52 protein-coding genes, 1 tRNA gene, 1 other RNA gene and 1 riboswitch (2 of these 55 cut by a window edge) are annotated in these 55,143 nt (G+C 64.1%); of the genes, 34 read left to right on the top strand and 20 right to left on the bottom strand.

Translation table 11 applies throughout. From position 1 onward, the window contains the following. From ACQ6S1_RS03660 to ACQ6S1_RS03635, 6 genes are all read right to left on the bottom strand, one after another. Positions 1 to 74: the 5' end (the start) of a ribbon-helix-helix domain-containing protein gene (locus tag ACQ6S1_RS03660; protein ID WP_445039785.1), read on the bottom strand. Its footprint begins 178 nt before the window's first position; the window shows 74 of its 252 coding nt (coding positions 1–74); its start codon is at positions 72 to 74; its stop codon lies beyond the left edge, outside the window. Then, entirely contained in the window at positions 71 to 256 is a 186-nt protein-coding gene (locus tag ACQ6S1_RS03655; RefSeq protein ID WP_445039784.1) for a DUF4169 family protein, read from the bottom strand. Before ACQ6S1_RS03655 ends, ACQ6S1_RS03660 begins: the two co-directional genes overlap by 4 nt. A gap of 53 nt (positions 257 to 309) precedes the next feature. Beyond that, complete coding sequence (fumC, locus tag ACQ6S1_RS03650; protein WP_445039783.1) at positions 310 to 1,701, bottom strand: class II fumarate hydratase; 1,392 nt, start codon at positions 1,699 to 1,701, stop codon at positions 310 to 312. A gap of 37 nt (positions 1,702 to 1,738) precedes the next feature. Next, positions 1,739 to 2,305 (bottom strand): SspB family protein, encoded by a 567-nt coding sequence (locus tag ACQ6S1_RS03645; protein ID WP_445039782.1) that lies wholly within the window; start codon positions 2,303 to 2,305, stop codon positions 1,739 to 1,741. A gap of 61 nt (positions 2,306 to 2,366) precedes the next feature. Beyond that, positions 2,367 to 2,726: a transfer-messenger RNA gene (gene ssrA, locus ACQ6S1_RS03640) on the bottom strand. Between the two features lie 54 nt (positions 2,727 to 2,780). Further along, positions 2,781 to 3,149, bottom strand: a complete 369-nt coding sequence (locus tag ACQ6S1_RS03635; RefSeq protein ID WP_445039781.1) for a PepSY domain-containing protein — start codon at positions 3,147 to 3,149, stop codon at positions 2,781 to 2,783. A 167-nt stretch (positions 3,150 to 3,316) separates the two neighbouring features. Between ACQ6S1_RS03635 and ACQ6S1_RS03630 the strand changes: the two genes are divergently transcribed. The 7 genes from ACQ6S1_RS03630 to ACQ6S1_RS03600 all read left to right on the top strand — a co-directional run bounded on the left by ACQ6S1_RS03630 (position 3,317) and on the right by ACQ6S1_RS03600 (position 9,136). Next, positions 3,317 to 4,111 (top strand): thymidylate synthase, encoded by a 795-nt coding sequence (locus tag ACQ6S1_RS03630; protein WP_445039780.1) that lies wholly within the window; start codon positions 3,317 to 3,319, stop codon positions 4,109 to 4,111. Between the two features lie 13 nt (positions 4,112 to 4,124). Beyond that, a complete protein-coding gene (locus ACQ6S1_RS03625) occupies positions 4,125 to 4,610 on the top strand; it encodes a GNAT family N-acetyltransferase (RefSeq protein WP_445039779.1) in 486 nt (161 codons plus the stop codon). Next, entirely contained in the window at positions 4,607 to 5,137 is a 531-nt protein-coding gene (locus ACQ6S1_RS03620) for a dihydrofolate reductase (RefSeq protein ID WP_445039778.1), read from the top strand. The genes ACQ6S1_RS03625 and ACQ6S1_RS03620 overlap by 4 nt, the downstream gene beginning before the upstream one ends. Before the next feature lie 140 nt (positions 5,138 to 5,277). Continuing rightward, entirely contained in the window at positions 5,278 to 6,480 is a 1,203-nt protein-coding gene (gene hflK / locus ACQ6S1_RS03615) for an FtsH protease activity modulator HflK (RefSeq protein WP_445039777.1), read from the top strand. Beyond that, a complete protein-coding gene (gene hflC, locus ACQ6S1_RS03610; protein ID WP_445039776.1) occupies positions 6,477 to 7,412 on the top strand; it encodes a protease modulator HflC in 936 nt (311 codons plus the stop codon). Before hflK ends, hflC begins: the two co-directional genes overlap by 4 nt. Beyond that, positions 7,409 to 7,594, top strand: a complete 186-nt coding sequence (locus tag ACQ6S1_RS03605) for a DUF2065 domain-containing protein (RefSeq protein ID WP_445039775.1) — start codon at positions 7,409 to 7,411, stop codon at positions 7,592 to 7,594. Before hflC ends, ACQ6S1_RS03605 begins: the two co-directional genes overlap by 4 nt. Before the next feature lie 51 nt (positions 7,595 to 7,645). After that, positions 7,646 to 9,136 carry a Do family serine endopeptidase gene (locus tag ACQ6S1_RS03600; RefSeq protein WP_445039774.1) on the top strand — a complete coding sequence of 497 codons (1,491 nt, stop codon included), beginning with the start codon at positions 7,646 to 7,648 and terminating at the stop codon, positions 9,134 to 9,136. Positions 9,137 to 9,140: 4 nt separating this feature from the next. Here ACQ6S1_RS03600 and serB read toward each other — a convergent pair whose 3' ends face one another. Then, positions 9,141 to 10,034 carry a phosphoserine phosphatase SerB gene (gene serB / locus ACQ6S1_RS03595; RefSeq protein WP_445039773.1) on the bottom strand — a complete coding sequence of 298 codons (894 nt, stop codon included), beginning with the start codon at positions 10,032 to 10,034 and terminating at the stop codon, positions 9,141 to 9,143. Between the two features lie 64 nt (positions 10,035 to 10,098). Between serB and miaA the strand changes: the two genes are divergently transcribed. The 6 genes from miaA to ilvC all read left to right on the top strand — a co-directional run bounded on the left by miaA (position 10,099) and on the right by ilvC (position 16,368). Then, positions 10,099 to 10,995 (top strand): tRNA (adenosine(37)-N6)-dimethylallyltransferase MiaA, encoded by an 897-nt coding sequence (gene miaA, locus ACQ6S1_RS03590; RefSeq protein WP_445039772.1) that lies wholly within the window; start codon positions 10,099 to 10,101, stop codon positions 10,993 to 10,995. Positions 10,996 to 11,095: 100 nt separating this feature from the next. Next, positions 11,096 to 11,755 (top strand): outer membrane protein, encoded by a 660-nt coding sequence (locus ACQ6S1_RS03585; RefSeq protein ID WP_445039771.1) that lies wholly within the window; start codon positions 11,096 to 11,098, stop codon positions 11,753 to 11,755. Positions 11,756 to 11,914: 159 nt separating this feature from the next. Then, positions 11,915 to 12,577: an outer membrane protein gene (locus tag ACQ6S1_RS03580; RefSeq protein ID WP_445039770.1), complete on the top strand. Its 663-nt coding sequence runs from the start codon at positions 11,915 to 11,917 to the stop codon at positions 12,575 to 12,577. A 314-nt stretch (positions 12,578 to 12,891) separates the two neighbouring features. Next, positions 12,892 to 14,658 carry an acetolactate synthase 3 large subunit gene (locus ACQ6S1_RS03575; protein WP_445039769.1) on the top strand — a complete coding sequence of 589 codons (1,767 nt, stop codon included), beginning with the start codon at positions 12,892 to 12,894 and terminating at the stop codon, positions 14,656 to 14,658. Positions 14,659 to 14,750: 92 nt separating this feature from the next. Further along, entirely contained in the window at positions 14,751 to 15,266 is a 516-nt protein-coding gene (gene ilvN / locus ACQ6S1_RS03570) for an acetolactate synthase small subunit (protein ID WP_445039768.1), read from the top strand. A gap of 82 nt (positions 15,267 to 15,348) precedes the next feature. Next, complete coding sequence (gene ilvC / locus ACQ6S1_RS03565) at positions 15,349 to 16,368, top strand: ketol-acid reductoisomerase (protein ID WP_445039767.1); 1,020 nt, start codon at positions 15,349 to 15,351, stop codon at positions 16,366 to 16,368. A 16-nt stretch (positions 16,369 to 16,384) separates the two neighbouring features. Here ilvC and ACQ6S1_RS03560 read toward each other — a convergent pair whose 3' ends face one another. After that, the gene (locus ACQ6S1_RS03560) at positions 16,385 to 17,191 is read right to left on the bottom strand and encodes a hypothetical protein (protein WP_445039766.1); all 807 of its coding nucleotides are present in this window, start codon (positions 17,189 to 17,191) and stop codon (positions 16,385 to 16,387) included. 110 nt (positions 17,192 to 17,301) lie between these two features. Here ACQ6S1_RS03560 and pdxY point away from each other — a divergent pair, with 110 nt between their 5' ends. From pdxY to ACQ6S1_RS03515, 9 genes are all read left to right on the top strand, one after another. Continuing rightward, positions 17,302 to 18,150: a pyridoxal kinase PdxY gene (gene pdxY, locus ACQ6S1_RS03555; RefSeq protein ID WP_445039765.1), complete on the top strand. Its 849-nt coding sequence runs from the start codon at positions 17,302 to 17,304 to the stop codon at positions 18,148 to 18,150. Then, positions 18,147 to 19,055, top strand: a complete 909-nt coding sequence (locus tag ACQ6S1_RS03550; RefSeq protein ID WP_445039764.1) for a PhzF family phenazine biosynthesis protein — start codon at positions 18,147 to 18,149, stop codon at positions 19,053 to 19,055. The genes pdxY and ACQ6S1_RS03550 overlap by 4 nt, the downstream gene beginning before the upstream one ends. Continuing rightward, a complete protein-coding gene (locus ACQ6S1_RS03545) occupies positions 19,052 to 19,798 on the top strand; it encodes an NUDIX hydrolase (RefSeq protein WP_445039763.1) in 747 nt (248 codons plus the stop codon). Before ACQ6S1_RS03550 ends, ACQ6S1_RS03545 begins: the two co-directional genes overlap by 4 nt. A 267-nt stretch (positions 19,799 to 20,065) precedes the next feature. After that, on the top strand, positions 20,066 to 21,619 hold the full coding sequence (locus ACQ6S1_RS03540) for a 2-isopropylmalate synthase (RefSeq protein WP_445039762.1): 1,554 nt from the start codon (positions 20,066 to 20,068) through the stop codon (positions 21,617 to 21,619). A 296-nt stretch (positions 21,620 to 21,915) separates the two neighbouring features. After that, positions 21,916 to 22,881, top strand: a complete 966-nt coding sequence (locus ACQ6S1_RS03535) for a tripartite tricarboxylate transporter substrate binding protein BugD (protein WP_445039761.1) — start codon at positions 21,916 to 21,918, stop codon at positions 22,879 to 22,881. Positions 22,882 to 22,986: 105 nt separating this feature from the next. Then, a complete protein-coding gene (locus ACQ6S1_RS03530; RefSeq protein ID WP_445039760.1) occupies positions 22,987 to 23,439 on the top strand; it encodes a tripartite tricarboxylate transporter TctB family protein in 453 nt (150 codons plus the stop codon). 3 nt (positions 23,440 to 23,442) lie between these two features. Next, positions 23,443 to 24,960 (top strand): tripartite tricarboxylate transporter permease, encoded by a 1,518-nt coding sequence (locus tag ACQ6S1_RS03525; RefSeq protein WP_445039759.1) that lies wholly within the window; start codon positions 23,443 to 23,445, stop codon positions 24,958 to 24,960. A gap of 69 nt (positions 24,961 to 25,029) precedes the next feature. Next, complete coding sequence (locus tag ACQ6S1_RS03520) at positions 25,030 to 25,581, top strand: sugar O-acetyltransferase (protein WP_445039758.1); 552 nt, start codon at positions 25,030 to 25,032, stop codon at positions 25,579 to 25,581. An 85-nt stretch (positions 25,582 to 25,666) separates the two neighbouring features. Next, a tRNA-Lys gene (locus ACQ6S1_RS03515) sits at positions 25,667 to 25,742 on the top strand. 273 nt (positions 25,743 to 26,015) lie between these two features. Here the strand turns inward: ACQ6S1_RS03515 and ACQ6S1_RS15400 are convergent. Further along, positions 26,016 to 27,605 (bottom strand): glycosyltransferase, encoded by a 1,590-nt coding sequence (locus ACQ6S1_RS15400; protein WP_508162243.1) that lies wholly within the window; start codon positions 27,603 to 27,605, stop codon positions 26,016 to 26,018. A gap of 103 nt (positions 27,606 to 27,708) precedes the next feature. Here ACQ6S1_RS15400 and ACQ6S1_RS03500 point away from each other — a divergent pair, with 103 nt between their 5' ends. Beyond that, a complete protein-coding gene (locus ACQ6S1_RS03500; protein ID WP_445039757.1) occupies positions 27,709 to 28,854 on the top strand; it encodes a glycosyltransferase family 4 protein in 1,146 nt (381 codons plus the stop codon). On the opposite strand, the gene ACQ6S1_RS03495 is transcribed toward ACQ6S1_RS03500, so the two are convergent. Next, positions 28,805 to 30,952 carry a putative bifunctional diguanylate cyclase/phosphodiesterase gene (locus tag ACQ6S1_RS03495; protein WP_445039756.1) on the bottom strand — a complete coding sequence of 716 codons (2,148 nt, stop codon included), beginning with the start codon at positions 30,950 to 30,952 and terminating at the stop codon, positions 28,805 to 28,807. The genes ACQ6S1_RS03500 and ACQ6S1_RS03495 overlap by 50 nt on opposite strands. 168 nt (positions 30,953 to 31,120) lie before the next feature. Here ACQ6S1_RS03495 and ACQ6S1_RS03490 point away from each other — a divergent pair, with 168 nt between their 5' ends. Then, positions 31,121 to 31,480: a BA14K family protein gene (locus ACQ6S1_RS03490; protein WP_445039755.1), complete on the top strand. Its 360-nt coding sequence runs from the start codon at positions 31,121 to 31,123 to the stop codon at positions 31,478 to 31,480. 43 nt (positions 31,481 to 31,523) lie between these two features. On the opposite strand, the gene ACQ6S1_RS03485 is transcribed toward ACQ6S1_RS03490, so the two are convergent. From ACQ6S1_RS03485 to ACQ6S1_RS03475, 3 genes are all read right to left on the bottom strand, one after another. Beyond that, positions 31,524 to 32,432 carry a LysR family transcriptional regulator gene (locus ACQ6S1_RS03485; protein WP_445039754.1) on the bottom strand — a complete coding sequence of 303 codons (909 nt, stop codon included), beginning with the start codon at positions 32,430 to 32,432 and terminating at the stop codon, positions 31,524 to 31,526. Between the two features lie 136 nt (positions 32,433 to 32,568). Then, on the bottom strand, positions 32,569 to 33,252 hold the full coding sequence (locus ACQ6S1_RS03480) for a hypothetical protein (protein WP_445039753.1): 684 nt from the start codon (positions 33,250 to 33,252) through the stop codon (positions 32,569 to 32,571). 107 nt (positions 33,253 to 33,359) lie between these two features. Next, positions 33,360 to 33,578 carry a hypothetical protein gene (locus tag ACQ6S1_RS03475; RefSeq protein ID WP_445039752.1) on the bottom strand — a complete coding sequence of 73 codons (219 nt, stop codon included), beginning with the start codon at positions 33,576 to 33,578 and terminating at the stop codon, positions 33,360 to 33,362. 203 nt (positions 33,579 to 33,781) lie between these two features. Between ACQ6S1_RS03475 and ACQ6S1_RS03470 the strand changes: the two genes are divergently transcribed. From ACQ6S1_RS03470 to ACQ6S1_RS03455, 4 genes are all read left to right on the top strand, one after another. Next, entirely contained in the window at positions 33,782 to 34,711 is a 930-nt protein-coding gene (locus ACQ6S1_RS03470; protein ID WP_445039751.1) for a DMT family transporter, read from the top strand. 37 nt (positions 34,712 to 34,748) lie between these two features. Next, a riboswitch (TPP riboswitch) is annotated at positions 34,749 to 34,863 on the top strand. Continuing rightward, complete coding sequence (gene thiD, locus ACQ6S1_RS03465) at positions 34,853 to 35,680, top strand: bifunctional hydroxymethylpyrimidine kinase/phosphomethylpyrimidine kinase (RefSeq protein WP_445039750.1); 828 nt, start codon at positions 34,853 to 34,855, stop codon at positions 35,678 to 35,680. (Overlaps the previous riboswitch by 11 nt.) Positions 35,681 to 35,745: 65 nt before the next feature. Further along, positions 35,746 to 36,564: a UDP-2,3-diacylglucosamine diphosphatase gene (locus ACQ6S1_RS03460; protein WP_445039749.1), complete on the top strand. Its 819-nt coding sequence runs from the start codon at positions 35,746 to 35,748 to the stop codon at positions 36,562 to 36,564. A gap of 23 nt (positions 36,565 to 36,587) precedes the next feature. After that, complete coding sequence (locus tag ACQ6S1_RS03455) at positions 36,588 to 37,610, top strand: glycosyltransferase family 4 protein (protein ID WP_445039748.1); 1,023 nt, start codon at positions 36,588 to 36,590, stop codon at positions 37,608 to 37,610. On the opposite strand, the gene ACQ6S1_RS03450 is transcribed toward ACQ6S1_RS03455, so the two are convergent. Both ACQ6S1_RS03450 and dgcA read right to left on the bottom strand, forming a co-directional pair. Continuing rightward, complete coding sequence (locus ACQ6S1_RS03450) at positions 37,598 to 37,936, bottom strand: hypothetical protein (RefSeq protein WP_445039747.1); 339 nt, start codon at positions 37,934 to 37,936, stop codon at positions 37,598 to 37,600. The two genes, ACQ6S1_RS03455 and ACQ6S1_RS03450, sit on opposite strands and share 13 nt — an antisense overlap. A gap of 97 nt (positions 37,937 to 38,033) precedes the next feature. Further along, on the bottom strand, positions 38,034 to 39,014 hold the full coding sequence (gene dgcA, locus ACQ6S1_RS03445) for an N-acetyl-D-Glu racemase DgcA (RefSeq protein WP_445040256.1): 981 nt from the start codon (positions 39,012 to 39,014) through the stop codon (positions 38,034 to 38,036). Positions 39,015 to 39,173: 159 nt separating this feature from the next. Here dgcA and ACQ6S1_RS03440 point away from each other — a divergent pair, with 159 nt between their 5' ends. The 4 genes from ACQ6S1_RS03440 to ACQ6S1_RS03425 are packed head-to-tail and all read left to right on the top strand — an operon-like array spanning position 39,174 to position 43,048. Next, entirely contained in the window at positions 39,174 to 40,289 is a 1,116-nt protein-coding gene (locus ACQ6S1_RS03440; RefSeq protein WP_445039746.1) for an ABC transporter permease, read from the top strand. A gap of 1 nt (position 40,290) precedes the next feature. Next, entirely contained in the window at positions 40,291 to 41,085 is a 795-nt protein-coding gene (locus tag ACQ6S1_RS03435) for an ABC transporter ATP-binding protein (protein ID WP_445039745.1), read from the top strand. Between the two features lie 9 nt (positions 41,086 to 41,094). Beyond that, entirely contained in the window at positions 41,095 to 42,387 is a 1,293-nt protein-coding gene (locus tag ACQ6S1_RS03430) for an MCE family protein (protein ID WP_445039744.1), read from the top strand. 52 nt (positions 42,388 to 42,439) lie between these two features. After that, positions 42,440 to 43,048, top strand: coding sequence for an ABC-type transport auxiliary lipoprotein family protein (locus ACQ6S1_RS03425; RefSeq protein WP_445039743.1), 609 nt, complete (start codon positions 42,440 to 42,442; stop codon positions 43,046 to 43,048). A gap of 99 nt (positions 43,049 to 43,147) precedes the next feature. On the opposite strand, the gene ACQ6S1_RS03420 is transcribed toward ACQ6S1_RS03425, so the two are convergent. The 5 genes from ACQ6S1_RS03420 to ACQ6S1_RS03400 form a co-directional block, all read right to left on the bottom strand. Further along, a complete protein-coding gene (locus tag ACQ6S1_RS03420) occupies positions 43,148 to 43,399 on the bottom strand; it encodes a DUF7662 domain-containing protein (RefSeq protein WP_445039742.1) in 252 nt (83 codons plus the stop codon). Positions 43,400 to 43,481: 82 nt separating this feature from the next. Further along, the gene (locus ACQ6S1_RS03415; protein WP_445039741.1) at positions 43,482 to 51,533 is read right to left on the bottom strand and encodes an apolipoprotein A-IV repeat region-like domain-containing protein; all 8,052 of its coding nucleotides are present in this window, start codon (positions 51,531 to 51,533) and stop codon (positions 43,482 to 43,484) included. 510 nt (positions 51,534 to 52,043) lie between these two features. After that, complete coding sequence (locus ACQ6S1_RS03410) at positions 52,044 to 53,072, bottom strand: NAD(P)/FAD-dependent oxidoreductase (protein WP_445039740.1); 1,029 nt, start codon at positions 53,070 to 53,072, stop codon at positions 52,044 to 52,046. A 114-nt stretch (positions 53,073 to 53,186) separates the two neighbouring features. Further along, on the bottom strand, positions 53,187 to 53,507 hold the full coding sequence (locus ACQ6S1_RS03405; RefSeq protein ID WP_445039739.1) for a 2Fe-2S iron-sulfur cluster-binding protein: 321 nt from the start codon (positions 53,505 to 53,507) through the stop codon (positions 53,187 to 53,189). A gap of 162 nt (positions 53,508 to 53,669) precedes the next feature. Continuing rightward, positions 53,670 to 54,038 (bottom strand): Hpt domain-containing protein, encoded by a 369-nt coding sequence (locus tag ACQ6S1_RS03400; RefSeq protein ID WP_445039738.1) that lies wholly within the window; start codon positions 54,036 to 54,038, stop codon positions 53,670 to 53,672. 181 nt (positions 54,039 to 54,219) lie between these two features. On the opposite strand from ACQ6S1_RS03400, the gene ACQ6S1_RS03395 reads away from it, so the two are divergent. Both ACQ6S1_RS03395 and ACQ6S1_RS03390 read left to right on the top strand, forming a co-directional pair. Then, the gene (locus tag ACQ6S1_RS03395) at positions 54,220 to 54,744 is read left to right on the top strand and encodes a SixA phosphatase family protein (protein WP_445039737.1); all 525 of its coding nucleotides are present in this window, start codon (positions 54,220 to 54,222) and stop codon (positions 54,742 to 54,744) included. Further along, positions 54,741 to 55,143 carry the start of a YcjX family GTP-binding protein gene (locus tag ACQ6S1_RS03390; protein WP_445039736.1) on the top strand. 1,064 nt of this gene lie beyond the right edge of the window, so the window shows 403 of its 1,467 coding nt (coding positions 1–403); the start codon lies at positions 54,741 to 54,743; the stop codon falls past the right edge of the window. Before ACQ6S1_RS03395 ends, ACQ6S1_RS03390 begins: the two co-directional genes overlap by 4 nt.

Genomic DNA, 55,143 nt, shown 5'->3' with positions numbered 1-55,143 from the left:
CAGAATTCGTCTTCGAGCGTGATGCTGGTGCGATGCCCCGCGATGGCGATGGAGCGCTTCAGCACGCCGCTCACGAAGGGTCGGGCTCCCGGCGGTGCCCATCCAGAAGCCGCGCCGCGTTCTCGGCCCGCGCCTTTTCGGCGTCCTTGTCGGATTTGGTGCGCCCGAACACGACGCGGTTCGCTGCCGCCTTCACATTTTTCTCGGCCCGGGCGCGCTGTTTGCGGGCTTTGTTGAGATTGATGAGATCGGCCATGCTCTCAGCCTCCGGAAAGGGCGATTTCGCCCTGTCGGCTCGTGATGTCCGGTTCAGCCCGGCGAGATCATCTTCTCCGGCCGTACCACCTCGTCGAACTCCGCGTCCGTCAGATAGCCGCCGCCAACGGCCTCCTCACGCAAAGTCGTGCCGTTCTTGTGGGCCGTCTTGGCGATCTTGGCGCAGGCGTCGTAGCCGAGCTTGCCGTTCAGCGCCGTCACCAGCATCAGTGAATTGTTGAGCCCGCGCTCGATGTTGTCGATGCGCGGCTCGATGCCTACCACGCAATTGTCGGTGAAGCTTACCGCAGCGTCGGCCATCAGCCGCACCGATTGCAGGAAATTGTAGGCCATCACCGGGTTGAAGACGTTCAGCTCGAAATGGCCCTGGCTGCCCGCGAAGGTGAGGGCGGCGTGGTTGCCGAACACCTGTACGCAAACCTGCGTCAGGGCCTCGCACTGGGTCGGATTTACCTTGCCCGGCATGATGGAAGAGCCTGGCTCATTCTCGGGAAGAGCGAGCTCGCCCAGGCCCGAACGGGGGCCGGAACCGAGAAAACGGATGTCGTTGGCGATCTTGAACAGCGAGGCCGCAACCGTGTTGATCGCGCCATGCGAGAACACCATGGCGTCGTGCGCGGCCAGAGCCTCGAACTTGTTCGGCGCCGTCTTGAAGGGCAGTCCGGTGATGTGGGCGATCTTGTCGGCCACGGCTTCGGCGAAGCCGACCGGCGCATTCAGGCCGGTGCCGACGGCCGTGCCGCCCTGCGCCAGCTCCATCAGCTTGGTCAGCGTCTGCTCGATGCGCGCGATGCCGTTCTCGACCTGTGCCGTGTAACCGGAAAATTCCTGGCCCAGCGTCAGCGGGGTGGCGTCCTGGGTGTGCGTGCGGCCGATCTTGATGATCGACTTCCACGCCTCTGCCTTGTCGTTCAGCGCGTTGCGCAGCGTCTGCAGCGCCGGGATCAGTCGGTGGACGATCTCCTCCGCGCAGGCCACGTGCATCGCCGTCGGATAGGTGTCGTTCGACGACTGGCTCATATTGACGTGGTCGTTGGGATGGACCGGCTTCTTCGAGCCCATCTCGCCGCCAAGGATCTCGATGGCGCGGTTCGAGATCACCTCGTTGGCGTTCATGTTGGATTGCGTGCCGGAGCCGGTCTGCCAGACGACGAGCGGGAAATGCGCGTCGAGCTTGCCTTCGATCACTTCCTGCGCGGCCTGCACCACGGCCTTGCCGATAGCGGGGTCGAGCCGGCCGAGGTCCATGTTGGCTTCGGCTGCGGCGCGCTTGACGATGCCGAGCGCACGCACCACGGGAAGCGGCTGTTTCTCCCAGCCGATCTTGAAATTGCCCAGCGAACGTTGCGCCTGCGCGCCCCAATAGCGATCGGCCTCGACCTCGATCGGGCCGAACGTGTCCGTTTCGGTGCGTGTGCGGGTCATCGGCTCGCCCCCCTCCGGCGAGATGGGCAGGGCCCCGTTATTTCTTGCGGAATTTATCGAGACTGACGATCTCGGCGCCGTTTTCCGGCGATGCGGCAGGCTTGCTGTCCGCAGCGTCATCATCCTTATGGGCGGCGGCCTCGCCACCTGCGCCGGCCGCGGCCAATTGGCGTGCCTCCAGGGATACGGGCTGTGCGCCTGGGCCGGCCGCTACGTCCGCATCCGGCTTCTCATCGGATTCCGGCGGTGTGATCGGCTCGAATTTCAGGCCGAACTTCACGGACGGATCGAAGAAGCCGCTGATCGAATCGAAGGGTATGTAGAGCATCTCCGGCACGTTCGAGAAGGACAGGCCGATCTCGAAAGCATGTTCGGTGACCTGAAGGTCCCAGAACTGGTGCTGGATGACGACGGTCATCTCCTCCGGATATCTCTCACGCAGGCGCGGAGACATCCGCACGCCGGGAAATTCCGTGTTGAAGGAAATGTAGAAATGATGCTCGCCCGGCAGGCCGGTGCGGGCCACATCCTCCAGGACCCGGCGAACCACGCCGCGCAGGGCCTCCTGCGCCAGCAGATCGTATCGAATGAGGTCGGTGCTCATGGCCTCGCTGCGACCGGATCGGGATGTGGAATGCCTCGGCAAGACCGAAGCAGGGAAAAGAAGTGGAGGCTTCTGTTGCCAGGTGCCTCCGAACCCCGCCTGAGGAACGCTAATCCCCCAGGGCTTTAAAATCGGTCACCAGCACTGCATTACGCAGCGAGAGCGGCCGGAGCGTAGTTGTTGTCATTGGCAACTATGCAACAGCCCGATAACGGCGGAACAATACCGAGCGAAAGAACAGCCTTTACACCCTCGTCGATCCTGTTTCGCCCCCGCCGCAAACCGTGACGACGCGGTTTCTGGTGGAGGCGCCGGGTACTGCCCCCGGGTCCGAATGGCTTATTTTGAAGCTCGTTTATCGCTATAGCCGACCGAAGCCGGCAACCAAGATATAGGCATGGTTCGCTGCTTTGAAAAGCGGCCTCATGCGCAAACCTGAAAGAGTGGAGCGGGCCGAAGCCCGCCCCACTCCTGATCAGCGGCGTCCGCGCAGGCGATCGACGGCCACGACGCGGCCGCTGCGGCTGTCAATGCGCACTTCGAGATCGCCGGGGCCACGGCGGTTCGATCCGACCACGACCCAATCGCCACGGCGGCGATCGACGCGGAAGACGCGGCCGACACCGTTGCGGCGGGCGATATCCTCGGCCTCGCGGGCGCTGACGTCGCGGCGGTCACGGCGATCGCGACGGTCGTAATCGCGACGGTCGTCCGGACGGACGCGCACGCCATCGGGGCCAACGATAACGGTCTGCGCGCCTGCGGGCGACACGGCGGCCGACGTGGCAACGAAACCCAGGCCCAGGCTGGCCGCCAAAACGGCTCCGACAATCATCTGACGCATGATATTTCTCCTAAATGCCCCCAGGCAGAACATTCCAATGGAATAGAACGTGTGAACCGAAGCTGAACAAGCAAGACGTGTTTCGTTCAGGCGGGGATAACCGGCAGGGGGCCTCAAAGTTTCATGATGTGCCGGATATAGGTTGCCGCAGGCAGGAGACCCGCAAGATGAAGGCCTATCTCGATCTGGTCGATCGTGTGCTCCGGGAAGGTGTCCGCAAGGACGACCGCACCGGTACAGGCACCTTGTCGGTGTTCGGCCATCAGATGAGGTTCGATCTTTCGGAAGGCTTTCCGCTCGTCACCACCAAGAAGGTGCACATCAAGTCCATCGTCCACGAGCTCCTGTGGTTTCTGGCGGGCGATACGAATGCCCGCACGCTGCAGGCGAACGGCGTGTCGATCTGGAACGAATGGGCGGCGGCTGACGGCGATCTCGGCCCGGTCTACGGCAAGCAATGGCGCTCCTGGGCCACGCCCGATGGCGATACGATCGACCAGATCGCCCAGCTTCTGGAGCAGATCCGCACCAATCCCGATTCGCGCCGGCTGATCGTCAGTGCCTGGAACCCGGCAGACTTGCCGAAAATGGCGCTCGCGCCCTGCCATTGCCTGTTCCAGTTCCACGTGGCGCAGGGCCGCCTGTCGTGCCAGCTCTACCAGCGATCTGCTGACGTCTTTCTCGGCGTGCCGTTCAACATCGCATCTTATGCGCTCCTGACGCACATGATCGCGCAGGTGACCGGGCTGGAGCCCGGCGACTTCGTCCATTCGTTCGGCGACGCGCATCTGTATCTGAACCATCTGGATCAGGCGCGCGAGCAGCTGTCGCGCTCACCGCGTCCGCTGCCGCAGCTCAGGCTCAATCCCGACGTGCGCTCGCTGTTCGACTTCACCTTCGACGACATCGCCGTGGAGGGCTACGATCCCCATCCGGCGATCCGTGCGCCCATCGCGGTCTAGAGGACGTCTCCCGATGAGTCTGATCATTCGTTCCGCGCGGCCCGGAGAGGCCGGGCTCGTGTTGCAGCTCGTCCGGGAGTTGGCCGATTACGAAAAGCTCCTGCACGAGGTCGTGGCTACGGAATCGATGATGGACGAGGCCCTGTTCGGCCCGTCGCCACGGGCATTCTGCGATATTGCGGAATGGGACGGTGCGCCCGTAGGTCTCGCTCTGTGGTTCTACAATTTTTCGACCTTTGAGGGCCGCAGCGGGATCTATCTCGAAGATTTGTTCGTTCGTCCGGACATGAGGGGTAAGGGCATCGGCAAGTCTTTGCTGTCGCGTCTGGCGCAGCGCTGCCGGGATGAAAACCTGGCGCGGCTTGAATGGTCGGTGCTCGATTGGAATGCGCCTTCGATCGATTTCTATCGCTCGCAAGGCGCCGAACTCATGGACGGATGGACCACGTGCCGCGTCTCGGGAGAGGCGCTGGCAAGGCTTGGGGAGCAGGCAGCATGAAGGAACCGGTGATCGTTCTCGTCGCCGCCATGGCGAAGAACCGCGTGATCGGGAACGAGGGCAAGATGCCGTGGCATGTCCCGAGCGACCTCAAGCGCTTTCGGGCTGTGACATGGGGCAAGCCCATGATCATGGGCCGCAAGACATGGGAATCCATCGGTCGGGCGCTGCCTGGACGGGAATCGGTCGTCGTCACGTCGGTGCAGGATTACGCCGCGGAGGGCGCGCATGTGGTGCATTCGCTGGAAGCCGGGCTCGAACGCGCCCGACAGCTTGCTGTGGAATTGCGGGCCGATGAGATCGCGGTCGTCGGCGGCGGCGAGATCTTTGCCCAGATGCTGGATTCCGCGCAGCGCATCCATCTGACCGAGATCGATTGCTTGCCGGAAGGCGATGCCTTCTTCCCCGATCTCGACCCCGGCCAGTGGGTCGAGGAAAGCCGTGCACCCCACGATGCGGGCCACAACGACGAATGCAGTTTCGCCTTCGTCGAATATGTGCCGAAGGCCGCTTCAGACGTTACCTGAAGGCGAGCCACGAAGCCGTCTTGCCGCCCAACGTATTTGTTCGGGTTGATCGTGGGCCTTCCGCCAGCCTAAAAGCTTCGCCATATGTGTCTGAAGCAAGTGCCCTCGCAACCATCGGCGGGGCGAGGGGAAGGATCCTAATGCCCTGGAGCAATCAGAGCGGCGGCGGTGGCGGCGGCCCGTGGCGGCCGAACCCCGGACCGTGGGGAAATGGCCCGCAAAATCAGGGGCCTCGCCCGCCGGATCTCGATGATCTACTGCGGCGCAGCCAGGACCGTCTGAAGCGCATGGTGCCCGGCGGGGCCTTCGGCGGCGGCATCGGCATCCTGCTCATTCTTCTCGTCGCGCTCATCATCTGGGGCTTGTCGGGCTTCTTCACCGTCAGCCCGAGCGAGCAGGGCGTCGTCCTGCGCTTCGGCAAGCATGTGCGCACCACGGGCGAAGGCCTGCACTATCACCTGCCATATCCGATCGAGTCGGTGATCACGCCCAACGTCACGGAAAACCGCCGCCTCGAAATCGGCCTTCGGCTCGAGGCGCCCGCGTCCCGGAGTACGATCGGCGTGCGTGAGGTTCCGCAGGAGAGCCTGATGCTGACCGGCGACGAGAACATCGTCGACGTGAACTTCACCGTGGTGTGGCAGATCAAGCCCGGCAATCCCGAGACCGACACACCCGGCGGCGCCGCCGAATACCTGTTCAACATCCAGAGCCCGGAAGCGACCATCCAGGCCATCGCCGAGAGCGCGATGCGCGAAGTTATCGGCCGTTCCGATCTCCAGCCGGTTCTGACCCAGGGCCGTCAGGGCGTGGAACGTGCGGTGTATGATCTGATGCAGCGCACCCTCGACAGCTATCAGGCCGGCATTCTGGTCATCCAGGTGCAGATGCAGAAGGTCGATCCGCCGGATCAGGTCATCGATTCATTCCGCGACGTTCAGGCGGCTCGCGCCGACCAGGAGCGTCTGCAGAACGAGGCGCAGGCCTACGCCAATCGCGTCGTGCCGGAAGCGCGTGGTGAAGCCTCGCGCGTCATCCAGAACGCAGAGGGCTATCGCGAGCGTGTGATCAATGAAGCGCGCGGTGCCGCCGACCGCTTCAATTCGATCTACAACGAATACGCCAAGGCTCCGGAAGTAACGCGCGAGCGCATGTTCCTCGAAACCATGGAGCGCGTGTTCGCCGGCACCGACAAGATCATTCTCGATCAGTCCGGCAACGGGCAGGGCGTCGTGCCTTATCTGCCGCTCGACCAGCTCAACAACCAGCGTTCCAACACGTCGGGCCCCTCTGCCGCCGTGCAGGCCGGGCCGCGCATCACCAATTCGGGAGCCACGCGATGAGAGGCATTGCCAGCGGAGCGGTGCTGATCCTCCTCGCCGCCGCGGTGTTCATCGGAATCAGTTCCGTGTTCACCGTCGATCAGACCCAGCAGGCGCTCGTTCTTCGCTTCGGCGAAGCCATCAAGGTGGTTCGCGAGCCGGGCATCAACTTCAAGGCGCCGTTCGTGGACAGCGTCGTGCGGGTGGACAAGCGCATTCTTGCGCTCGACCTCCCGGCCGAGGAAGTCATCGCCTCCGACCAGAAGCGTATCCGCGTCGACGCGTTCGCGCGTTACCGCATCGAGAATCCGCTGCGCTTCTACCAGACGCTCGGCTCCGTCGAGCGGGCCAACAGCCAGCTTGCCACCTTCGTCAATTCGGGCCTCCGTCGTGTGCTCGGCGAGAGCACGTTCCAGCAGGTCGTGCGCGACCAGCGCGAGCAGCTGATGAACCGGATCCGCGATCAGGTGAACACGCAGGCCACGGGCCTCGGCATCCAGGTCGTCGATGTGCGCATCCGTCGTGCGGATCTGCCCGAGCAGAACAGCCAGGCGGTTTACCAGCGCATGCAGACCGAGCGTCAGCGCGAAGCTGCCGAGATCCGCGCCGAGGGCGCCGAGGCCGCCCAGCGCATCCGCTCTCGCGCGGATCGCGACGTGGTCGTCGTGCTCGCCGAGGCGAACCGCGAGGCTGAGCGTACCCGAGGTGAGGGCGATGGGCAGCGGAACGCCATCTTCGCTCAGGCCTATGGTCAGGATCGCGATTTCTTCGCATTCTATCGTTCGATGCAGGCCTATGAGGCCGGGCTGTCATCCAATGACACCCGCTTCGTGCTCAGCCCGGATTCGGAATTCTTTCGCTATTTCCGTCTTCCGACGGGCGGTGCGGGGGCTGCGGGACCGGCCGGCACCTCGACGACACCTGCGCCGGGGGCGGCTTCGCCGGTGCAATGAGCGACTTTCTGGTCGCAATCGGGCTCGTTCTTGTGATCGAGGGCCTTGTATCGGCCGCTTTCCCGATTGCGACCGTTCGTGCCATGCTCGCGGCCGCTCAATTGCGTCCGTCACAATTGCGCGCGATGGGTCTGTTATCGGCCGTCATGGGCATTTGTCTGGTCTGGCTGATCCGCGGCTGACGGCATAAGCTGCCATCGATCATCGCCTAGCGGGCCGCGTGGAGCGTTGTCATGCATCAATCCCTGTTCCGGCTTCTGCGCTCCGTGGCGCTCGGCGCGCTTCTTGCCGGTGCGCCCGGCGCGCATCTCGCTTCGGCGCAGACGACACCCAACGCACTTCGTGGGCCGGACGCGCTGTCCGACGTCATCGATCAGGTCATCGACAGCGTTGTCCTGATCTCCACCTCGGAAGATTTCGACGGGGCGGGCGACAATGACGAGGATATGCCGGAAGGTACGCCTGATGGCGCGCCGCTCGATGAATTCTTCAACGATTTTTTCGAACGCCAGCAGCGCGGCGAGACCGGCGGCCGCCAGACCGGTGAGGGCTCGGGTTTCGTCATCGATCCGGCGGGCACGATCGTCACCAATTTCCACGTCGTGGACGGCGCGGACCGTGTCGAGGTCACGTTCAACGACGGTTCCAAGCTGCCAGCCGAGGTCGTGGGCCGCGACAAGGAAACCGATGTCGCCGTGCTGAAAGTAAAGCCGCTGTCCGGACCGCTGAAAGCGGCGCGGTTCGGCGGTTCGGACGATTTGCGCGTCGGCCAATGGGTGGTGGCCATGGGAAATCCCTTCGGCATCGGCCTGTCCGCCACCTCCGGCATCGTGTCGGGCCGCAACCGCGACATGCGTACGGGCCGCTACGACAATTTCATCCAGACCGACGCCTCCATCAACAAGGGCAATTCCGGCGGTCCTCTGTTCAATCTGGCCGGCGATGTCGTCGGTATGAACACAGCGATTCTGTCGCCCACGGGCGGTTCGGTGGGCATCGGTTTCGCGGTGCCGGAATCGACGTTGCGTCCGGTGATCGACCAATTGCTTGAATATGGCGAGACGCGGCGGGGCTATCTCGGCGTCCGCATTCAGGATGTTCCGCCCGAAGTCGCGGAACGCGTGGGCCTCGGCAAGGCGCGCGGTGCCCTGGTGGCCGGGGTGCTCGACAAGGGCCCTGCCTCGGCCGCAGGACTGCGCACCGGCGACATCATCACAAGTTTCGACGGCACGCCGGTGCCGACATCGCGGGCGTTCCAGCGCATGGTCGCCGATACCGGAATCGATAAGAACGTGAAGGTCGATGTCTGGCGTGACGGCAAGCAGATCTCCGCCGAGATCCGTGTCGCCCGTCAGGCGGCGCCCGAACAGGCCGCCGCAAATCCCGCGGAGAAGGAAAATGTGCCGGCCCCGCCGTCAGGAACGGCGCAAATCCTGGGGCTGGATCTTGCACCGTTGGGATCGGACATAAGGGCCGCTTTCTCCATCGACGGTACCATCGAGCAAGGCGTCGTGGTGGTCGGTGTCGCTCCGAACTCGCCGCTGAAGGATCTCAACATCCGTGTGGGTGACGTCATCGTCGAGATCGCGCAGCAGAAGGTTTCCTCGCCGGAGGATATGACCAAGCGCCTCGACGATCTGAAGCGCGAGGGCCAGGCCAGCGCGCTTTATCTCATCGCCAGCCCCAAGGCCGAGATGCGGTTCCTGCGGGTGCCGCTGTCCTGATCCGTCAGGCCGCGAACTCGTCCCGGCTGTATCCCTGAAGATAGAGCAGGGCGGTCAGGTCGCCGTGGCGGATGCAGGCCGCGGCTGCTGCGCTCACCAGAGGCTTGGCTCGGAAAGCCACGCCGAGCCCGGCTTCTTTCAGCATGGGCAGATCATTGGCGCCGTCTCCCACGGCTATGACGGCATCCGGCGCCAGATCGAGCTTTTCACGCAGTTCGATCAGCGTTTCCATCTTCGCCTCCGCACCGAGGATGGGTTCTGAGACCGCTCCTGTAAGAGCACCGTTCTCGATCAGCAGGCGGTTCGCACGCTGCTCATCGAATCCGAGCCGGCTGGCGACTGCTTCCGTGAACATGGTGAAGCCGCCGGAGACCAAAGCCGTGTAAGCGCCGTGCGCCCGCATGGTCCGCACCAATATGCGACCACCCGGCATGTCGGTGATGCGGTCTTCAAGAAGCCGCGACAGATCCTCGGTCCTCAGCCCACGCAGCAGGGCCACGCGTTCGCGCAGGGCCGGCTCGAACGCGATCTCGCCCCGCATCGCCCGCTCCGTAATGGCGGCGATTTCGTCGCGCAGTCCGAGCAGGTCGGCCAGCTCGTCGATGCATTCCTGCTGGATCATGGTTGAATCCATGTCGGCCAGAAGCAGACGTTTGCGCCGATCGGCAGAGGGAATGATGTTCAGATCGACCGGCCGTTCGCCGATAATTTGGCGGGCGGCCTGCGATGTCTCCCCGATGTCCCCGTCGCGCCGCACGAACTCGAATTCCGCCGCGATCCCTGCGGCAAGCCATTTCCAGGGAGGGGCGCCGGGCAGTTCGGTTTGCAGGCGGGAGAGCAGGACGTCGTCTAGAACGGGCGTGTCAGGATGTGTAATCAGCGAAACGACGTGGAGCACATCGGGCCTAACGGAAGCGTGGGGGAACGAGGTGGAAGATGCTCCTTTCGGGTATCCTTAGGCAATGTCCCATCAGCTCAATCGACACGTTATCCTGCTCGCGGGCCCGACGGGGAGCGGTAAATCCGCCCTGGCGCTGCAATGGGCCGAGCAATCCGGCGGCCTCGTCGTCAATGCGGATGCGATGCAGGTCTATTCCGATTTGCGCGTGCTTACGGCCAGGCCCGCTCCTGCGGATGAGGCGCATGTTGCCCACCGTCTTTATGGCCATGTCGATGGTGCGCAGCCCCATTCCGTCGCGCTCTGGCTGGAGGATGTCGCCGCCCTGCTCGATGACGTGCCCGTCGATCGTCCGCTGATCTTCGTCGGCGGCACGGGCCTTTATCTTGAGGCCCTGACTCGCGGCTTGTCGCCCGTGCCGCCGGTTCCCGAAGGCGTTCGCGAGATTTGGCGCGAGCGCGGACGGGTGGAGGAGGCGCCGGCGCTCCATGCCGAGCTTTCGCACCGCGACCCGGCCATGGCCGCACGGCTTCGCCCCTCGGATCGCCAGCGAATCATCCGTGCGCTCGAAGTGGTGGACGGCACCGGACGTTCGCTCCTGGATTGGCAGGAAACCACCTCACGGCCTCTGATCTCCGAGGCCGATAAGGTCCTTCTCACGCCGGAGCGCGCCGATCTCCGAGAGCGGATCGCCCAAAGATTCGAGCGGATGATCGCAGCCGGCGCGCTGGATGAGGTCGCGGCACTGCTCGACCGTTCGCTTCCACCGTCTTTGCCGGTAATGAAGGCCATCGGCGTCGCGCCCTTGGCGGCTCATCTCCGGGGAGACATCTCGCTGGAGCAGGCCATCGTGCAGGCCGTCACCGACAGCTGCCAATATGCCAAGCGGCAGCAGACATGGATGCGCAATCGGTTTTCTGATTACCGCGTTATCGGCGCCAATGAGCGATTGCGCGCATAAAGCGTAATATGAGCGGTTTCATCTATATGTTGCGAAAAGGTTACAGCGGCGCAGTGCGGTTGCAATCTAATAATGGATCAACTTAAACGGGGTTGATCTTATGAAGCGTCTTCTTCTTGCCGGTGCAGCACTTGCTGCTCTCTCTTCGGCCTCGTTTGCTGCCGATATGCCCATTTATCCCGCAGAGGCTGCTGTGGCGCCGGTCGAGAGCGATTGGGCCGGTTTCTATCTAGGTATCCAGGGCGGCTATAATTGGGCCGACGGCGATTCCGATGTGACCGTGCCTCTTCCGACGCTTTTCGCCGTCACGGATGGCACGGGCTTCGACACCGACGGTTTCTCCATCGGTCTCTACAGCGGCTACAATCGCCAGTTCGGCAATTGGGTCTTCGGCATCGACAACAGCATTTCCTATGTCGACATCGAAGAAGATGACTTCCAGATCAACACGTTCTCGGCGACCCGTGGCCGCATCGGCTACTCCTTCGGCAATTTCCTGGTCTTCGCAGCCGGCGGTCTCTCCCTCGCTCACGGCGAAGTCGATTTCGGTGCGTTCGGCGGTGACGAGGACGATCACCTGTTCGTTGGCTGGACGGCCGGCGGCGGCGTCGAAGCCAAGCTGGGCGGCAATTGGTCGGCTCGCGTCGAATATCTCTATGCCGATTACGGCGAGGAGCGCTTCGCGTCCGACAATGGCGTCGTCGTTGATGTCGACTTCGACATGAGTGTCGTGCGTGGCGGTATCGCCTACCACTTCTGATCCTGTCGATCAGAATCAAATTGAGAACCTCGTCCGCATTTGGCGGGCGGGGTTTTCTTTTGGAGTTTCGGGTTTCCCCTTGCTGTTGCGGAAAAGTTACAGCGAATACGCCCGCCTTGGGTTAGAACCGGAGCAGAATTTGAACACGGGGATTACCCAATGAAGAACATCCTTCTCGCCGGTGCGGCTCTCGTCGCCCTTTCCACTGCATCCTTCGCAGCCGACATGCCCGTCTATCCGGCCGAAGCGGCTGTTGCTCCGGTTGCTGAGACGAACGATTGGGGTGGTTTCTACCTCGGTATCCAGGGCGGCTATTCCTGGGTCGACGGTGATGTGGACGACGCTCTTTTCGCTGGCTCGGCTGGTCTGGACGACGATGGTTTCCTCGTCGGCATTTACAGCGGTTACAACCGTCAGTTCGGCGATTGGGTGTTCGGTATCGACAATTCGATCTCCTACGTTGACGTGACCGCCGGTTTCGGCGGCGGCGCGGGCGAAGTTGAGATCAACACCCTCGCAACGACCCGTGGCCGTATCGGCTACTCCTTCGGTAACTTCCTGGTGTTCGGCGCCGGCGGTATCGCTCTTGCGCACACCGAAACCCGCGCCTTCGCAGCTGAAGACGATCACCTCCAGGTCGGCTGGACCGCAGGCGCCGGCATCGAAGCTAAGCTGGGCGGCAATTGGTCGGCTCGCGTCGAGTACATCTACGCGGACTTCGACGACGAGCGTTACACGCTGGCCGATGGCGATGGCGTGAGCGCGGCTGACGTCAGCTACGACATGAGCGTCGTTCGCGGCGGTATCGCCTACCACTTCTGATCTCCTCCCGAGGTCGGCACTTGAAACCCCGTTCGCACCCGCGAGCGGGGTTTTACTTTGCTCGGGCGGATGTCGTTCCGCCGTCATCTTTCTCTTGACCATCGATGCTGGCGGGATTATTCAACTCCCGTTTCATCGGAGAGGCTGCGCGATGCGCACGCTTATTATCGTATCGGGAGCGCCATCGACGTAACGGCCAGTGGGCCGTTGTGAATGATGGCGCATGCAGGGGCTCTTCGAGGCCCCTTTTTTATTGCCCGATCGATCCTCCCAGGATGGTCAGGGCGCAAAAGAACAGGGCGGGGAATAACGCCATGACTGAACAGATGACCGGCGCCGAAATGGTTGTTCGCGCGCTTTCCGATCAGGGTGTCGACACCATTTTCGGATATCCCGGCGGCGCGGTGCTGCCGATCTATGACGCCCTGTTCCAGCAGAACAAGCTGCACCACATTCTGGCCCGCCACGAGCAGGGCGCGACCCATGCCGCGGAAGGTTATGCGCGTTCCACCGGCAAGGTGGGCGTGGTTCTCGTGACGTCCGGTCCGGGCGCGACCAATGCCGTCACCGGCATGGTCGACGCGCTGATGGATTCGATCCCGCTCGTCGTCATCACCGGGCAGGTGCCCACCCATCTGATCGGCACCGACGCATTCCAGGAATGCGACACGGTCGGCATCACGCGCGCTGCCACCAAACACAATTATCTCGTCAAGGACGTGAACGATCTCGGCCGCATCCTCCACGAGGCGTTTTACGTCGCACGTTCGGGCCGTCCGGGCCCTGTTCTGGTCGATATCCCGAAGGATCTGCAGTTCGCCTCTGGCACCTATACGGGGCCGGAAGACGTGCAGCATCGCACCTACCAGCCCCGCGTGAAGGGCGATGATTCGAAGATCCGTGCGGCCGTTGAGCTGATGGCCGGCGCGAAGAAGCCTGTGTTCTATACGGGCGGCGGCGTCATCAATTCCGGTCCTGAAGCCAGTCAGGCTCTTCGCGAATTGGTGGAGCTGACCGGTTTTCCCGTCACGTCCACATTGATGGGGCTTGGCGCCTTTCCGCATTCCGACAACAGATTCCTTGGAATGCTGGGCATGCACGGCACCTATGAGGCCAATCACACGATGCATGATTGCGACGTGATGATCTGCCTCGGCGCCCGGTTCGACGACCGCGTCACCGGACGGATTGATGCCTTCTCGCCGGGCTCGAAGAAGATCCATGTCGACATCGACCCGTCCTCGATCAACAAGATCGTCAAGGTGGATATCCCGATCGTCGGCGATGTCGGTAATGTGATCCGCGAGATGATCCGCCTTTGGAAGGAAGCCGGACATAGGGCTGACCAGGCAGCTCTTGCCGGTTGGTGGAAGCAGATCGAAAGCTGGCGCGCGCGCAATTGCCTCGCTTATCGCTCGTCGAAAACGATCATCAAGCCGCAATACGCCGTGCAGCGGCTCTATGAGGCCACGAAGAACCGTGAGACCTACATCACGACCGAGGTCGGTCAGCACCAGATGTGGGCTGCGCAATATTACGGCTTCGAGGAGCCGAACCGCTGGATGACGTCGGGCGGTCTCGGCACGATGGGCTATGGCCTGCCGGCTGCCATCGGCGCGCAGGTCGCACATCCGGATGCGCTGGTGTGCTGCATCGCCGGTGAGGCCTCGGTTCTGATGAACATGCAGGAAATGTCGTCGGCTGCGCAGTTCCGCCTGCCGATCAAGGTGTTCATCCTCAACAACGAATATATGGGCATGGTCCGTCAATGGCAGCAGCTGCTCCACGGCAGCCGCTATTCCCAGTCCTATTCGGAGGCTCTGCCGGACTTCGTAAAGCTGGCCGAGGCCTATGGCGGCAAGGGAATCCGGTGCGACGATCCGGCCGAACTCGACGCCAAGATCCAGGAAATGCTCGATTATGACGGGCCGGTCCTGTTCGATTGTCACGTCGAGAAGATCGAGAACTGCTTCCCGATGATCCCGTCGGGCAAGGCGCACCACGACATGCTGCTGGGTGATGCCGCGGCCGCCGAGGACATCGGCACCGTCATCTCCGAAGAAGGCAAGATGCTCGTCTGATCGTCCTTCGCGGGCGCGGTTCTGCCGCGCCCGTTTTCCTCGCCCGGTCCATCCCCGGTCCGGCCAAGACTTCCGGCAGCGAAAGCCATTCCATGTCTTCCAGCACCCAACGCATCGAACGCCACACCCTGTCGGTCCTCGTCGACAACGAGCCGGGCGTTCTCGGCCGCGTCGTCGGCCTGTTTTCCGGCCGCGGTTACAACATCGAAAGCCTCACCGTCACCGAGATCGAGCAGGACAAGCACCGCTCGCGCATCACCATCGTCACATCCGGCACGCCCGAGATCATCGACCAGATCGAGGCCCAGCTCGGGCGGCTCGTCCCGGTCCACAAGGTCGTCGATTTGTCGAACAGCGGGCCGTCCGTCGAGCGTGAACTCGCGCTCATCAAGGTGGCAGGGAAGGGTGAGTTTCGTGCCGAGGCGTTGCGCCTGGCCGAGGCGTTCCGCGCCCGGGTGATGGACGCAACCATCGAGAGCTTCGTGTTCGAGCTCACGGGCAAGCCCGACAAGCTCGACCAGTTCATCGCCCTCATGGGGCCTCTCGGCCTCGTCGAGGTTTCGCGCACCGGCGTTGCCGCCATTTCGCGCGGCCCGCACGGCATGTAACCGGCAGCGGCCATCGTCTCAGACTTGACGCCGCGTGCGGCGTCGGACACCAACCAGCACATCCAGTCAGGGGGATAAGTTCATGCGCGTTTATTACGATCGGGATGCCGATCTCAATCTGCTCAAGGGCAAGAAGGTCGCCGTCATCGGCTATGGCAGCCAGGGTCGCGCGCATGCGCTGAACCTGAAGGAATCCGGCGTCACCGACATCGCGATTGGCCTGCGTCCGGAATCCACCACCGCCAAGAAGGTGGAGGCCGACGGCCTCAAGGTCCTGTCGGTCGCCGAGGCCGCCAAATGGGCCGACCTGATGATGATGGCTACGCCCGACGAGTTGCAGCCCGACATCTACAAGAACGAGATCGCCCCCAACATTCGCGACGGCGCGGCCATTGCCTTCGCTCACGGTTTGGCCGTGCATTTCGGCCTGATCGAGCCGAAGAAGAGCGTCGACGTCGTGATGATCGCGCCGAAGGGCCCCGGTCACACCGTGCGCGGCGAATACCAGAAGGGTGGCGGCGTGCCGTGCCTCGTGGCCGTGCATCAGAACGCGTCGGGCAACGCGCTTGAGCTCGCTATCGCCTACGCTTCGGGCGTCGGCGGCGGCCGTTCCGGCATCATCGAGACCACGTTCAAGGAAGAGTGCGAGACCGATCTGTTCGGCGAGCAGGCTGTGCTCTGCGGCGGTCTGGTCGAGCTGATCCGCGCCGGTTTCGAAACCCTGGTCGAGGCCGGTTATGCGCCGGAAATGGCCTATTTCGAGTGCCTGCACGAAGTGAAGCTGATCGTCGACCTCATCTATGAGGGCGGTATCGCCAACATGAACTATTCCATCTCGAACACGGCCGAATGGGGTGAGTACGTCACCGGTCCGCGCATCGTGACGGAAGAGACGAAGGCCGAGATGAAGCGCGTCCTCAAGGACATCCAGACCGGCAAGTTCACATCCGACTGGATGACGGAGTACAAGGGCGGCGCCGCTCGCTTCAAGGGCATCCGCCGCGTCAACGACGCTCACCAGATCGAGGAAGTGGGCGAGAAGCTGCGCGGCATGATGCCGTGGATTGGCAAGAACAAGCTGGTCGACAAAGAGCGCAACTAAGACAACCGGGGCAGCTCTACCAGCCTTTCACCGGATGGTAGAGCTGTCCCTTCTCCGCGAAGGCGTCGGGGTCTTCGTGGACATAGGCGCGTCGTGCCGGCCGGAACACGAAATTCCCGGGCGACATCGAGCGTTTGCGGAACGAGTTGCGATAGAATGAGGGCCCATCCCAGCGGAAGGGTCCCTCGCCACCGAGATCCGCGAGCGTGAGGCCGCGTTCCTGTGCAAGGGTCGGCCACATCGCCTCGAAATGCCCCTTCCATTCGGGATTGCGAACCTCCTCCGCGTAAGCATCGATCATGGGACGCGAAAAGCGTGCTAGCGGCAGGAACGCCCGCAATTGCCGCTCGCGAGCGATGCAATCCGGTGTGCGAAAGCGCCGCCAGTGCGACCACCACGGATGCGCGGCGCGGGCATGGATCGTCGTGGTCAGAAGATCGGCGGTGCACTGCTCCGCTGGCTCGAAGAAGTCCCTCCAATTTCCCGCGAAATCGACGTCGTTCTCGATGAACCAGATATGCGAGAACTCGGCCAGCCGTTCGCTCGTCAGCGCCGGCAGGTAGAACAGATCGTAATAATCGGTGATGGGCCCATGCCGTGAATGCCGGGCGCGGGCAGGGGCGATCTGCTCCCAATCAGCCGGGTCCACTCTGAAATCGCTCGGGAAATCGGGGCAGGTGTCGCAGCGCCATTGCCGCTCGTCGGTGCAGACGAACACGGGCATCAGATGAGCTGTTTCCCGCTTGAGACGCTCGATGTGGGCGAGCACGCGTCGGCTGCGGATGTGGGTGAGATAGAGAATCGCCTGAGACTGCGCCGGCATCAATCCTCATGCACCATGCCGAACGTGCATCCGCAATCCGGTGAAAACATGCCGGGCTTAAATCCAATCACCGCATTGGCAGTTCCATGCGCGTGCAGTAATCCGGGCGCATGAACATTCTGTCGATCCAGTCCTGGGTGGCGTATGGCCATGTCGGCAACGCCTCCGCCGTCTTTCCGATGCAGCGTCTCGGCCACGAGGTCTGGGCCGTCAATACGGTGCAGTTCTCGAACCATACCGGCTACGGTGCATGGAAGGGGCAGGTGTTTTCCGGCGATGCCATCCGCGAGGTGGTCGAAGGCATCGCCGAGCGCGGTGTGCTGGGCAAGGCGGATGGTGTTCTCTCCGGCTATATGGGCGATGCCGGGATCGGCGAGGCTATTCTGGACACGGTCGCCAACGTCAAGGCGGCGAATCCCGAGGCGCTCTATTGTTGCGACCCGGTGATCGGGGATGTCGGGCGCGGCGTGTTCGTCCGCCCCGGAATTCCGGAATTCATGCGCGAGCGGGCGGTGCGGGCGGCCGACATCATCACGCCCAACCATTTCGAACTGGAAATGCTGGCCGGGCACGAGGCCAGGGACGATGTCGCGCTCGAGCGCGCTCTCGATGCGGTGCATGCGCTCGGCCCGTCCGTCATCGTGGTCACCAGTCTCCACACCACCGACACGCCGCTCGGCTCCATCGATCTCGTCGTGTCGGAGCGAGGTCGCAAGGCCCGCGTGCGCACGCCGCTGCTTCCCGTCTCCATCAACGGCGCGGGCGATGCCATCGCGGCCCTTTTCTTCGTCCATTATCTGACGACGCGTGATGCGGCAGAGGCGCTGGCCCGTGCCGCGTCCTCGGTCTACGGCTTGTTGCGGCGGACGGCGGAGGCCGGGTCGCGCGAAATTCTCTCGGTCGTCGCGCAGGATGAATTCGTGGCGCCCTCCACCCGGTTCGAGCCGGAGGCGCTGTGACGTCGCGCCGGTTTCTGACGCTGGACGTCTTCACAAACCGGCGCTTCAGCGGAAACCCGCTTGCCGTCGTGCTCGATGCGGAGGGGCTTGACGGCGAGGCGATGCAGGCCATCGCCCGCGAGTTCAATCTGTCCGAAACCGTGTTCCTGCTGCCGCCACGAGATCCGATAAACCTGGCTTGCGCCCGCATCTTCACCCCCGCGCAAGAGCTGTCCTTCGCCGGCCATCCAACCATTGGGGCCGCCATCGTTCTGGGCCTCGAAAACGGCGCCCGGCCGCGCAACGACCTGAATTTCTTTCTGGAAGAAGAGGTCGGCGTGGTGCCCTGCACAGTGCATCTATTCACGCGCGATCACGCCCGCGCTTTGTTCGAACTTCCTCGTCTGCCCGTTGCCGCAGGCGAGGCCGCCTCGGCCGAAATCATTGCCGCAGCTCTGGGTCTCGAAACCGGCGAGATCGGCTTCGACGCTCATCGTCCCAGCCGGTTTGCAATTGGTCCGGCCTTCACGTTCGTTCCGCTAAGGGATGCCAACGTGCTGGGTCGCGCGTCCATCCAGCCGCAGCACTGGGCGACGGCCTTTGGCGGGAAGGGAGAGGGCGCAGCCTATCTCTACACGCGTGGTGGCGTCGCGCCCGATGCCGCCTTCCGAGCCCGGATGCTGGAGCAAGGCTTTGGCATGGGCGAAGACCCGGCGACAGGCTCTGCGGTCGCGGCCATCGCCGGCGTGGTGATGGCGTTCGAGCCGCCTGCCGATGGGCAGCACGCGCTCGTCGTGGAGCAAGGCCACGAAATGGGTCGGCCCAGCCGCATCGTGCTCGGCCTCGACGTCTGGGAGAGGCGGCTCGACAGCGCCAGTATCGGGGGTGAGGCGGTCCTCGTCTCCGAAGGCCGCATCAACGCATGAATCCACTCAATCCCTCCGGCCGGCCGGCGCATATCGTCCCCGTGGCGGGTTTCGACGCCTTTCTTGTCGATGAGCCATGGCCCTGGCGGGAGGAACATCGGGCGGCCATCGATGAGCATTGGGCCGAGGCGAAAGCGGCAAAGCCTGCGCTGTTCGACGGCAAGGTTCTCGTCGCGCGGCGGTTCGAAATCGCCGATGGGATCTGGCGCGCGCCTCACATCGTGATTCCGTATTCAGCTCTAAAATATTGGCTGAGCAGGGATTTCGTGGATGCGGGCGCTTTCAACAGTTTTGCTTCGGCGGTTGTGGTCACGGCTGATCGCGCGGTCCTGCTTGGCCGCATGGCGCCGCACACCGCCAATGCCGGGCGGGTCTATTTCCCCTGCGGCACGCCCGATCTCGACGATGTCGAAGGGGGCCGGCTCAATCTCGAAAATTCGCTGTTACGAGAGCTCGACGAGGAAACCGGCCTGGGCCCGCACGTCATCCCGACCGAGCATCGCTGGGTGGGCCAGGATGGGCCTCTCATCTGCTGCGCCCGGCGCTTCGACACCGCGCTGACAGCTCTGGAGGTCGAGGCCGTGATCGCGGCCCATCAGGCCAACGATCCGCAGCCCGAACTCGACCGCGTGATCCTTGTGAAAAGCCCGTCCGATCTGGAGGGCCAGAACGTGATGGAATACGCCCGCGCGCTGATCGATGTCGTTCTGGAATGTCGCAATGGCTTGCCCGCACCGGCATAAGGGCGTATTCAGCAAACGTCGCGTCATGCGCGGCATTGATGAAGGCAAACGGGATCGCAGCCATGATGGCGCGTATCATGATCGACGACGGGATCGAGCGGCATCAGACCGCCGCTGTCGTGCGCCTTCTTTCCGGTCTCCTTCTTAGCTGCCCCTGAGGGCCGGCCGGGCTTCTGCCTGGGCGCTCAGGGGATCGTGCACCGCTCAGAAGACAGACCCGACGCCCAGAGCCAATAGAGCCGGGCCCGACCAGAAGGCAGAATTCCAATGACCTCCACCACCGCATCCGACCGCGTCATCATTTTCGACACCACGCTGCGTGACGGCGAGCAATGCCCCGGCGCTTCGATGACGTTCGAGGAAAAGCTCGAAGTCGCCGAGCTGCTGGAAGAGATGGGCGTCGACGTGATCGAGGCCGGTTTCCCCATCGCAAGCGTCGGTGACTTCGAGAGCGTGCAGGAGATCGCCCGTCGTTCGAAGAAGGCCGTCATCGCTGGGCTGGCGCGCGCCATTCCGGGCGACATCGCCCGCGCCGGCGAAGCGGTCCGCGTGGCCGAGCGCGGCCGCATCCACACCTTCGTCTCCACCTCGCCGATCCATCTGGAACACCAGATGCGCAAATCGCAGGAGCAGGTGCTCGACATCATCGCCGCCACTGTCGCTCAGGCCCGCAACCTCGTCGAGGATGTGGAATGGTCGGCGATGGATGCCACCCGCACGCCGCTCGATTATCTGGCCCGCTGCGTAGAGGCCGCCATCAAGGCCGGCGCCACCACCATCAATTTGCCGGACACGGTGGGCTATGCCACGCCCGAAGAATACGGCCACATGTTCCGCACCATGATCGAGAAGGTGCCGAACGCGGACCAGGCCATCTTCTCCACCCATTGCCACGACGATCTGGGCCTGGCGGTCGCCAATTCTCTGGCGGGCATCGCCGGTGGCGCACGGCAGATCGAGTGCACGATGAACGGTCTCGGCGAGCGCGCGGGCAATGCGGCGCTGGAAGAGGTGGTGATGGCGCTGAAGACGCGCCACGACGTGATGCCCTACACGACGGGCATCGAGGCGACCATGCTCACCCGCGCATCCAAGCTGGTCTCGGCCGTTACGTCGTTCCCGGTGCAGTACAATAAGGCCATTGTCGGCCGGAATGCCTTCGCGCACGAAAGCGGCATCCATCAGGACGGTATGCTGAAGAACGCCACGACTTACGAGATCATGACCCCCGCCTCGGTGGGCGTCACCAAGACCTCGCTCGTCATGGGCAAGCATTCGGGCCGCGCGGCCTTCCGCAGCAAGCTGACCGATCTGGGCTATCAGCTGGGCGAGAATGCGTTCGAGGATGCGTTCAACCAGTTCAAGGCGCTCGCGGACCGCAAGAAGCACGTCTACGACGAGGACATCGAGGCTCTGGTCGATCAGGAGATCGCACTGGCCGACGACCGCATCAAGGTGCTGTCGCTCACGGTCATCGCTGGCACGATGGGCGCGCAATCCTCGACCATCACGCTCGACGTGGAGGGCGAGCATCACACCGTGCAGGCCTCGGGTAATGGCCCGGTCGATTCCATCTTCAACGCCATCCACGAGATCGTGCCGCACGAAGCGGAGCTGGAGCTCTATCAGGTCCATGCCGTCACCGAGGGCACGGACGCGCAGGCGGAGGTTTCGGTGCGCCTCACGGAAAACGGCAAGACCGTCACCGCCCGGGCCGCCGATCCGGACACATTGGTGGCCTCGGCCCGCGCCTATGTCGCGGCGCTCAACAAGCTGATGGTCAAGCGCACCACGGTCGGCGCGCAGGTGATGAGCGCCTGAGAATCTTTCAGCACTGCAGATCAAAGGCCGCCTTCGGGCGGCCTTTTCAGTTTCAGGAAGGTTCGTCCAGCCTTCTCTGTGGCAAGCACCTGCATGTTTCGGGGGAAACGAGAGCGGCCATGACATGGTGGCCGTTCGGCAGTGCAACCTGATGGGGCACAAAGACCCGGGCAAGCTGGCCGTAAAAAACGGTTCGGTCGTTTCAAAGCGCTTGAAGAAAAAGCGGTTTCGACCAAAGATTGCAAAAGAGGCGCGTGGTTTTGACCGCAAAGACGCCGGATTCAGGGGAGTGTTCTATGCGCGGGTTTCTTGCTGCGGCGGTTGGCGCCGTGTTTCTGGCCGGTCCGGCCTTTGCCGATTACCCCGATCGCGCCATCACCATGGTTGTGCCGTTCGCTGCCGGCGGTCCCACCGACACGGTGACGCGTCTCGTCGCTGAATCGATGAGCAAGGATCTGGGCCAGCAGATCGTGGTCGACAATGTGGGCGGTGCGGGCGGTTCGCTCGGCGCGGGCCGCGTCGCCAAGGCCGATCCGGATGGCTATACGCTTTTGCTGCATCACATCGGCATGGCCACGGCGGACACGCTCTATCGCCGGCTCGCCTACAAGACGCTCGAGGATTTCGACTATGTCGGTCTCGTTACCGATGTGCCGATGGTCATCGTGTCGAAGCCCCGCTTCGAGCCAAACGATCTGAAGAGCCTCATCGAATATGTGAAGGCCAACAAGGACACGGTCACTTACGCCAATGCCGGCATCGGCGCGGCCTCGCATCTGTGCGGCATGCTGTTCATGAGTGCGATCCAGACGCCGCTCACTACGGTTCCCTACAAGGGAACCGGCCCGGCGCTGACCGATCTGATGGGCGGGCAGGTCGACTTCATGTGCGACCAGACCACGAACACCACGAACCAGATCAAGGAAGGCAAGATCAAGGCCTACGCCACGACGACGGCGGAGCGCCTGAAGAACCTGCCCGATATCCCGACGGCTGCCGAAGCCGGTCTGGCTGATTTCCAGGTCGGCATCTGGCACGGCATCTATGCGCCGAAGGGCACGCCGAAGGAGGCTCTCGACAAGCTGACGGCCGCTCTTCAGGAGGCGCTCAAGGATCCAAACGTCATCGAGCGTTTTGCCGCGCTCGGCACCGTGCCCTCGACCACCGAGGAGGCGACCCCGGCAGCGCTCGAGAAGAAGCTGAAGGACGAGGTGGCCCGCTGGAAGCCGGTGATCGAGGCTGCCGGCCAGTTTGCGGATTGATGTGACCTTTTCAACAGCCCGCTTCAGCGGGCTGTTGTTCCTCTGGCTGCGGCCGCGCCTCTGCACACCGCTTCAAGCACCTGTCACACCAGGAAAGTTCGTCCGATGGTCGTCAACAGGAAGGACCTTTTCGCGGGTCTGATCTTTATCTTCATCGGCCTGTTGTTCGGGCTCGGCACGCGCGATCTGCCGATGGGCACGGCGTTCCGCATGGGCCCCGGTTATTTTCCGCTGGTTCTGTGCGGCTTCCTCATTCTCATCGGCATCATCCTCGCGGTGCGCTCCATCGGTCGCGAAGGCGGGCCGCTCGGTGGCATTCCCTGGCGGGCGCTCCTCTTCATTCTTCCGGCCACGATCATCTTCGGCTTCGGTGTCCGCGGCCTTGGGCTCGCGCCGGCCGTCTTCATCGTAGCGTTCAGCTCGGCCTTCGCCAGCCGCCAGACGGGACCGCTCTTCGCGTTTGCTCTCGCGATCACCCTGACGGTGTTCTGCGTGCTCGTGTTTGCCTACGGCCTCGGCCTTCCGCTGCAATTGTTTGGCCCCTGGGTGAGGTTCTGATCGATGGATCTTCTCGGCAATCTCGCGCTCGGCCTGGCCACGGCGGCCCAGCCTGAAAACCTGCTCTATTGCTTCATTGGCGTGCTGCTCGGCACGCTGGTCGGCGTGCTTCCCGGGCTCGGCCCGACAGCCACCACGGCGATGCTGCTGCCCATCACCTTTGCGCTCGATCCGACGCCCGCGCTCATCATGCTGGCGGGCATCTATTACGGGGCGCAATATGGCGGCTCCACCACCGCCATCCTCATCAACATGCCGGGCGAGAGCTCTTCAGCCGTCACGTCGGTCGATGGCTACCAGATGGCGAGGCAGGGGCGGGCAGGGCCGGCCTTGGCGGCGGCTGCCATAGGCTCGTTTTTTGCGGGCACGGTCGCCACCGTTGCTATCGCCGTGTTCGCGCCTCCGCTGACGGAAGTCGCGCTCAGCTTCGGCCCGCCGGAATATTTCTCGCTGGTCGTGCTCGGTCTTGTCTCGTCCATCGCCCTGGCCCACGGCTCGGTCCTGAAGGCCCTTGGCATGATCCTGATCGGGCTGATCCTCGGCCTCGTCGGCACCGATATCTACACCGGCACGCCGCGCTTCACGCTGGACCGTCTCGAGCTTGCCGACGGCATCAATTTCGTCGCGGTGGCGGCCGGCGTGTTCGGCCTCGCCGAAATCCTGCGCAACATGGAGACGGAAAGCACGCGCGAGCCGATCATCGCCAAGGTGGCAGGCCTCATGCCCTCGCGCGAGGACATGCGGCGCATGGTGGCGCCCATCCTGCGCGGCACGGTTCTTGGTTCTGTGCTCGGCATCCTGCCCGGTGGTGGCGCCATCCTGGCGTCCTTCGCGGCCTACACCGTCGAGAAGAAGGTTTCGCGCAATCCCGAAAAGTTCGGCAAGGGAGCCATCGAGGGGGTGGCGGCACCTGAGAGCGCCAACAATGCCGGCGCGCAGACCTCGTTCATCCCGATGTTGACGCTCGGCATCCCGGCCAATCCCGTCATGGCGCTGATGATCGGCGCCATGATCATCCAGGGCATCGTGCCGGGCCCGAATGTGGCGCGCGAGCAGCCCGATCTGTTCTGGGGTCTGATCGCCTCGATGTGGATCGGCAACCTCATGCTGGTCATTCTGAATCTGCCCCTGATCGGCATTTGGGTGCGCTTGCTGCGTATTCCTTATCGCGCATTGTTCCCGGCCATCCTCGCTTTCGCTTCCATCGGCGTCTGGTCGGTCAACGGCAATCCGTTCGATCTCTATGCCATCGCCCTGTTCGGCTTCGTGGGCTGGATCCTCTTGAAGCTCGATTGCGAACCCGCGCCGCTTCTTCTGGGCTTCGTGCTCGGCCCGCTTCTGGAGGAGCATCTGCGCCGCGCCATGATCATTTCGCGCGGCGATCCCACGATCTTCTTCAATTTCTCGCAGCGGCCCATCAGCGCCACTTTGCTGGTTCTCGCTGCGTTGGCCTTGGTCATCGTCTTCCTGCCGGCGGTGAAGAAGAAGCGAGAAGAGGTGTTCGTCGAAGAGGAAGGCTGACATTCGGCGTCTGGCCCGTCTCCTCAGAGCGGGCTATAGCCGTCCTTCAGGACCAGAAGTGAGGACGCCATGCGCACCGAGAAGGAAAAGATGCTGGCGGGCGAGCTCTACCGCGCCAGCGATCCCGAATTGCAGGCAGATCTCGCCGCAGCCAAAGTGTGGATGGTGGCTTACAATTCTGCGCTCGCGATGCCGACGGAGCAGCGTCGGGCGCTCCTGGCCGAGCGCCTTGCCGAGGTGGGCGAGGGCGCGGTGATCCGGCCGCCGTTCCATTGCGATTACGGCACCAACATCCGTCTCGGTCGCGACGTCTTCCTCAATTTCAATTGCGTGATCCTCGACGTGGTCGGGGTCACCATCGGTGACGGCACCCAGATCGGCCCTGCGGTTCAGATCTATACCGCCGACCATCCGCGCGATCCGGAAGAGCGCCGTTCGGGCCTCGAGTTTGGGCGGCCCATCGATATCGGCCGCAATGTCTGGATCGGCGGCGGTGCCATCATCCTGCCGGGTGTCACCATCGGGGACGATGCCCTGATCGGGGCCGGGGCCGTGGTCACGCGGGATGTTCCGGCCGGCGTCAGTGTCGTCGGCAATCCGGCTCGCCAGATCCGAAACTAATTCACGGAAACGTCGCAAGATCGCTGGACATCGGCGGGTGGTTTTGCTACCCACCGGCTCGCGGCGAGCACGGCTCTCCGCAGGCGGGCGCATAGCTCAGTTGGTAGAGCAGCTGACTCTTAATCAGCGGGTCCTAGGTTCGAGCCCTAGTGCGCCCACCATCCCAACTCCTTGAGTTGGTTGGTGTTTCTTCCCCGCCTCAAAATCTCCCCACGAGAACGCAGATAGAACATCCGACCCTTTTAGCGGGTCGTAAAGTCGGACGTCCGACTCATCGTTAGGTCTTAAAGTCTCGCGTAGGACTCTCAGCGTTTTCGTGACCTTCCTGTCTGGGGCGAACATCGATGCGGGCGAAACCGATCGAGACCCGTGCTGGCGGGCAAGGGATCTCGGCCGTTGCGGTCGGGCCGCGACCGGCAAGCTGGCGTCAGCCCTCACCAGGGCACGTGCAGGATTTCGACCCGGGGCAGGCCGATGGGCTGGATGCCAAGATCGCACGCCAATTGCCCAAACCCTTCCGTTTCGATCAATTGCTTGTAGGGCAGTTCGGGGAAGCGCAGCCCTCCTCGATGGAGCGCCGCATCGACGAGCAGCATTGTGCCGCCGACGCCGTTCAGCGTGACGCGCTCGCTGTGGCGAAGATCGCTGAGGTGGAATCGAAACAGGCGGCTGCGGTCGGGACGCGGTTGGAACAGGCCGTCCTGGATCGCGCTGTAATATTCGTAATGATACTCCCGCAGCAGCGGTCTGCTGAGGAAGCTGTTGCGGTCGAAGCTGTCGCCGCCCGGCACGGTGACGCAATTTGGCACCACGATGCGGGCTTGCGCGGCGCGCAATTGGTGAACGATATCCGATGCGAACCGCCACACGTCGACGTCGATCCACAACGCCCAATCGTCGGTCTCGTCGAGTCCGTGATCGATCAGATGATTGCGCACCGCGGCAATTCCCGCACGACGCGCGCGCTGAAGCGAGCGACGGGCGCGGTGCTCCCGCTCCATGCGTGTTCCGAGATCCTTGCGCAGAACGATCACATCCCGATAACGACCGCGCAGCGGCTCCACGAGCCGTGTGAGCACTTCGAACGTGTCGTCGCGGCTGTCACCCTCGCAGAAAACGAGCTTCACCTGCTCCGTAGGAAGGTCGAGCTTCTCGATCGCGCTCAGGAAGGATGCGACATGCTGAGCTGCGTCGCGCAGCGGCACGAGGATGGCGATGTTTTCGCCGTCCGGAGGAGGGCGGTTCAGGCTTTCCGGTGAGACACCGGCCTGCGCGGCCCGGGGATCGAGATGTTCGCCGGCGGTCAGGCGTGCTCTCATCCGGAAGAATCTTTTCATCCATTGACGCCGTTGTCGGGTGATCCAGCGGCGAGGTTTCGGCCGCCACCATGTGCCCGCCCAATGGTGAACGGCGTAGCATTGGGTGCCGTGAGCAGCCTCCGCAATTCGTCCATGGGCGTCGACAGGGTTGAAGAGGTTGGCTTCCTCGATCCGGATCGTGTCCGTGAAAGGGTACGAAAAAATTGTCGCTGTCAGCAGGCAAGGCCCGGTGGAATCCAGCACGTCTGGGCTGTGGCGCAGTTCCTCCATTCGCTCGAGCAGATGAAGCCAGAAGGGGTGCCCGGGCGGGCTGGCCATCACGCCGTTGAACAGAAGATTCGGCAGGCCACGATCCGTTCCTGCGAAACGATGGGCTTCGGGCTCCTCGCACAGAATGATCCGATCATCATCCATCAGCGGGTCAAGTGCTTGTCGGCACTCGGTATCTATGTCCGCGTAAATGCCGCCGAAATGGTGGAGGAGCATGTAGCGGGCGGCGTCTGCGCGCTGAACACCTTGGGGATAGCTGCAGAACGTCGCGAGATGATGCGGGTAGAATTCACCCACGAAGTCGATCAGGTCCCGATCTGTCCAGAATAGATATGTATACTCTGGGTTGTGGGCTGTCCAAGTCTGGCAAAATTCATGAAATTCTTCGGGAACCTTCCGTGTCTTCCACGTTTGATGGATGATCTTCGGTATCATCTTGTTCCCCAGCTCTTCGGCGTGTCCCATTCAGATCCGCACTCTCATCGTAATCGCCGATCCGCTGTCTTCGCGAAAGTCAGGCGCCGATCTGCGCAATTCCTTGCATACCGATGTGTTGGCAGAGCTTGGAGAGACGCAACGCGTCAGCCTCTATGGGGGCGCCGAATCTTTATCAGAGGGGGCTGCCGGCTTCATCGGGAAACGACCGGCCAAGGCATATTGGCGCAATGGAATTTTCCAGCTGGAGCCGGGAGAGAAGGCCCGCTTCGCGGGAATCCTCGCCGATCGGGCGCCAGATCTTGTCATCGTGGAGGGCGCTGCGTTTCAGCAGATCTTCCCGGTATTGGCGGACTATGGCTGCCGGGTGGTGGTGGACATGCACAATGTCGAGTCCGGGCTCGCACGCCAGCTTGCGGCAAGCATCCCCTGGCACCGCCCCTTCCGGAAGCGTCAGATGGCCTCCGTCGAGTCTGCGTTGCAGGAGGCAGAGCTCCGCGCCGGCGAAATGGCGGACGCGCTTTGGGTGTGTTCGGAAATTGATCGCGCGCGTCTTCTCCAATTCGTGCCGCATCGCGCCGTACGCGTGGTGCCGAATGCGACGCCGGAGGGCGTCATTGCCAAATCATCACCGCATCGCGCCTCATGGCAGCCTCGGCTCCTTTTCGCGGGCCATCTCAGCTACCGGCCGAACGTCCTTGCCGCGCGCGAATTGGCTGACGAAATATTGCCGTGTCTCCTGCGTCTGAACCCGGAGGCCTCCATTGTGATCGCCGGGCGGTCGCCGTCATCGAAGGTGCGGCGTCTGGCGAGCCACCGCGTTTCGATCAGCGCCGATCCACCGGATATGGCGCCTCTCCTGGCGCAAGCCGATTTTGCCGTCGTGCCTTTGCGGCAGGGCGGCGGCACCCGCATCAAGATCCTGGAGGCGATCGAAGCCGGGCTGATCGTGGTTGCGACCGCTCAGGCGGTGGAAGGGCTCGATCTCGTGCCCGGCGAGCATTACGTCCTTGCAGAACGCGCACAGGATATGGCGGATGCCATCCATCGCCTTGTCCAGGATCCCTCCGAGGCGGAGAGGATGGCCCATGAGGCCCGCGCCCATGCGGCTGAGCGTTATTCGCGTGACGTCGTGAAGCGGATCGTCGCCGACGAGATCCTGCGTGTTGTCGATTGCAGCTGCGCGCGGCCCGGTTATCCTATCCGGCGGCCTGCCGCATGCGAGACCCGTCCAGCAAGCTCTGCATGACGGATGCCGGTACCGGGCGGCCGTGCAGCCATCCCTGAATGTGGGTGCAGCCGAACAATTTCATCACCCGCGCTTGATCCTCGGTTTCCACGCCTTCTGCCGTCACGGAGAGCTTGAGCGCGAGGCCGAGCGCCACGATGGCCCGCGCCAGATCGGCGGCTTCCACGTCGGTCGCCACCTTTTCCACGAAGGAACGGTCGATCTTGATGGCGTCGAGTGACAATCGCTGCAGATAGCCGATGCTCGCAAAGCCGCAGCCGAAATCGTCGAGCGCGATCCGCACGCCGATCGACCGGAGGGATTGCAGAATCCGCTCGGCATCATCGGGGCGGCGCAATAAATAGCGTTCGGTGATTTCGAGTTCGAGCCGATGGGCGGGGAAGCCCTCCGCCTCCAGTATGGCTTGGACGCGGCTGCCGAGCCCCCGGTCCCAGAACTGGGCCGGCGACAGATTGACCGACAGGTCGACATCCCAATCCCGTGCGGCACGGCAGGCCTTGATCAGCACGTTGCGCCCCAGCCGCGTGATCAGTCCGCTCTGCTCCGCGACGGGGATGAACTTGTCCGGAGGAATGGCGCCGAGAACGGGGTCGGTCCAGCGCGCGAGCGCCTCCACGTTGACGATCTTGCCGGTGCGGGCGTCGACGATCGGCTGAAAAACCACGTCGATCGCGTCATTGTCGATGGCAAGTCGCAGCGAGCCTTCGATCTCGCGCCGTAGCTCGATTTCCCGGTTCATCTCCGGGTCGTAATGGCACCAGCCGTTCTTGCCGTTGGTCTTCGCAGCATACATGGCGAGATCGGCGCGGCGGATGATCTCCTCCTCGTCGATCGGCTCATAATTGCCGGCGATCCCGATGCTGGCACCGACTGCGATGTTGTAACCGCTTACACGAAACGGCGCGTCGAACTCGCGAAGGATACGGTCGGCGATCTTTTCGACGGCCTTGCCTTCGATTTCCAGGATCAGCACTGCCAGCTCATCCCCGCCGGCACGCACGATCAAATGCTCCGGCCCCACAGCGCGGGACAAACGCACGGCCGATTCGCGTAGCAATTCATCGCCGGTCGCGTGGCCGTACACATCATTGGTTTCCTTGAACCCGTCGAGATCGATGTACAGCAGGTGGAACGGGTGATCGGGGGAGATGCTGCGCAATCGGCCCAGCAGCTCGCGGCGGTTTGGAAGCCCCGTCAGGCTGTCGTGATTGGCGAGGTATTGGGCCTTCTGCTTGCTGCGGTGCAGGGCCTCGGTCGCCATGCGCGCACGTTGCAGGATTGCCCAGGCCGCGAGCAGCGATATCAAGCCGATCAGGACGAAACCGGGCAATATCCTCCGCATCAATTCCCGGCCAGGGCTCTCCACGTGCCACGTCAGATAGGCGAGGATGTTGCCGTCCCGGTCCCGGATCGGCTGAAATTGTGTGTCCTCGGCGGGGGTTGCAAAGGAGAGCGCCAGAGCCTTCGTCTGTTGGCGGTTTCGCCAGATCTGCAGATAGGAGGGGCTCAATTCCTTCGCGATGACGATCGAGAGATCGCGCCCCGGCAGCAGTTCGACCTTGTTTGTCAGCGGCAGGATGTGGGCTGCGGAATAGAGGAACAGGCGATCTCCCTGACGGGAAAAGCCGCCGGTGATCGGCAGCTGATCGTCACCCACAATATTGAGGCTGCGTAGTCCCTGCACGGCACCTTGGCCGAGTTCGTCGGAAATCGCGGTTGGCTGTTCCGTCGGGGATTTCGTAGAGGACGAATAGATCGTGCGAGAGGACAGATTGTCGATGACGAACAGGTGCTCGTATTCCTGGAACGTCACGAGATAAGCGGCGATGTTGTCGTCGATCCACTCGCGGTCGAAGGCGATGGCGATATGGCGGACGGCGTCGTCCCAGATCGCGTAATCCTGAAGATCGCGGATTGCCACTTCCACAGCGCGCGCCGTTGCGCTGTTCACGGATTGGCGCTCACGCTCCGCCTCCATCTGATCCTGTGTGGCGGTCATGGAGTACAGCAGGCCGAACAGGCACCCGAAAGTGGTCCCGAGCAGAAGCACGACGGGAATGAAATATTGCTTCGGAAAATAACGCCGGAGCATGGTCATGCCCGATCCCGATCTGATGCGGCCGAAGCACAGGCTATCTTCAGCTTATTAAGAACAATTCTTCGAGCGGGTGAAAACACGAGGGTATTTTCCAGGAAACAGAAACCTTCCTCACGCGTTTCCCTCCACGGATTCGTTCCGCTTCGAGACTTGCTGGAGGATTAAACAATGTTGCGCATTGCATCGGCAACGGCCTTGGCGGCCGCCCTGATCGGTTCCACTTTCCTGATGAGCTCTCCCGCCGACGCGCAGCGCGGCCAAAGCAATGCCGAGCGTCATCGTCAGGTGGAGCGTTATTGCGCTCGCAATCCGCGCGATCGCGATTGCCGGAATTATCGCCGGGGTGGCCGCCACAGCGATGAGACGCTGGGTTCGCTGTTCAACAAGGCCGGTCGTGCCGTCGTCGGCGGGGCTCGTGCCGTTGGCCAGACGATCGCGAACACCGCCTGCGATGTGCGCTACAAGACCTATGATCGTCGCACCAACACCTATGTCGGCCGTGACGGCCGCCGCCATCGCTGCGATTGATCGGCGCGCAATGAACGAAGCCCGTCCTTCCGGACGGGTTTTTTTACTTGTTCTTGGCCGGGGCGTTCAGGAGAGGCGCAAGAAGCCGCGCCTCTGAAAACAGCGCCGCAGGCAGGGGCGGCAGCGGATCGCGTTCCACCACGACGAGGCCGATCGTGTGGGAAACCTCCGGCTCCACCAGCGGAATGGCTCGCACATTCGCCGGCAGATCGAACATGTCGGCGAATTTCCGCGGCATCACGCTCGACCATTGGCCAGTCCGCACATGGGCGACGAGCGCGGTCAATGAATCGCTCTCCAGCGAAGGCGCCGCATCCGCGCCGACCTCGCGCAGCATGTTGTCGATGATCCGCCGGTTCTGCATGTCCGCCGACATCAGGCACAGCGGAAGCTGTCCAGCCTCTGCCCAGGTCACCCGTTCCTTGCGGCCCACGGGGCTGTCCACCGAGGTGAACAGGCGGAATTCCTCGCGGTAAAGCGGTACGCTTTTCACGCGGCCAAGCGGCTCGTTGTCGAGATAGGTGATGCCCGCGTCCACATCGAGATTTTCGAGCTGGGTCAGGATCGACAGCGAACTGCGCGAGATGATGTTGAAGGTGACGTTGGGGTGCCGTTGCCGGAAGGGCGTGGTCAGCGCCGCCAGCATGGGCAAGGCCGTGGGGATGGTGGCGATGCGGAGGCGGCCGGACAATCCCTTGCGCAGCGCCTCCACCTCCTGGCGCATGGCGCGGCTGTCGCCGACGATACGGCGGGCCCAGTCGAGCACGCGCTCACCCTCAGCCGTAAAGCCCTGAAAGCGCGAGCCCCGGTCCACCAGACGCACGCCCAGTTCGTCCTCGAGCTGTTTCAGCCCGGCGGAAAGGGTTGGCTGCGTGACGCCGCAGGATTCCGCGGCTCGCCCGAAATGACCCTCGCGGGCCAGCGCCAAGATGAATTCAAGCTTGTCTATCAACGCCTCAAAACCCGCGAACCCGTTGTTCGAATCTTTCTTAGACGAGTTCGGGGAAGGCGCGAAGACTGAAGGTTTTACGGAGATATACCGCGAAGGCGGCTGACCGAGACGGACACGGTCCGCCTCGGCTCTCGCATCAATCGACCTTGCTGACATCAACGCCGATGGTCACGGCGCCGATATTGGTGTCACCCTCTGTGATGGGGAGGGATACTTGCGATATCTTGACCCCGTCCTCCTCGACGATGGGAAGCACCTCCACACCGTCGGCACCGCCGGCAAAGGTCTTCTGCCATTTGCCTTCATCGCCCTGGTAGAAGTCGGAAGTGCCCCCGGTCTGGCCGACATTCCAGCCCCAGCCGTCCATGACGAAGATTTCCGTCACCGCGCCCTTGGGGGCTTTTTCGAGCTGGGCCTGCAGGAATTTCGAGGTGGCGCTGCCGCGGATTTCCGAGATGGTCTTTTCGCCGGCTGCCATGTGCTCAGCCGCGCTTTTCTTGTCGAGGCCAGCCAGATCCTCGGTCAGTTTGGTGGCCGCTGCTGCCGTCTTTTCGTCCGTCTTGCCCTTCGTTCGGGCCAGCTGCCATTCCTTGTCCTGAATCTGGACGTCGTCATAGCCCAGCCCCTTCGATTTGGCGGTGGAAGCCTTGATGGCCTCGTGCAGCTTCGGATCATTGCCCCAGCTTTTCAGGAAGGTGCGGGCATATTGCTCCACCTTCTTGGCATGGGACATGTCCGGCTCGGCTTCCTGCGCCAGCGCGAGGCTGGGAGCGAGGACGAGCGCAAGCGTCGCCAGAGAGGCGAATGCGTACGTTTTCATGGTGTTTCCCCTACGTGAAGAGCTCTTGATGGCTCTTGCGAGAGGAAGGCTAGCACAGTGCTTCCGGCCTGCAAGCGGGAGTTGGTATATTGTGCATTTGCACGCCGTCAGGCGGCGTAGTCGAGTTCCTGAAGGGTGTGGCGCGGCTTCATGCCCAGCATCTTGCGGGCGGCGCGACGGGCCTCGTCGGGCGTGTCGAACAGCTTGCCGTCGAGTTCGAACGTCTCGGGCAAAGCGGCATGAAAACGGTAAGTCCCGCACACGGGATCGCGGGCGACGAGACCGAGAGCCCGGTCATCGATCTCGATCATATAGACGTCCGACATGAGCGGCCTTGAACCTCCGATACGCGAAACTTGGACGGGAACAGCGCTGGCAAACGCCAATGCCGTCAAAATGTTCCTCGGAATCGCATCATGCGATCTGCTGGGGTGTGTTTGCCGATTTTGCATGTCGTTCGAATGACCGAACGGGTTAGAAGGGGCGCCTGCCCAATGTGCGACTCGCACGCGCTCCCTGTTCGTGGACCATGCTCAAGGGAATTACCTACAAGATCGCGGCCGCCTTCTGCTTCACGCTGATGGCCGCCCTGGTCCGCTGGGTCGGCCATGCCGTGCCACCCGGCGAAATCGTCTTCGCCCGCAGCGCGTTCGCGCTGGTGCCCATCCTGCTCTGGCTCGCCTGGGTGGGCGAGATTCCGCGCGCCTTCCGCACGCCGCGCCCGTTCGGCCATTTCGTACGCGCCAGCATCGGGGTGACGTCAATGTTCTGCATGTTCAACGGCCTGGCGCGTCTTCCGCTGCCGGATTCGACCATGCTGTCCTATGCGGTGCCGATCTTCACCACCATCCTCGCCGCCATCGTGCTGCATGAGCCGTTGCGTGCGGTGCGCGTGCTCTCGGTTCTCGTGGGTCTGGCCGGCGTCGCCGTCATGCTGTGGCCGCACATAGGAGGCGGCAAGCTTGCGGAGATCGTGTCCGGGACGGGCGGCGAGGCCTCGATCGGCGCCATGTTCGCGCTGGTGGGTGCCTTCCTCACCTCGTGCGCGATGATCCAGGTGCGTCGCCTCGTCCAGACAGAGAGCACGGGGACGGTGGTGTTCTATTTCACCATCTTCTCGACGTTCTTCGCGCTGATGACGATCCCGTTCGGCTGGGTCGTTCCCGAGCCGCGCCACGCGATCGCGCTCGTTACTGCGGGCCTGATCGGCGGGGTGGGGCAGATCCTCCTCACCCAGTGCTACCGTTTCGCGGAAGCGTCCGTCATCGCGCCGTTCGAATACACCACGCTCATCTGGGCGCTCGTCATCGGTTGGTTCGCGTTCGGCGACCGGCCTGACATCTTCGCGGGCGTCGGCGGCGTCATCGTCATCGCCTCCGGCATCATCGTCATCCTTTACGAGCGACATCTCGGCATCCAGCGCGCCCGCGCCCGTCAGGCCGATCCGCCGCCGGTGTGAGGCGCTTGCGCGGCCCCTCGGCGACGTCTATGTGACATCGATCTGCTTGGGGTGCGCACGCCGGTGCGCTGAGAGGCAAGGGGCCTTGCGGCCAGCCAACCCACGAACCTGATCCGGGTCATGCCGGCGGAGGAAAGCGGGATGGTCGACACATCTCCTGACATATCGATTGCGCTCACCATTGCCGGAACCGATCCCACGGGCGGGGCGGGCGTTCAGGCCGATCTGAAGACGTTCGCAGCCTTCGGCGTCTATGGTGCGTCGGTCATCACGGCGCTCGTCGCCCAGAACACCCAGGGCGTGCGCGCCATCCATGATGTGCCGCGCACCTTCATCGCCGAGCAGATCGCCTCCGTCTTCGACGACCTCGAGGTGAAGGCCGTAAAGATCGGCATGCTCTCGCAGCCCTCCGTCATCGAGACGGTGGCGGCATCGCTCGACGGTTACGATGCGACCGCAAACCTCGTCGTCGATCCTGTGATGGTGGCTGCCAGCGGCGATCGTCTGTTGGTGCCTGAAGCGGTGGAGGCCTTGCGCTCGGTTCTGCTGCCGAAGGCGCTCGTCATCACGCCCAACATGCCCGAAGCGGCGGCCCTTCTCGATGAACCCGCGGCCGAGGACGAGGCCGGCATGGTCCGCCAGGCCGAGAAATTGATGCGGCTCGGCTGCCGCGCGGTGTTGCTCAAGGGCGGCCACGGCCATGGCCCCGACAGCGTCGACATCCTGCTCGACGCAACCGGCCTCGAACGCTACGCCGCGCCGCGCTTCGCCACCAAAAACACACATGGCACGGGTTGCACACTCTCGTCCGCCATTGCGGCCGGCCTCGCCAATGGTCAGACCCTCCGCGAGGCGGTTCAGGGCGCGAAGGCCTTCATCTCGGGTGCCATCGCGGCCTCCGATACGCTGAAGGTCGGCAAGGGCCACGGGCCTGTGCATCATTTCCACAACATGTGGACGCCCCGCTAAGCCAAATCGGGGCCATGGCGTTCGCTGTCATTGGGGTGTGACACGGTAGTGGTTCTGCTGTGTCCATGACATCGACTCGCCCTCAGCCGCGCCGGTTTCGAACGCTCTTCATCTCCGACGTTCACCTCGGAACGAAGGGTTGTCAGGCCGAGCTTCTCCTCGATTTCATGCGCTACCACGACGCCGACACGATCTACCTCGTGGGCGACATCGTGGACGGCTGGCGGCTGAAACAGAGCTGGTATTGGCCACAGGCCCACAACGACGTGGTGCAGAAGCTGCTGCGCAAGGGGCGTCACGGCGCCCGGCTCGTCTACATTCCGGGCAATCACGACGAGTTCCTGCGCAATTATTACGGCTCGCATTTCGGCGGCATCGAAGTCGCCGAGACAGCCATCCACGAGGCGGCGGACGGCAAGAAATATCTCGTCATCCACGGCGACATGTTCGACATGGTGGTGCGCCACGCCCGCTGGCTCGCGCTTCTGGGCGATTGGGCCTATGTCACCGCGCTCGGCATCAACACCTACATCAACATCGTCCGCCGCCGCCTCGGGCTCACCTATTGGTCGCTCTCGGCCTGGGCCAAGCTCAAGGTCAAGAACGCGGTGAATTACATCTCCGAATTCGAGGATGCGCTATCGGGAGAGGCCGCGCGGGTCGGCGCGCAAGGCGTCATCTGCGGCCATATCCACCACGCGGCCATGCGCGATATCGGCGGCATCACCTACCTCAACACCGGCGATTGGGTGGAAAGCTGCACCGCGCTCGCTGAGAGCGACGACGGCTCGTTCGAGATCATCAAGTGGAATCGTTCCTTGCGCCTCATCCAGGACGATGCGATGAGGGAGGCACCCGTCCCGGTCAGCCTGGACGCGGCCTGAGGGAACAACAGCCACACCGAGCGATGCGAATCCTGATCGTCACAGACGCCTGGCATCCACAGGTGAACGGCGTTGTGCGCACACTGGACCGTGTCGCGTCGGAGGTCCGGCGTATGGGCCACGAGGTCCAGGTTCTTACGCCCAACGAGTTCCGCACCGTTCCGCTGCCGAGCTATCCCGAGATCCGGTTGGCCATCACGCCGCCCGGCGCGGTGGCCCGTCATGTCTCCCTGTTCGCGCCAGATCATCTCCACATCGCGACCGAGGGCCCGCTGGGCCAGGCGGCACGCCGCGCCTGCCTCAATCGTGGGTGGAGCTTCACCACCAGCTACCACACCCGTTTCCCGGAATATCTGCGCGCACGGCTGCCGGTGCCGGAGCGCTGGAGTTACGCCTTCCTGCGCCGCTTCCACAATGCCGGGCGCGGTACGCTCGTCGCCACGGCCTCGCTGAGGGCCGAGCTTGCCGAGCGCGGGTTCACCAAGCTCCGGCCCTGGACGCGGGGCGTCGATTCGGAACTGTTCCGTCCACGCGAATCGAGCGTGCTCGATCTCCCGCGGCCGATCTTCCTGTCGGTCGGGCGCGTCGCGGTGGAAAAGAACATCGAGGCGTTTCTGTCGCTCGATCTGCCGGGCACCAAGGTCGTGGTGGGCGAGGGGCCGGCTCTGGCCTCACTTCAAGCCCAGTTCCCGGATGCGGTGTTTCTCGGCAAGCATACGGGCGAGGATCTGGCGCGGCTCTATGCTTCCGCCGATGTGTTCGTCTTTCCAAGCCTCACCGACACGTTCGGCATCGTTGTGCTGGAGGCGCTGGCCAGCGGCCTGCCGGTCGCGGCCTATCCCGTCACCGGCCCTCTCGATGTGGTGGGCGGCACAGGGGCGGGGGTCCTCGATAAGGATCTTCGAAAGGCCGCTTTGGCGGCGCTCGATATCCCGCGTGAAAAAGCTCGCGAACTCGCGCTCAAGCATTCCTGGGAGGAATGCGCGCGCATGTTCGTCAACGAGATGATCTTCGCGGCCGCGCACCCCGAGCTTCAGGAAAAGTAGAGGATCTTGCTCTCGAAGGTGACGTTGGACGTGGTCCGCTTGGCCATTTTCGCGTCGCCGTTCGAGGCGGCGATTGTCGCTGTCGTCTGTGTCTGAGGCTTCGGCGGTGCGGGGCGCGAGGCTTCGGCCGCGGCCAGAAGCGGCTGAACGCCGGAGCGCATGGCGTTTTCCAGGCGATCGATGGCGGCGAGAAGCGAGGCGGTCTCTTCGGCCCGGGTCCGGCGTGCGAATTCGGCCAGGAACCATCGGCCGCGCGCCGTCTCCATCACGGCGGCCTCGATGGCCTCGTAATCGTCCTCAAAAGCCGGATCGGTGGAATGCGTCATAACCTGTCCTGTCGCGGTCCTGCCCGCGATGTGCAGAAGAGCGTGACCGCATTCTAGGTGCGCAGAGGTTGCCCGGTGTTTAAGGCGAAAGGCGGCATTATCCCCATAATCCACGGGAAGCCGGTGCGATGAGGGACCCGTCGAAGGCGAGGCCGGGCTCGCGGTCGCGCGCCAGCAGGAGCGGCCCGTCGAGATCGACGAACTCTGCGCGGCCTGCCAGCAGCAGGGCAGGCGCCATCGCCAGCGACGTGCCGACCATGCAGCCCACCATCAGCGAAAATCCCAGCCGCTGCGCCTCGTCCGCCAGCGCCAGCGCCTCGGTCAGGCCGCCGGTCTTATCGAGCTTGATGTTGATGGCGTCATAGCGGCCGCACAAAGCCGCAAGCCCGTCACGGGCGTGGACGCTCTCGTCGGCGCAGATCGGCACGACGTGCTCGATTTCCTGCAGTGCCGAATCGTCGCCGGCGGGCAGGGGCTGTTCGATCAGCACGGCACCAGCCCGCGCGCAGGCCTCGAGATTTGCGGCCAGATTGACTGCATCCCACGCCTCGTTCGCATCGACGACGAGCCGGGCGTTCGGAGCTGCCGCCCGCACGGCAGCGATTCGCTCCGGATCGCCATTCCCGCCAAGCTTGATCTTCAGCAGCGGCCGGGCTGCCGCGCGTGCGGCGGCCGCCGCCATCTCTTCCGCGCTGCCCAGGCTAATCGTGTAAGCCGTGGTCACGGGCCGTGGCTCCGCCTGTCCCGCCAGATTCCACGCCGGTTGGCCGCTTCGCTTCGCTTCGAGATCCCAAAGCGCGCAATCCAGCGCGTTGCGCGCAGCGCCTGCGGGCAGGAGCGTCTGCAGCTCCTCGCGTCCGGCCCCGGCCTCGATCGCTCCCGCCACACTTTGAATTGCTGCCGTGACGCTTTCGACGCTCTCGCCGTAGCGCGCATAGGGCACGCACTCCCCGCGCCCTGCGAAGCTTTCGTCACGAATCGTCGCCACCACCACCACGGCCTCGGTGCGAGAGCCGCGAGCGATGGTGAAACGACCTGCGATCGGCCAATTCTCGACGTCGACATCCACGCTGCGCATACGCATGCTTCCTGATGACCTGTGCCCGTAAAGCCTCGCCGGCGTGAAAATCACCGCGTGGTGGGGCCTTGCTTTGCGCCGAAGGGGGCGCTCGGGTACAATTTCCTACGACATTTCGTTCGTGGGAAGAACGCTTTGGCCTTCGCGGCTGAACCTGACATGGTCACCACGTCCGGCAGGACGGGGCAGCTTCTGAGGCTGTCGGGAGAATGGACGTCGCGGCACGCCCGGGAGCTTGAACAGCTCGTGGCCGGCGCGGCGCCCGGTCTTGCCGGCGCGGCCATCAAGCTCGACATCGCCGCCATCTCACGTCTCGACACGGTGGGCGCGCTTCTTCTCGACCGCCTCCAGCGTGAAATCGCGGCCAGCGGCGGCACCAGCTCCATCGAGGGCGGACGGCCGGAACAGCGGATTCTCCTCGAAGCGATCAGCCGCAACGATCATCCGCCTGCGCCGCAGACAAAGCGCGAAAACAATTTCTATACGCTCATCGCCGATATCGGCAGCGGTATGGTCTCCTCTGTCCGGGATCTGCAATCGTGGGTCGCGTTTCTCGGCGCGGTGATGGCCACCACAGGCAGCGTTCTGTTGCGGCCCACGCGTTTCCGCTTCACGTCATTCGTCAATCATCTCGATCTGGTCGGCCTGCGCGCTGTGCCGATCGTGATGCTTATCGCATTCCTGGTCGGTGCCATCATCGCCCAGCAAAGCATCTTCCAGCTCAGATATTTCGGCGCTTCGGTGTTCGTGGTCGATCTCGTCGGCATCCTGTCGATGCGCGAACTCGGCGTTCTTCTGGCCGCCATCATGCTTGCCGGCCGTTCGGGCTCTGCCTTCACGGCCGAGATCGGCTCGATGAAGATGCGTGAGGAGATCGACGCCATACGCGTCATGGCGCTCGATTCCATCGAGGTTCTGATCCTGCCGCGTATTTTCGCGCTCATCGTCGGCCTCACACTGCTGACTTTTCTGGCCATGATCGCCTCGATGGCGGGCGGCGCTCTGGTTGCGGTCGTCTACGGTGGCATCAGTCTCGAGACTTTCCTTGCGCGCCTTCCCACCACGCTGACCATCGAGAGTTTCCTCGTCGGTATGCTGAAGGCGCCGTTCATGGGCCTCGTCGTCGGCCTCATCGCTTCCATCGAGGGCATGAAGGTCGAGGGTTCGGCGGAATCCCTTGGCAGCCGCACCACCGCCTCGGTGGTGAAATCCATCTTCATGGTCATCGTGCTCGACGGCCTGTTCGCCATCTTCTTCGCTGCGATCGGGTTCTGACATGCACGGCGAAGACGGATATCCCATCTCCGACGAGATCATCATCCGGGTGCACGATCTTGCCGCCGGTTTCGGCGACCGGCTGGTGCTGAACCATCTCGATCTGGATGTGCAGCGCGGAGAAATCCTGGGCGTGGTTGGGGCGTCCGGCACCGGCAAATCGGTCCTGCTGCGCACCATCATTGGTCTCGTGCCGAAGCGCGCCGGCACGGTCGAGGTGTTCGGCGTCGATCTTGATCGCGCCAGCCCGAAGGAGCGCATGGCGGTGGAGCAGCGCTGGGGCGTGCTGTTCCAGCATGGCGCGCTGTTCTCGTCGCTGACCGTGAAGCAGAACATTCAGGTGCCGCTGCGCGAGCACACCGATTTCTCGCAGCGGCTGATGGACGATGTCGCCATGCTGAAGCTCGAACTCGTCGGGCTGAAGCCGCAGGCGGCCGACCTTTACCCCTCCGAGCTTTCGGGCGGCATGATCAAGCGCGCCGCGCTCGCACGCGCCATCGCGCTCGACCCCGAACTCATCTTCCTCGACGAGCCCACGTCGGGCCTCGATCCCATCGGCGCGCAGGATTTCGACGAGCTCATTCTCACTCTGCGGCGCACTTTGGGGCTGACGGTTTTCATGGTAACGCATGACCTCGACAGCCTGTCGCACGCCTGTGACCGCATCGCCGCTCTGGGCGACGGCAAGGTGCTCGCCGAAGGGCCCATGTCTGATATGCGCCGCGCCACGCATCCCTGGCTGAAAGCCTATTTCGGGGGGCCTCGCGCGCGGGCCGCCGCCGGCGAAAGGGTGTAACGGACACAGATGGAAACCCGGGCCAATCATTTCGTCATCGGGCTGTTCACGCTGGCCGTCGTCGTCGGCGCATTCAGCTTCGTCTGGTGGTTCACCGGCAAGGCCGATCAGGGCAACCGCGCGCAATACCGTGTGGTCTTTGACGGTTCCGTGTCCGGCCTCTCGCGCGGGTCCGCGGTGTTGTTCAACGGCGTGAACGTCGGCGAGGTCACCGCCATCGATATCGTTCCCGACCAGCCGGGTCGTATCTCCACCACCATCGCCGTCAATTCCACGGTTCCGGTCCGCTCGGACACCAAGGCCCAGCTCGAATATCAGGGCGTCACAGGCGTCGCCTCGGTCATGCTGCAGGGCGGCCAGCCGGACGCGCCGCCGCTCCAGGCGGCGGAGGGCGGGGTGCCGGTCATCGTCGCGCAGAAGTCCACCTATCAGGATCTGATGGAGGGCGCGCGCGGATTGCTGAACCAGCTTGGCGAGTTCATCGACGACAATCGCGGCCCGCTGACGGATTCGGTCGCCAATGTCCAGAAGTTCACCGACGCGCTGGCCGCCAATTCGGACGGTATCAAGAACCTGCTGGGAGCGACCAGCGATATGGCGAGCGCGGTGTCGGAAGTGGCCGGCCCCCTGCGTGATCTGACCGGGGATGCCCGCCGCATCGTGCAGGCCATCGATCCGCAGAAGATCGCCAGCATCGTCGAGTCGACCGAGAAGTTCACGGCCACGATGACCGAGGCCGGGCCAAAGCTGAACGTGGTGCTCGGCAACGCCGAGACCGTGACGACCAACCTCGTCCGCTCCAGCGCCAACCTCAATGAGACGCTGACCCGCGTTCATTCCGTGGTCGCGGCGGTCGATCCCGACCGGGTGCGGCAGGTGCTCGATAACACCGCGGCCTTCTCCGAGACCCTCAAGCGCAACGCGCCGTCGGTCGATGAGATCGTGGCCGATGCCCGTGAATTGTCCGATCGCCTGAACAAGGCCTCGACGCGTATCGACGGCATTCTCGTGCGGGCGGATTCGCTTCTTGGCGAAGGGCAGAACAGCGGCGTGTTCGACGAAGTTCGCGAAGCGGCCAAGTCCATCCGCGTTCTGTCCGACAATCTCGACAAGCGCACGGCGTCTCTTTCGGGTGACATCTCCAATTTTACTGGGCAGGGCCTGCGCGATCTGAGTGGACTTATTTCCAGCGGACGGCAAACTCTGCAGGGAGTGGACCGTGTGGTGCGTGATCTCGAGCGCAATCCGCAACGGTTTATCTTTGGAGGAGGCGGCGTTCCGGAGTATGCTCCGCGCCGCTAGTTTGCTTTGCGGCCAGGGGCTTGGGCCGCTTGCTTGGGGCTGAGAGGTCAGGGTGCCGTCCATCATCAAGCACGCTTCCGCGCGCAATGTGTCCGTTCTTGCGCTCGCCCTCGTGCTCAGCGGGTGCGCGGGTCTTGGCAAACAGGCCCCGTCCGCGACCTTCGATCTCAGCGCGCCCCCGCCCTTTACGCCGGATCGCAATGTGCGCCGTGGCGTGCTCGCCGTTGAAATGCCGAGCGCCATCCAGACGCTCGATTCCAACCGCATGGTGGCCCGCATCGGGCCGCAGATTACCTACATTCCGGCCGCGCAATATTCTGACACGCTGCCCGGCCTGCTCCAGACGCGCCTCGTCCAGGCCTTCGAGAACGCTGGCCGCATCGGCTCCGTCGGTCGCGCTCAGGACCGCATCGCCGCCGATTTCCAGCTTCTAACCGAAATTCGGGCCTTCGAAGTGTCGGTGTCCGGCAGCACGAACACGGCCGTGATCGAGATCGCGACCCGCATCGTGGACCGTGATGGCCGCGTGCGCGCGGGCCGTGTCTTCCAGGCTCAGGCTCCCGTCGCCGATGTCAGCGGAGCAGGCGCCTCCCACGGCCTCAACGCCGCCCTGTGGCAGGTCCTCGTCGAGATCGTGAACTGGACGAACGGTCAGGTCTGAGGACTGCCGGTTCTGTCACTGCGTTCAGGCAATCGCGTTTTCGTCGAACGCCTTGTCCGCAGGCATGCCCCATCCGGATTAGTTTTTATGAGGTCGCCATCAGCCTTTCGTTTTTCGAAAGGTCACGCGCTCGCGGCCCTTCTGCAAAAAGGCGTCGTATCCGGCATCGCGCCACGCATTTCGCTGAACGTGCGTTGTGCGTTCGCTCTTTTCATTGGCCCACCATTCCGGCCGTTCGGCGCTCTTCGGTAGGAGGTCGCTGAAGATCGCTTCGATCTCTGCGAAGGTCAGCGTGAACTCTTGATTGCGCTGCGACAGAAGGTGATCGCGAAGCGGATCATATTTCGCCATTGGTCCCTCTCACATTGGCGGTGCGCCGAAACAAAAGGGGCGCCAAGCGCCCCTTTTTCAACCCTCATGACTCTGCCCGGCTTCAGGCGTCGAACCGTCCTGCCGCATGGGCCAGCAGGGTGTAGACCTTGCCGGTGTTCGAGCTCAGGTAGGTCTGGGCGATCTCCGGGTCCGCTTCGTTGCGGGCGGCTTCGTCCAGCAGGCGCTCGAACTCGCTGATGTAGCGGTCCACCGTCTGGCGGAACTCGGAGCTGTTGCCGTAGCGGCGGCGCAGATCGTCGAAGGTCCGCAGGCCGTCTGCCGTGTAGAGGCGGCGCGTGAACACGCCGTCCTCGCCGCGGCGGAAGCGGTCCCACGCCTCCATCATCGCCTTCGCGTCGATAAGCTGTCCGATTTCCGACGACAGTTCGTCGAGCGAGTCGAGCGTCGAGCGCGCAGCATTTCCGTTGCGGCTCTTGTTGGCCGGCGCGGTATTCTCGCCTTCGCCGCCGATAAGCCCACTCAGCCAGCCGGCCTCGCCCTTCGTGCCATTGCGTTCCGCCGCCTCAATCGCGTCCTTGCGGCGCGGCTGGGGCTTGGTGGCCGGACGCGATGCCGATGCCGCGATCCGAGCGGGACGGGCGCTTTCGTTGGCCGCGAGGTCCATGCGCGGCTCCACCGCATCATGCAGGCCGCCATGGCGGGTCGCGATCTCGGTGAGGGCATTCAACGCGCGGATCTGCTCGGACACCACGCGGCGGATGGCGGCGGTGTTTTCCTCCGTCTCCTTCGGCATGGCCAGCACGCCCCGGCGCAGTTCCTCGCGCGTTGTTTCCAGCTCGTTCTGGATGGCGCTGGTCATGCCGCGCATGTCCTGCGCGACACCACCGAGCCCGTCGGAGGCGTTCTTCAGCAGATCGTTGAGATCCGCCATCGTCCGCTCGTAGGTGGCGCGCAGTTCCTGCGCCGTGCGCTCGCGCTCCGCGGCCGAGACCGTGCGAAGCTCGTCGAACCGGGTCTGGATCGCCTGCGCCGCATCGCCGGCCTGCTCGGCCAGGCCCTGACCGGCGTCGCGCACCCGCGCTTCCGCCTGTCCAAGCTGCTCCTCGATCAGCGAGGTGAAGCCGCGCAGCACGCCGTCGAGTTCCCGGGCGCGCAGGCCCAATGCACTCGTCAGCTGCTCCAGCGATTCCCGACGGCTGTCGAGATCGCCTTCCAGCGTTTCCTTCGTGCTGGCCAACGCATTCACCGCCTCGGCCAACGCGCCGCCCTGCTGGTCGAAGCGCTCGGTCAGCTGCGTCAGATCGGCGAGCACGCCGCGACCCAGATCGCGCAGGCCGTCGATCTGCCCGGCCAGCACCTCGGATTTCTCCTCGGCCGCGTGGCCCAGCCGCTCCACCGTCTCCGCGGCGCGCATGACGAGCTGGCCGATGGTGGAGCTGGTAGTCTGGATGCCCGACAGCGAACCCTGGACGGAGCCGGCCAGTTCCTCGCTGGCCTGCCGCAGTTCAGCGGCCGCGCGCAGCGCATCGCCGGACATGGCGCCGGTCACGTTCTCCATCACGGCCGACACGTCCTCGCGGATGCGCTCGGCCTGCTCGTGCAGTGTGCGGGCGGCAAGCTCGGCCTGCTGCTCCACGATACGTGCAACCTCGTCTCCGGTGAGGCGCACTTCCTCGGAGAGCTGATTGCGGCGATCGCTGACGATCTTCACGAAGCGCGCACCGTCCTCGTCGAACAGGCGAGCCAGCTCCGACGTGCGGCTGCCCAGCGTGTCGGCCAGCGCATTGGTGCGCTCGTGCAGCGTCTCGACCGTGCCGTTCGCGAGGCTCTGCAGCCCGGTCTCGACCTCGGCGGCGGCAACCACGAGGGTCTCCGTCACTCGGCCGATGCTCTGCGACAGGCGGTCGGAGAGCGCATCGCCACGCTGCTCCAGCGTCGCGGATGCCTCGTCGAGACGGCCCACGACCACCTGCTCGAAGCGGTCGATGCGGGTGTCGAGCGTCTGCGCCACTTCCAGGGCCTTTTGGCCCAAAGCGGTGTTGACGGCCTGCGCGCTGCCTTCCAGCGACGCCACTACGGAGCCGGCACGGTCCGAGATTTCCTCGGCGAAGCGCTGGGCGCGGGTGTCGAGCGTCTCAGTGAGTTCGCGGCCGCCCTCGTTGAGCGTGCGTGACAGATCGGCCGCACGCGACACCAGCATCTGCTGGAAGCTCTCGGCGCGGGCGTCGATGCCGTCGCCGATCCGCTCCAGACGGCTGTCCAGCTTGCCGCCGATCTCCTCGATCTTGACCGAGGCGTCGTCGCCGAAGCCTTCGAGGCGCGCGGTGACGATCGAGCCGATCTCCTCGGCTCGCCGCGCGAGCAGGGTGTTGAAGGTCTCGGCGTGGCCGGCCAGCGTCGAATCGATCATCGACGAGCCCGACAGCATCACCTGATCGACCGCTTCGCCACGGCGCAGGAGGATGGCCTCCAGCGTTTCGGCATGGCGGACGAGATTGGCGTCCAGCGTCTCCGCGCCCTGCGCCACGGCCTGCTGCACGGTTTCCCCGCGCCCTTCGATGGCGTGGACGAAGGCTTCGACGTAACGGCCGAGCGTGGCGTCGAGCGCGTCGGTGCTTTCCGCCACGGCCCGCTGCATCGCGTCGCCACGGTTCAGCAGGGTGCGGGCGAAGGTGTCCGCATGGCGGGCCAGCGCGGAATCGATGGCCTCCGTGCCCTGGCTGACGGTCTGTTGCAGCGTCTCGCCACGGCCCTCGAGGGCCTGGACGAACAGCTCCACGTAACGACCGAGCGCCTCGTCGAGCGTCCGCGTGCCTTCGCTCACAGCCTGCTGCACCGTCTGCGTGCGGCCGTCGAAGGTCTCGGTGAACACGTCGACATAGCGGCCGAGCGTCGTGTCGAGCGCTTCGGTACCCTGGGCCACGGCCTGCTGCACGGCTTCGCCACGCCCGTCGAGGGCATGCGTGAAGGTCTCGACGTAACGGCCGAGCGTGCTGTCGATGGCCTCGGTGCCCTGAGACACCACCTGCTCGATGGCCTCGCCGCGACCCATGATGGTGCGGGTGAAGGCATCGACATGGCGGGTGAGGGCGGCATCCAGCGTTTCGGTGCCCTGGGCCAGTGCCTGCTGCACCGCGTCCCCACGGCCCTCGAGCGTCTGGATGAAGGTCTCGGCATGGCGGCCGAGTGCCGCGTCGAGCGTCTCGCTGCCCTGCATGATGGTGTGCTGAAGGCCCTCGGCCCGGCCGTCGAAGGCCTGGGTGAAGGCATCGACGTAGCGGTTCAGCGTCACGTCGAGATCGCGCGTTCCATCCGCCAGGGTCTGCTTCACCGCTTCGCTGCGGCCATCGAAGCCCTCGGCAATCGCATCGGCGTAGCGGCCGAAGGTGGCGTCGAACGTCTCGGCGCCCTGTGCCAGGGCCTGCTGCACGGCATCGCTGCGGCCGTCGAGTGCGGAGACGAACGTCTCCACATAGCCGCCGAGCACATTGTCAATCGTCTGGGTGCTGTCCGCCACCGCGCGTTCGATGGCCTGGCCGCGCAGGTTCCAGGCCTGCTCCAGATGGTCGACATGGCCGGCAAGGGTGGTGTCGATCCGATCCGCGCCTTGCGAAACGGCGCGCTCGATCTGCTCGCCGCGCTCGCGCCACAGGCTGTCGAAGCCCTCGGCATAGCGCGACAGGGCGCTGTCGAGGGTGTCGGCTCCGCGTGCCACCGCCTGTTCAAGCGTGCCGGAGCGCTGGCGCCAGACGTCCTCGAAGAGCTCGGAATAGCGGGCGAGCGTTGCATCCAACGTGCCGGTGCTCTCGCTGATGGCGCGCTCGATGGCGTCGCCACGGCCGTTCCACAGGCTTTCGACCGTCTCCACATAGCGGGAGAGAGTGCCTTCCATGCCGGCCGCGCTGTCGGCCAGCGCTCGTTCCACGGCGCCGCCGCGCTCGGTCCACATGGCCTGGAACAGTTCGGCATAGCCGCCCAGAGCGGCGTCGAGCGTCTCGGTCTCCTTGGTGATGGCGCTTTCGACCTCGCGGCCGCGTTGGCCGATCGTGGTTTCCAGCGTCCGCACGCAGCGTTCGAGGTTGGTCTCGATCGTCTGTGCGCCGTCGGCCACCACCTGCTGGATGGCATCGCCGCGCCGGTTCCACAGGCTCTCGAAGGTCTCGGCATAACCGCCGAGCGTGGCGTCGAGGGTACCCGTGCCCTCGGTGAACGCCTTTTCCAGTGCCTCGCTGCGAGCGCCAAGCGTGGCTTCCACCGTCTCGGCGTAGCGGGCGAGGTTGATCTCGATGGAATCCGTGCCGCGCGTCACGGCCTGTTCGATGGACGTGCCGCGCTCGCTCCACAGCCGCTCGAACGTGTCGACATAGGCGGCGAGGTTGGTGCGAAGATCCTCCGTGCCTCCCGTGACCGTCTGCTCGATGGCGGAGGTGCGCTGCAGCCACGCATCCTCGAACGCCGTGACATGGCGGCCAAGCGTAGCATCGACGCTTTCGGCGCCATGCAGAACGGCCCGTTCCAGAGCGCCGCCGCGCTCGTGCCACAAGGTTTCGAACGCCTCGGCATAGCGGCCGAGCGCGCTGTCGAGCGCCTCGGTTCCGCCCGCCACGGCCTGTTCGATCGAATTGCCGCGCTGCGCCCAGATGGTCTCGAAGTTCGAGACGTAGTGCGTCAGCATCGCGCGCAGCTGGTCGCTGCCGCCGGAGACGGCCTGCTCCAGAGCCGAACCGCGCTCGTTCCACAAAGCGGTGAAGGTTTCGGCATGGCGGCCCAGCGCGCTGTCGAGCGCCTCGGTTCCGCCGGCGACGGCCTGCTCGATGGAGGTGCCGCGCTGCGTCCAGATGGCCTCGAAGTTCGAGACGTACTCGGTCAGCATGGCGCGCAGGTGGTCGCCGCCGCCGGAGACCGCGCGCTCCAGGGCCGAGCCACGCTCGTTCCAAAGGGCAGTGAAATTGTCGGCATGGCGGCCGAGCGCCAGATCCAGGGCCTGCGCGTTCTGCGCCACGGCACGTTCCAGCGCCTCGCCACGGGTTCCCAGCACATCTTCAAAGGTCTGGGCGTGGCGGCCCAGCACGTTGTCGAGCGTTTCGGCGCTCTGCGCCACCACACGTTCCATGGCTTCGCTGCGGGCGCCCAGCACCTGCTCGAACTGTTCGGTGTGGCGACCAAGGGCGTTGTTGAGCGCCTCCGTTCCGGCCAGCACCGTGCGCTCGAGCGAGCCGCCGCGTTCGCCCAAAATCGTTTCCACGGTGTCGGTGTAGCGGTCGAGCGCACCGTCAAGACGCGCCGCGCCATGCGAGACGGCCTGCTCGACAGCCTCGCCGCGCTGGCTGAACAGCGTGTCGAAGTTCTGCACGTAGCGGCCAAGGGCCTGGTCGAGCGTCTGCGTGCCCTCGGCGATGGCCTGTTCGACATTCTGGCTGCGCCCGTTGAGGACGTTCTCAAACGTGCCGACATAGCGGCCGAGCGTGGCGTCGAGCGTCTCGGCGCCGCCGGCGAATGTGCGGTCGAGCTCACCGGCGCGGCCTTCCAGCGCCTCGAGGATCGCGGTCCCACGCACATCGATGATCTGCTCGAGGCTGCGGACATGTCCGTCCAGTGCCTGATCGAGCTGGGCGGCGTCGTTGCCGAGGCGTGAGGCGATGTCCTGCGCGCGGCCGTTGATGAGGCTGTCGAAGCGGCCGAGCGAGGTGTTCAGCGCGCTCGTCACGGCATCGCCCTGCGAGAGCAGGGTGCCGGAGAGCTGTTCGGCGCTCGCCAGGATCTGGTCGTTGATCTGTCCGCCACGCTCCGTCACGCGCTCGGTCAGTTCGTTGCCGGCGGCTGCGATCTGACGGGTCAGATCGTCGATGCGGCTGGCCAGTTCGCCGGTCAGGGCATCGCTTGCACCGCTCAGCGCCTCGCGAGCGTTCAGCACGCTCGCCTCGATCTGTCCGCCGAGACGCTCCTCGAAGCCTTCGGTGCCGCGCAGCAGCATGTCGCTGGCAGATGCTGCCGCTGCGGAAAGACGCGCTTCCAGGTCGTCGCCGCGCACCACGATGAGATCGTGCATCCGGTCGACCGAATCGGCCAGTTTCCGGGCGATCGCGTCGCCCTGTTCGCCGATGGCCTCGGCCGCCTGGGCGCTGGCCATGTCGACGATCTGGCGGATGTTGTCGGTGCGCTGGGCGAACAGGTCGTCCGCCACGCGTGCGCCGGCATCCATAGCGTCCCGCACCAGGGCGATACGCGAATCGAGATTGTCGAGCAGGCTCTGGCCGTTTTCGCGGAGGCCGTGTTCGAGCGCGGTGCCGCGATCGAGCACCGCTTCGCGGATGCGTTCGCTGGCGTCCGAGATGCGGTCGGCGAGTCCGCCGCCCTGGCCCAGAACTTCGTTGATCTGCGCCGTGCTGTCGACCAGACGCGCCGCCACATCCTCGCCGCGCGCGGCAAGCTCCACGAGCACCGCGTCGCCGCTCGTGCGCAATTGTTCGCCGACATCGGCCACACGCTCGCTGATGGCGCGGCCGATCTGCTCGCTCGAATCGAGCAGGGCAAGATTGAGGGCGTCCGCACGCTCGCCGAAGCTGGCGGCCACGTCGCGGCCGGTGCGCTCCAGCGCGGCCGTCACCGTCTCGCCGCGGGTCCCGATCGTGTCGGCGATCTGGGCGCCGGTGTCGTTCAGCGCATCGGCCATTTCGCGGGCCCGGTCGGCCAGCAGCATGGTCACGGTTTCGCCGGTGTTGCCCAGCGTCTCCGCCATCTGACGGGCGCTGTCGGCGAGGTTCAGCGACACCGCGTTGGTCTGGTCGGCGAGGGCGCGGGTAACGGCGTCGCCGCGCTCGGCCATGACGTTGGCGAGGTCGGAAGTGTTGGCGTTCAGCGTGTCGATGACGGCGCGTGCGCGGCCTTCGATCTGCTCGGCCACGGCGTCGGCGGTCTGTCCCAGCGCATCGCTGAGGATCTGGGCGCGGTTCGCCATGTTGTCGGTCAGGCCGTCGCCGGCCGAGGACAGGGAGAAGGTGAGGGTGCGGGCCTGTTCCTCGATACGGTCGGCCAGCTGGTTGCCGCTTCGGGCAAATTCGTCGGCCACGGCGCGCGAGCGCTCGTCGAACAGACGGGCGACGTCGTTGCCGGTCGTCACGAGCACATCCTGCAGGCCGGTGGCGCGGTCGTTGAACGTCACGGCCAGGCGCTCGCCCGTCGCGGTGAAAGTCTCGTTGAAGGTGCTGCCGGTCTCGTTCAGGCGGTTCAGCAGGCCCTGGCTTTCGACCGTGAAGCTGTGCATCAGGCTCTCGCCCGCGATGCCGACAGCCTGGGTAAATTCACCGGCCTTGTCGCCCAGCGAGCGGGCGACGTCCTCGCCTGCGGCGCCGATCGTCGCCACCAGCGTCTGGCTGGCATTGGCGAGCTCGCGCGACAGGCCCTCATGCGCGCCCTCCAGCGACATGCGCAGATCGCCGGCATTGTTCACCAGCGCCTCACGCTGCAGGCGCAAATCGTCGATCAGCACGCGCATGCGCGCTTCATTGTCCTGATAGGCACGCTCGAGCGAGACCACTTCGCCGCGCACGCTGGCCTCGAGCTCGCTGGCGCGCATCAGGATGCGTTCGATGCCCGAATCCATCGCCGCGATCTCGCGGCGCACGCTTTCGCTGAGGCTCAGCACGGCGGTCTGGCCGGCGCGCTCGGGTTCGGCGAGACGAATCGCGACCTGGGTCATGGAGCGGGCCACGAGCCGCATTTCCTGCGCGCGGCGCGACAGCACGGCCAGCGTGAAGAAGAACAGGATAGGCGCGATCGCCAGCACGGCCATCATGGCGGCCTGCGGCAGCGCGCCGGGTGCGTTCAGGTCGAGGCCGTCGGCCAGGCTCATCGACGTTGCGGCGTAGACCGCCACCAGCGCGATCCACACCAGTGAGCCGATCGTCGCCAGCACGAACGGCCCATAGGAGGGCCGGCGCTGCAGGCCGTAGAGCACATGAGCGAAGGAGCGGGCGTCGTCGTTGGCGGGGGGCTGGTTGGCCCCAAGTATTCCGGGGCCTTGAGGGCGCTGGGGCCGAACCTGCGGATCTGTGTCGGCAGAGGCCGGCGCGCCATCCATGTTCAGGGCCTCCTCAATGGCGGACAAAGCGGCGTCCGAAGGGAGCTGCGCTTTGCTGGGTTGATGAGCCATGACACTGCCTCGCTGCCGAACCGCAATACAAAAACCGGCTGCGTTCCCGTCGGAGATGGCACAGATCCTGGTCGATAAGCCGACCGGAACCTGCATGCCGCAAGCACGTCCGTCTCCGCTTCAGGCGTTGGGATGGTCGATCCACGGGCCCGAAGATAGTCCGCTGCATTTCGAATTTACGACTCTGCCGCGGTCTTGGAAACAAGATAGCCTAGGAATTCCCCAACGTCGTTAACGCATAATTTACCATAAGATCAGCCGGTCGGCCGATCCGGCGCTTACCTTGCGCCCGGAAACGTCAACTTTGATTTGTTTGGATAGATAAAGTTGTGCGTAAATTCGGCGCACCGCGATATCGCAGATCAGATTGCCGGTGGCCCCCGTCAAAGGCGAATTCCTGCCCACGAACGGCGATGAAGGCTTTCCGCGCGCCCGCCAGATCTTACGCAGGCCGCAAAACAAAAGGGCAGGCCGAAGCCTGCCCTTTGCATATTGGAGGGAATCCGATCCTCAGGCCACGCCCAGCTTCTTCTGAAGGCTGGTGGACGAGGTCGTGTACTGGAACACGATGCGGCGGTCGGGGCTGATGCGCTTGGCGGCGGCCTGCGCCATCAGCGCGCCTTCGTGGAAGCCCGACAGGATGAGCTTCAGCTTGCCCGGATAGGTGTTGATGTCGCCGATCGCGAAGATGCCGGGCTGACTGGTCTCGAACTTCTCGGTGTCGACCGGGATCAGGTTCTCGTGCAGGTGGATGCCCCATTCCGCCAGCGGGCCGAGCTTCATCGTGAGGCCGAAGAAGGGCAGCATGGCATCGCAGGCGATATCGTAGGACGAGCCGTCGGTGCCTTTCACGGCAGCGGCTTCCAGCTGTCCGCCTTCGCCCTTGAGCTCCGTCACCTGGCCGAGACGCAGATCGATCACGCCTTCCGCAGCGAGCGTGCGCATCTTGTTGACGCTGTCGGGCGCGGCGCGGAATTCGTCGCGGCGGTGCAGCAGCGTCACCTTCTCGGCGATGGGGGCAAGGTTCAGCGTCCAGTCGAGCGCGGAATCGCCGCCGCCGACGATCAGCACCTTGCGGCCGCGGAACGCCTCCATCTTGCGCACGGAATAATAGACGGAGCTGTTCTCGTAATCGCCGACATTGGAGATCGGCGGCTTCTTCGGCTGGAAAGAACCGCCACCGGCCGCGATCACCACCACCTTGGTCTCGAACACCGTGCCGGCATTCGTCTGCAGGCGGAAGCTGTCGTCGGGCAGGCGCTCCAGCGTTTCCACCATCTCGCTCAGGTGGAAGGTCGGGCCGAACGCCTTGATCTGCTCCATCAGATTGTCGGTCAGGTCCTGGCCGGTCACCGTGGGCAGGCCGGGAATGTCGTAGATCGGTTTTTCCGGATAGAGCTCGGCGCACTGGCCGCCGACCTTGTCGAGAATGTCGATGACGTGGGCCTTGATGTCGAGAAGCCCGAGTTCGAACACCGCGAAGAGGCCGCAGGGGCCAGCGCCGATGATCACGACATCGGTCTTGATGAGATCGCTCATGAAGCCTGGACAGTCTTGGTTGGCCGCGTCCGCACGCGCCGGGGGGAGGAAAGTCGGGCTGTCATAAAGCCCGATGCGCCGCGAGGGAAGAGGAGATGTGCCCGGTGAGGCCGCTCAGCCCTGCCGTGCGGGGGTGTGCACCACCACGCCGTCGAGCACCGCCGAGACCTTGATCTGGCAGGACAGGCGGCTCGTCGGGCGCACGTCGAAGGCGAAATCCAGCATGTCCTCTTCCATGGGAGAGGGGCCGCCGACCTTCTCGGTCCAGGAATCGTCGACATAGACATGGCACGTGGCGCAGGAACAGGCGCCGCCGCATTCGGCCTCGATTTCAGGAACGGCGTTCTGGATCGCGGCTTCCATGATCGTGGAGCCGATCTCCGCATTGATGGTGCGGGATTCCCCGGATGAATCGATGAAGGTGATGCTGGCCATGATCTCTCGCACGACAAATGGGGGCGGCCGGGCCGCCCCCTTCAAATTCGGCGCAGGTTTAGGGCGAAACGGCCTGTCGCGCCAGAGGCGCGGCGTCGCGCCTCGGTGTTTCGCGTCTAGGCAGCGCGATCTTGCTGTTTCGGAAACCGGTGCGCGGCGGGATCAGCGCTTCAGAACGCTGTCGATCTCGTCGACAGCCTGCGAGATGCACTCGGCAAGCTCGGCCACGGCCGGGCCCGCCGGACGCTGTTCGCGCATCGCGGCTTCGAGAGCCTCGGCCGCCTCGGCCACCCGCCACGCACCCACGCCCTTCGCAGAGCCGTTGAGGGAATGGGCAATCTGCGCACGGTTGCGCGGATCGGTCATCGCCTCCAATTGAAACAGCACCTGTCGGGCCTGACGGCGGAAGATTCCCAGCACTTCACGCTCGAGCGCGCGGTCACCGGAGGTCTTGCGGGACAGATGATCTCGATCGAGAGGACGTTCGACAGAAAGAGGTTCAGGCTCTTCATACGCATACGCAAGTGACATCTGGAGCGTTCCTATTAAAACTCGGCACATCAACCAAACGCGGTGGATGGGAAAAGTTTTCCTGCCAGCCGTGTCGAATTTAGGGCAGCTCCGGGGCAGACTTGGTTAAGAAAATCTAATTCCCACAAATCCTCGCGTTTACATTTTCGTTTCGCAAACCCTATGGCATGAAAGCCACACCATGCGCAGACTTGTCCTCTTCCGCCACGCTAAGGGCGAGGCCCCCGATCCACTGAACGATTACGCACGAAAGCTCGCGCCGCGCGGCCAGATCGCCGCCCGGGGCATGGGCGAATGGCTGGCCGGGCAGGGCATCGTTCCCGATCTTGTGATCTGCTCCGGCTCGGCCCGCACGCGGCAGACATGGTCGCTCGCGGCGTCCGCCTTCGATCCCGCGCCCGAGCTCCAGTTCGAAGACCGGATCTATGAGGCGGAGGTCGAAACCCTGCTCGACGTCGTCCGCGAGCAGGATTCCGAGGTCTACACGCTGCTTCTCGTGGGCCATAATCCCGGCCTCGAATTGCTGACCGGCCTTCTGGCCGAGAGCGGAGAGCCCGAGGTGGTGGATCTGTTCAAGGCCAAATTCCCCACGGCCGCCATCGCCATCATAGATTTCGAGGACGTGCCCTGGGCCGCCATCGAAGAAAAAACCGGCTGGCTGTCCGCCTTCGTCACGCCCAAACATCTCGGCATCAAGGGCGAATGAAGGCCTCCGATCTCCAGCACGAGGCGCGCATCGTCGCCTCCAGTGTGCTCGATGCCGCCGCCGGCACGCTCAACCCGAATGTGCGGCTCGGGGTCACGGGCCTCTCCCGCGCCGGCAAGACGGTGTTCATCACCACGCTCGTCAACGCGCTGACGAACGGGGCGCGATTGCCGCTGTTCCGCGCTTATGCGGACGGGCGGCTGATCGGGGCCCATCTCAGTCCGCAGCCGGACGATGCGGTGCCCCGTTTCGACATCGAAACACATCTCGCCGCTCTGCTGGACGAACGTCGCTGGCCGCAATCCACCCGCCGCATATCCGAGCTGCGCCTCATTCTGGATTTTGCCTCCGACACCTTCATCGGGCGCCGGCTCGGCACATCGCACCTCACGCTCGATA

The sequence above is a fragment of the Terrihabitans aquatilis genome (genome assembly GCF_052542005.1).
Note: the sequence above shows the minus strand (reverse complement) of the source record. Positions and strands in the feature narration are given on the sequence as shown.

What these genes read in the sequence shown, in the direction of transcription:
- ACQ6S1_RS03620 (WP_445039778.1), top strand. Translation starts at nt 4,607, where the DNA reads ATGAAGGAACCGGTGATCGTTCTCGTCGCCGCCATGGCGAAGAACCGC.
- ACQ6S1_RS03530 (WP_445039760.1), top strand. Translation starts at nt 22,987, where the DNA reads ATGGTCGTCAACAGGAAGGACCTTTTCGCGGGTCTGATCTTTATCTTC.
- ACQ6S1_RS03490 (WP_445039755.1), top strand. Translation starts at nt 31,121, where the DNA reads ATGTTGCGCATTGCATCGGCAACGGCCTTGGCGGCCGCCCTGATCGGT.
- miaA (WP_445039772.1), top strand. Translation starts at nt 10,099, where the DNA reads ATGTCCCATCAGCTCAATCGACACGTTATCCTGCTCGCGGGCCCGACG.
- ACQ6S1_RS15400 (WP_508162243.1), bottom strand. Translation starts at nt 27,605, where the DNA reads ATGATACCGAAGATCATCCATCAAACGTGGAAGACACGGAAGGTTCCC.
- ACQ6S1_RS03575 (WP_445039769.1), top strand. Translation starts at nt 12,892, where the DNA reads ATGACTGAACAGATGACCGGCGCCGAAATGGTTGTTCGCGCGCTTTCC.
- ACQ6S1_RS03405 (WP_445039739.1), bottom strand. Translation starts at nt 53,507, where the DNA reads ATGGCCAGCATCACCTTCATCGATTCATCCGGGGAATCCCGCACCATC.
- dgcA (WP_445040256.1), bottom strand. Translation starts at nt 39,014, where the DNA reads ATGCGCAGCGTGGATGTCGACGTCGAGAATTGGCCGATCGCAGGTCGT.
- ilvN (WP_445039768.1), top strand. Translation starts at nt 14,751, where the DNA reads ATGTCTTCCAGCACCCAACGCATCGAACGCCACACCCTGTCGGTCCTC.
- ACQ6S1_RS03480 (WP_445039753.1), bottom strand. Translation starts at nt 33,252, where the DNA reads ATGAAAACGTACGCATTCGCCTCTCTGGCGACGCTTGCGCTCGTCCTC.
- ACQ6S1_RS03475 (WP_445039752.1), bottom strand. Translation starts at nt 33,578, where the DNA reads ATGTCGGACGTCTATATGATCGAGATCGATGACCGGGCTCTCGGTCTC.
- ACQ6S1_RS03635 (WP_445039781.1), bottom strand. Translation starts at nt 3,149, where the DNA reads ATGCGTCAGATGATTGTCGGAGCCGTTTTGGCGGCCAGCCTGGGCCTG.
- ACQ6S1_RS03540 (WP_445039762.1), top strand. Translation starts at nt 20,066, where the DNA reads ATGACCTCCACCACCGCATCCGACCGCGTCATCATTTTCGACACCACG.
- ACQ6S1_RS03460 (WP_445039749.1), top strand. Translation starts at nt 35,746, where the DNA reads ATGACATCGACTCGCCCTCAGCCGCGCCGGTTTCGAACGCTCTTCATC.
- ACQ6S1_RS03600 (WP_445039774.1), top strand. Translation starts at nt 7,646, where the DNA reads ATGCATCAATCCCTGTTCCGGCTTCTGCGCTCCGTGGCGCTCGGCGCG.
- ACQ6S1_RS03410 (WP_445039740.1), bottom strand. Translation starts at nt 53,072, where the DNA reads ATGAGCGATCTCATCAAGACCGATGTCGTGATCATCGGCGCTGGCCCC.
- ACQ6S1_RS03655 (WP_445039784.1), bottom strand. Translation starts at nt 256, where the DNA reads ATGGCCGATCTCATCAATCTCAACAAAGCCCGCAAACAGCGCGCCCGG.
- ACQ6S1_RS03560 (WP_445039766.1), bottom strand. Translation starts at nt 17,191, where the DNA reads ATGCCGGCGCAGTCTCAGGCGATTCTCTATCTCACCCACATCCGCAGC.
- ACQ6S1_RS03625 (WP_445039779.1), top strand. Translation starts at nt 4,125, where the DNA reads ATGAGTCTGATCATTCGTTCCGCGCGGCCCGGAGAGGCCGGGCTCGTG.
- ACQ6S1_RS03535 (WP_445039761.1), top strand. Translation starts at nt 21,916, where the DNA reads ATGCGCGGGTTTCTTGCTGCGGCGGTTGGCGCCGTGTTTCTGGCCGGT.
- ACQ6S1_RS03495 (WP_445039756.1), bottom strand. Translation starts at nt 30,952, where the DNA reads ATGACCATGCTCCGGCGTTATTTTCCGAAGCAATATTTCATTCCCGTC.
- ACQ6S1_RS03415 (WP_445039741.1), bottom strand. Translation starts at nt 51,533, where the DNA reads ATGGCTCATCAACCCAGCAAAGCGCAGCTCCCTTCGGACGCCGCTTTG.
- hflK (WP_445039777.1), top strand. Translation starts at nt 5,278, where the DNA reads ATGCCCTGGAGCAATCAGAGCGGCGGCGGTGGCGGCGGCCCGTGGCGG.
- ACQ6S1_RS03520 (WP_445039758.1), top strand. Translation starts at nt 25,030, where the DNA reads ATGCGCACCGAGAAGGAAAAGATGCTGGCGGGCGAGCTCTACCGCGCC.
- ilvC (WP_445039767.1), top strand. Translation starts at nt 15,349, where the DNA reads ATGCGCGTTTATTACGATCGGGATGCCGATCTCAATCTGCTCAAGGGC.
- ACQ6S1_RS03395 (WP_445039737.1), top strand. Translation starts at nt 54,220, where the DNA reads ATGCGCAGACTTGTCCTCTTCCGCCACGCTAAGGGCGAGGCCCCCGAT.
- ACQ6S1_RS03545 (WP_445039763.1), top strand. Translation starts at nt 19,052, where the DNA reads ATGAATCCACTCAATCCCTCCGGCCGGCCGGCGCATATCGTCCCCGTG.
- ACQ6S1_RS03420 (WP_445039742.1), bottom strand. Translation starts at nt 43,399, where the DNA reads ATGGCGAAATATGATCCGCTTCGCGATCACCTTCTGTCGCAGCGCAAT.
- ACQ6S1_RS03470 (WP_445039751.1), top strand. Translation starts at nt 33,782, where the DNA reads ATGCTCAAGGGAATTACCTACAAGATCGCGGCCGCCTTCTGCTTCACG.
- pdxY (WP_445039765.1), top strand. Translation starts at nt 17,302, where the DNA reads ATGAACATTCTGTCGATCCAGTCCTGGGTGGCGTATGGCCATGTCGGC.
- ACQ6S1_RS03605 (WP_445039775.1), top strand. Translation starts at nt 7,409, where the DNA reads ATGAGCGACTTTCTGGTCGCAATCGGGCTCGTTCTTGTGATCGAGGGC.
- hflC (WP_445039776.1), top strand. Translation starts at nt 6,477, where the DNA reads ATGAGAGGCATTGCCAGCGGAGCGGTGCTGATCCTCCTCGCCGCCGCG.
- ACQ6S1_RS03400 (WP_445039738.1), bottom strand. Translation starts at nt 54,038, where the DNA reads ATGTCACTTGCGTATGCGTATGAAGAGCCTGAACCTCTTTCTGTCGAA.
- ACQ6S1_RS03585 (WP_445039771.1), top strand. Translation starts at nt 11,096, where the DNA reads ATGAAGCGTCTTCTTCTTGCCGGTGCAGCACTTGCTGCTCTCTCTTCG.
- ACQ6S1_RS03630 (WP_445039780.1), top strand. Translation starts at nt 3,317, where the DNA reads ATGAAGGCCTATCTCGATCTGGTCGATCGTGTGCTCCGGGAAGGTGTC.
- ACQ6S1_RS03525 (WP_445039759.1), top strand. Translation starts at nt 23,443, where the DNA reads ATGGATCTTCTCGGCAATCTCGCGCTCGGCCTGGCCACGGCGGCCCAG.
- fumC (WP_445039783.1), bottom strand. Translation starts at nt 1,701, where the DNA reads ATGACCCGCACACGCACCGAAACGGACACGTTCGGCCCGATCGAGGTC.
- ACQ6S1_RS03435 (WP_445039745.1), top strand. Translation starts at nt 40,291, where the DNA reads ATGCACGGCGAAGACGGATATCCCATCTCCGACGAGATCATCATCCGG.
- ACQ6S1_RS03580 (WP_445039770.1), top strand. Translation starts at nt 11,915, where the DNA reads ATGAAGAACATCCTTCTCGCCGGTGCGGCTCTCGTCGCCCTTTCCACT.
- ACQ6S1_RS03440 (WP_445039746.1), top strand. Translation starts at nt 39,174, where the DNA reads ATGGTCACCACGTCCGGCAGGACGGGGCAGCTTCTGAGGCTGTCGGGA.
- ACQ6S1_RS03455 (WP_445039748.1), top strand. Translation starts at nt 36,588, where the DNA reads ATGCGAATCCTGATCGTCACAGACGCCTGGCATCCACAGGTGAACGGC.
- thiD (WP_445039750.1), top strand. Translation starts at nt 34,853, where the DNA reads ATGGTCGACACATCTCCTGACATATCGATTGCGCTCACCATTGCCGGA.
- ACQ6S1_RS03645 (WP_445039782.1), bottom strand. Translation starts at nt 2,305, where the DNA reads ATGAGCACCGACCTCATTCGATACGATCTGCTGGCGCAGGAGGCCCTG.
- ACQ6S1_RS03450 (WP_445039747.1), bottom strand. Translation starts at nt 37,936, where the DNA reads ATGACGCATTCCACCGATCCGGCTTTTGAGGACGATTACGAGGCCATC.
- ACQ6S1_RS03430 (WP_445039744.1), top strand. Translation starts at nt 41,095, where the DNA reads ATGGAAACCCGGGCCAATCATTTCGTCATCGGGCTGTTCACGCTGGCC.